The sequence below is a fragment of the Acidobacteriota bacterium genome, assembly GCA_038040445.1.
GTDB lineage: Bacteria > Acidobacteriota > Blastocatellia > UBA7656 > UBA7656 > Onstottus_A > Onstottus_A frigus.
Genome location: JBBPIG010000034.1, coordinates 1 through 55,260, shown reverse-complemented (window position 1 = coordinate 55,260; position 55,260 = coordinate 1). Strand labels below are relative to the sequence as shown.

Here is a 55,260-nt window from a genome sequence, read left to right as displayed (position 1 = left end):
ATGAGATCGACGTATTCACGCTTCAGGATAACTACACAAATCCCGCTGAGCCCACCGAAGCCATGACCTTCAGCCAATACGGCATAGTGGATTTCAAGGTCCAGTACTGGAACGGAACGGCCTGGACTGCGGTGACTGACGGAGTGGTTACCGGCAACAACAAGGTGTGGAGGAAGTTCTCTTTCTCAAACATCACCACCGACCAGATCAGGGTGCGAGTAACCAGCGCATTGGCCAGTTACAGCCGAGTCACTGAGATCGAGGCCTACCAGCCGAACAACTCCGCCTATGACGCGGCGGGCAATGTCACTAACGACGGAGTACACAGCTACAGCTACGACGCAGAGAACCGGCTGGTGAGCGTGGACAATGGAGCGACAGCTTCGTACAAGTACGATCATCAGAATCGCCGAGTGAGCAAGGCAGTCGGATCAAGCTTGACTCATTATGTGTGGCAGGGCTCGCAAGTGATAGCCGAGCACGACGCGACGACACCATTGCCGGGGTACGGGCAGCCGCCCTATCAAGTGCAGTCAGCGCGAGTCGACTACGTCTATGCGGGCGCGAGGATGGTGTACAGCCGTCAGCGGACGAGCAGCACGGGAGCCTGGTCTGAGAGGTATTACCTTAGCGATCGTCTGAGCACGAGGGTTGTGCTGGACGCGAGCGGTAACGTGCTAGGGCGTCAAGCTCACTTGCCGTTTGGGGAGGACTTTGGAGAGACCGGCACGCAGGAGAAGCATCATCTCACGAGTTATGAGCGGGACGGTGAAGGTGGCACGGACTATGCGGTGAATAGGCACTATGCGCAAAATGTCGGGAGATTCAATCAGGTTGATCCCGTCGCGCCTCCGTGCCGCCTGACCCAGGTCCTGAATCGCTATTCCTATGCAGGTAATGATCCGATTAATGTATTTGATCCCGACGGCCGCGTACCCGTCTGCAATGTCGTTGGCACTGGGAAGATTTACCTATACATGGGTGGAGACGGCTGGGCGCTCATCGGAACCTTTATCATCACTCGCTGTGAGGACATATCATCGGGGAATGACAGCCGGGGTGGAGGTGGGGGAGCCGCATCACCGAAGACAGCTCCGATTCCGAGCAATCTCCGTGCAAGATTTGACAAACTACTACGGAAGAAAAACAATGAGTGCGGTAACTTTGTACAGAACCTTATCAATCAAGTGGCCAAAGATACTGGTAAGGCTTTCTACTCTGATAACGCTTTGGACCTTTTTGATACAATTAGCGGTCCGGGAGGAGGAGGGTATGTTCTGTCGGAAGGACCTCTACAAATCGGTGGGCGAGGTGCTGGCGGTACAGTCGCTGGAAGCATAGGGAACATAGGAGTCCAAGGAGCCACCCCTCCAACGGTTATTATCTCACCTCAAACGTATTTCAATCTTGGGGTGGAGAATCTTCAGGAGTCATATGTTCACACTGCTTTGCATGAGACTATTCATCTCGCTGGGACTCAATCAGGTTATTCAGATCCCGAATTAGCAAGAGCTGTCGTCAAGCTTGGTGGTTTGTCTCAAGCTGAGTTAGATGAGTATGATCGTATCTCTGATAAGGAAGATCCGTGGGCAACAAGCGGATTTTGGAATAAAATCCTGTCAAAGAATTGTCGCTAACAGGAGATAGAATGACAAGCGCTAAGGCAGTTTTCTTACTTCTCAGCTTGACGCACTGTTTGGCTGACACTTCAAGAGTCCGGGGATGGCGTGGCATTGTACCTTTGCACTCCACACGCGCAGACGTAGAGCGATTGTTGGGAACCTATGTAAATAAACGAGAATGCGTTCATTCCATTTGCTCGTACTACTTGGATGATGTTATCGTGCACTTTAATTACTCAGCTGGCGATTGCAACAGTGGTAGAGGGGCATGGGATGTTCCGCTTGATACGGTTACTTGGATTACCGTATACTCCAAGCCACGCCCGCGACTATCCGACCTCAATATAGATGAAAGTAAGTTCGAGAAGAGGAAAGCTATAGGTGACACTCTGCTATACATTAACCAAGAAGAAGGAGTCTCTATGGAGGTGTGGCAAGGCGCGGTGATGTCTTTTAATTACGGACCAACTGCAAAGGATGAGCATCTACGATGTCCTGCTAAAGACCAGGACACCATATTCTCCGATGTGCCTGAAGCCTCCCGGACGCGTCTACTAGAGAGGTTAAACCAATTCGTGGAGTATAGTCGCACAGAACAATACGAAAAGCAGTATGAGCTATTCTTACCGAAGCTTGCGGCTAAGATGTTCCCTGTAAGGAACAAACAGGAATTTGGCAAATGGGTCCGTACCCAAGAAGGATTCAGGGAGTCTTGGATTGAATTCAAGCCCAGAAGTATTACAGAAATCGAGGACGACACTTACGGCAAAGTTTATCTCATTTATGGTCTTGCTAAGACATCAGAGGGTGGAAAGATTGTCGAGAGTTCTCGAACGACGAAAGCAGTAATAAAGGGTGGAGAGTGGTATTTGATAGATCTATTCAGATTGGCTCCATTATGAACGGTCGTAGTGGGCATAGGAAGAATCCGCTGCTAGACCCTACACTGAAGAATCAACCAGAGCACAGTTACCGTCACAGATCAGGTGTCGTGCCGATAACGGCGGGTTATGACCTCTGAAGACAACAGAGCGCGCCACCAGAAAACCATGTCACGTCGGTTGCGTCTACATCATAACGAACGTTGATTGTACGCCCCGGCTTCTCAAGATCACCCCCTTAAGCTGGTACGTCCCGCAGGCCCGCACGCCGGAAGAAGGAGTGGGTTACTGTCCGTTTTTCGCTAGCGGATTTTGGTATAAGATTCTAAGGAAATATTGTCAATACGAGGAATAAAATGAAGAGCGTTATGGCAATCTTTTTACTTCTCACTTCGGGATTCTCTATGGATGGATCTTCAAAAGCTAAAGGATGGCGTGGCATCGTACCCTTGTACTCAACACGCGCAGACGTTGAGCGGCTGCTAGGCCCTCCCGCTAACAAGGGTGACTGCATTCAAAGCTTATGCTCGTACTACTTGGACGATGTAAATGTGCACTTTAATTATTCGCCCGGTGACTGCAAGAGCGGTCGAGGCATCTGGAATGTCCCGCCTGGCACGGTCGTATGGATAACGGTTTATCCAAAGCCAAATACTCGGCTATCCGACCTCAAAATAGACGAAAGTAAGTTTAAGAAAGGCCAAAAGGGACATATAGAAGCCGAAATATCTTATGAAAATGAGGAAGAAGGTTTGACATTGATGGTATATGAAGGCATGGTGCAGACCTTTCTTTATGGACCAGCCGGAAAAGACCAGCATCTCCGTTGTCCGTAGTTCCCCGCCAACTTGTATAGGCGGCTCTCGGGCAGATCTTTTGAAGTCACGGCGCCTATCGAGCGATCAAAAACGGGCCTGTTTCTTTCGAAGCCTTTCCTTTCGCCTTCGGGGTCGATTGCTTAGCCGAGATGATTTCGAGGAACGCGCGAGCGGCTTGCGATTGATATCGGTCCTTGTTGTAGATCAATCCGAGTTTTCGCTGGAACCGCGCGTCGCGAATCGTGAGCGCTCGCAGGGTGCCTTCCTCGATCTCCTTGGAGATGCACAACCGCGGGGCAATCGAGATCCCCATACCAATCGACACGAATCGTTTGATGGTCTCGATCGACGCAAGCTCCATCGTGACTTTGATCTTCACCCCGCCCTCGCCGAAGTGTTTCACCAATCGCTCGCGCGTGGTCGTGCCGACACGATGAAGAATGAACGGTTCGCCTTCAAGCTCGCGCATCTGCACTGAGCGTCTCGCCCAAAGCCGATGCGATGGACCGACTATCAAGGCCAGCTCGTCCTTGTGAATCGTCATCACCTGGAGCCGCGCGTTCTTGATCGGCAGCGTCACTATTCCGAAATCCAGCGAGCCGTCAACGACTCTTTCGCTGATAGAGCGAGTGATCGCGCGATGGATGTCGACCTGCACCTGCGGGTAGGCCTGGGTGAACGCGGACAGAACTTCCGGCAGCAGGTAAAGACAAGTCGTCTCGTTCGCGCCAAGGCGCAACGTTCCGCGATTCAAGCCCTGCAGTTCTCCAATCGCCAGCACGGCTTCTTCTCGAAGCCTGAGCAATCGCTTCGCATACTCGGAAAGCAACTCGCCTGCGGAGGTGAGCCGAATGGTCTTGCCCATTCGGTCGAAAAGCGGCTCGCCCAACTCCCCTTCGAGAAGCTTGATCGTAGAGCTTATAGCCGGCTGCGTGCGCCCCAGCTTCTGACCGGCTCGCGAAAAACTCTTCTCGCCGGCCACCGCCGTGAACACTTCAAGTTGCCATAACTCCATATCGAGCGACCTCTTGCACGGATAACCAAACGTTATAGCTAGCATAGAAAGAATAGATTTTACAAATCCGAATCATTGGAGTAAAAGGGTACGTGACACGGCGGTCAGCCTACCAATTTTGGGTTGCAGGTTTTGGATTGGATAGCCCCCGCAATCTAAAACCGAAACCAGTACCCCGAAATTGGTAAGCTGGCCGCCGCGCTCTTTTTGGCAAACAAACACAAACAAAAGGCAACGGTAGCCCGAAACGAAAAAGGGTAGCGTAGACTGTCCAGTCTGCGCATGTCCTGGGTCGGGCTCAACTCGCAAGCACGCGCAGACTGGACAGTCTACGCTACATACGGAGGACCTATGAGCTCAGAAGCTGCATTGAAGTTCGCGGCCGAGCACGGGGTCGAATTTGTGGACGTCAGATTCACACTGACGACCGCCGACAATCTGATGGTCTTCAAATACACTGTGAAGAATGCTGCGCTCGCTGCCGGCAAAGCGGCGACGTTCATGCCCAAGCCGATCTACGGCGACAACGGCAACGGCATGCACTGCCATCAGTCGATCTGGAAGGACGGCAAACCGTTGTTTGCCGGCGACCGCTATGCCGGCATATCGGAGATGGCGCTTCACTACATCGGCGGATTGCTGAAACACGCTCGCGCGATTGCGGCGTTCGCCGCGCCTACAACGAACAGCTACAAGCGGCTGGTGCCGGGGTTTGAAGCTCCGGTCAACCTGGCTTATTCGAGCCGGAACCGTTCGGCCGCCGTGCGCATACCGATGTACTCGCAGAGCCCGAAAGCGAAGCGGCTGGAGTTCCGCCCGCCCGATCCATCGTGCAATGCTTATCTGGCGTTCTCGGCGATGCTGATGGCAGGCCTTGATGGGATTCAGAATCGAATCGATCCGGGCCCGCCGCTCGACAAAGACATTTACGATCTGTCGCCTGAAGAGCTGAAGGATGTTCCATCGATGCCGGGCTCGCTAGAGGAGAGCCTGCAAGCGCTCGAGAGCGACTACGACTTCCTGCTTGCGAACGACGTGTTCAGCGAAGGCTTGATCGAGCGCTGGGTCGATTACAAACGCGGGCACGAGATCAACCCGGTTCGGATGCGTCCGCACCCGATCGAGTTCTCGATGTACTTTGACGCGTGATTGCTGAACGGATGTTACCGAGGTGCGCACCAGCCTGTGGACAAGCGCAAAAAGGGCGGAGCGATCAACTCGCTTCGCCCTTGCAACAGCGATTTAGACCGTCAGGCCGCCGAAGCTTTCCTCAAAGCCGCGCGCTTGGATAGCGTCGATAGCACGATGCCCAGCACTATGGACCCCGCTAACTCCCACTCGAGATTGATTGCCGTGTCGCGGTTCCCAACCAGGTGAATCCTGCCGAACCATTGCTGGTCGAACATCCTGAGAATCTCAAACCAGGCGCAGAGACCGAACACCGTAGTGGTTACCAAAAACGCGAGCAGGTCCCGCGGCAACGTCGAAAATAGATTCGCCAGCCGCACAGGAATCAGCCTGTCGTCTGCTTGCCTTGCAGCGCGCTCCTTCGCCCCAAAAAACAAAGCCGCCGCCGCGATAAAGACGATGACCCCGAGGAAATCGTAGAAGAGATCATTCGCCGTGTCGTACCACCAATGAATGCGTTCGAAGTGACTCCAATAATACTCATCCCACAACTCGAGAATCTCGTACCAGCCGCAATAGGTGAAGGCGACCGAGGTAGCAAGGAATCCGAGCAGGCCGCTCGAGAGTCTGAAGCCCATCCCTCGCGTACCCGCTCGCAGGAGCCAGAAAGCTGCGAGCGCCGAGAAGCCCGAGCCGGCAAAGTGCGCGAACTCGTCGTAGTCACGAAGCGGCCCGAATGGGTGTCCGTACAATCCGAGCTTGTTGCCCAATATATCCACAGCCACCGCCGCGCCGAGTGACAAGATTACGAAAAATGGCGCTCGCAAGCCCTGTCGAAATCTGAAGTAGCAATAGAAGAATAGCAACAGCGCGCAAGTGTAAACCGTGTTCACCTGCCACTCGCGATATGGAAGCGCGATCAACAACAACGACTTGGCCGCGAAGCTAATGACGCAGAAGGCGTAGAATTCTATCTGCCGATAGATAGACTTGGGGGTTGAGGTCGACACATTGTCCATCGGAACTCCCACCAGGGCGGGTTAGCTCTTGGGTTTCGAGAGCATACCAAAAACGATGTGAAACGCGCAGCGCATTAGAGTGCGTGTAGCAATCGCCGGTTGCTTCGCCCAAAGGAGTTGGACACCGAGAGTTGGACACCACTGCTCCTTCAAGCTATCTTCAATGACTTCAAACCATCGCTTATGCTCGGATGCGCTCAGGTGACAGACAAAGGGACTCCTCAAAACATCTCTTCAAGCAATCAACATCTTGTAGCCGAGCTATGCCGCTTTACCACTTTCGATGAGCTTCGGCGCTCGGAGTTCTATCGACAGCACCAGGCCGAGCTGAAGCGCTTGCTCGACGAGCCGAGGGTCAGCCGTGCGAGCGACCTCAAGCCGAAGCTGCGCTCGTTCCTAAGGGTGGTCGAGTGGAACGTCGAACGCGGCACGCGGCTCGAAGGAATAATCGAAGTCCTGAAGACTCATCCGGTGCTTCGGTTCGCGGATTTGCTCTTGATCAATGAACTGGATGAAGGAATGCTGCGGTCGGGCAACTTGAACGTAGCGCTGGAACTGGGCCGCGCGCTCTCATTTCACACGGTTTTCGGCGTTGAGTATCTCGAGCTGACGAAAGGAGTCGGTGATGAACTGAACCTCGCCGGCGAGAACACGGCGTCGCTTCATGGCAACGCGATACTGACCAGGCATACATTCTGGAGGCCTCAGATAGTTCGCCTTCCGCGGTGCGAGAACAATTTCGAGAGCAAAGAAAGACGACTCGGCGGCCGAATCGGAATCTTGATCGATATCGAGATTGCCGGAACAAGCTTCGCCGTGGGCAACACTCACCTCGACGTGGTGAACACACCGCGCTGCCGAGCAAGACAGATGCGGGCGATGCTCGAGGCATTGGACGCCCGGCTCGAAGAGCAACCCCGAAATCGCGCGGCCATAGTCGGCGGAGACCTGAACACACACACTTTCGCGCGAGGCACCAGGCTTCGCGCGATGAAGAACACGGCGACGATTCTCAACAGCAATCGGGATTGCCTGCGTCAACGGCTGAGTCACCCCGAGATAAGAGAACCCGCCATCCGTGAGCTCACGAGATTCGGATACGAGACCCAAGGCTTCAACGATCGCAGCGCAACAAGCCGCACGATAGTTTCAAACCTTGATGATCCCGCCGGATTGCCTCGCCCGATGAAGTGGTGGGTCAATCGTCGAGTTGGACCCGAAGGTCTGCTGCTCGAGTTTCGCCTGGACTGGCTGGCGGGACGCGGACTCAGAGCGCTCAGCGCCGGTGAGGTCATCGACGAACAAACCGGCACGGCGAGTGTGAACGCTCAAACGGTGCCTGGTCTTATGCACGAAGGATTGCCGCTGTCCGACCACGATCAGATCGTCGCCGATCTGACCCTCGAAACAAGATCCGCGATTCCTTAACCCCAGCGAATCGCACTTGATCCCCGACAGACTTAGATCAATCTGACCGAACCTGCGAATCAGACTGACCGAATCATCTTCCGCGAAGCTTCGATGCGAACCTGACGTGCTCGCCATAAGCGTCGACTTAAGAGTGAGTTAAGGATGCAGACCCTTCTATCTAATTTCCGGCATCGGCTTTGTATGTTCATCGAGCGAGACATTTCACCTGATCAAAGCGCGGACTGCGTAGTCACGTCGCGATGACAGGTTGGTTGATGAAAGGAGCAAAGCGCTATGAAACATCCAGGAGTATGCGGCGGCGTCATCTGGGAGACCCGTCGCTAACCACCGCGATGCGCGGCTGAGCGCAACGCCTAAAACTAACCGGGCCGTCCTCGACTAATTACCCGCATGTCGGGGAGAAGCAGGCAAGGGAGGCCTGCGCTCCCAGGCCAGGCGATAGTCGTCGGAAATTACGGTCGAATCCAGCGCGCCCATCGGAAGCAACGCACTGCCTGTCTGCTCGCCAATCCACCTTTTCCAGCCCGCACTTGCTTCGAGTCACGCACCTTACTTACGCATATCTTGCCGGTCTTGGTGTCGCCGGGCTCTCGTGAGCGCGTTCGCCGGCGGCGATAAGGCGGGTGATATCAGTGATATCTTGCCGGTTTGTGGAGGCTCGCTTTCTATCGTAGTATGAAGAGAGTCCTTACGATGGTCGATATTCACAGTCACATCTTGCCTGAGGTAGACGATGGCTCGCACAGTCTCAATGAATCGATCGAGATGTGCCGGGCATCGGCGGATGACGGCGTAGCTGTGATGGTTGCAACACCGCACACGCACGATGGAGTTCATACCACGCACGATCCTGCCTTCCTGCGGGAAAAGGTTGATGAACTGAATCGCCAACTGGATAACAAGCCGAAAATAGTCCTGGGTTGCGAGCTTCGCTTTACACACGCGCTAGTGAAGCAGATCTGCGAGACACGCAGTGCGCCGACGATTGCCGGGGGGCCTTACGTGCTGGTCGAGTTCCCCCACGCCGTCGTGCCGCCAGGAAGCGAGCGCCCGCTGTTTGAGCTTATGAGCAATCAGATAACGCCGATCATCGCGCACCCTGAGCGCAACCTTATGCTGATGACCGAGCCAGAGCGTTTTTACGAATTGGTTTCGATGGGAGTGCTCGGACAGATGGATACCGGATCCATCATGGGTAACTTCGGGAAGAGGGTCCAACAAACGGCCCGCGTGATGCTCGAGAACGGGCTCATACACTTCATCGCCAGCGACTGTCACAACACGCGCAACAGGCTACCGGGGATGTCGGCGGCAGTAGCTGCGACCGCGCAGATCGTCGGCGAGGAGTATGCTCGCGCGATAGCCGGAGACAACCCGGCTGCGGTAGTCGATGGGAGGCCCATTCCATCGCGCCCGACTACCACGGTTCCTCAGAAGAAAAAGAGATGGTTGCTGTTTGGACGAGGGTGAAGACAGAGTTGCACCGGCTGCTCGCTGTTAGCCTGCCTGGTTAGTAAACGCAATCAACTGCTGTAGCTTGTTAAGCGCACTTCCGTTGTCGATCGATTCAGCCGCTACGGCTACTCCTGCTTTTAGATCACTCACTCTGCTGCTTGCAACGAAAGCCGCGGCCGCGTTCAGCAGGACTATGTCGCGTTTGGGTCCTCGCCCTCCTCGCAGCACCTCGAGAATAATCTGGCTGTTCTGGCGAGCGTCGCCACCTTGAATCTCTGCCAGCGTTGCTCGCGACAGACCGAAGTCTTCAGGCGCGACGGAGTAAGTATTTGGCTCACCGTTTCTCAACTCGGTTATCTTGCTCTCCCCGGTTATCGTTATCTCGTCCAGACCGTCGCTGCCGTGGACCACAAGCGCCCGCGAGCTGCCGAGTTCGCCCAGCACGCGGGCGAGCAATTCCGTCAAGTGGGCGGCGTAAACTCCCACAACCTGGGTATTCGCGCCGGCCGGGTTCGTTAGCGGCCCGAGCATGTTGAAGATCGTTCGAATGCCCATCTGCCGGCGGGCGATGGCCACGTACTTCATTGCGTCGTGAAGCAGCGGCGCGTGAAGAAAGCCAATTCCCACTTCGTCGATGCAGCGCGCGATTTGATCAGGTTGAAGCTCGATTCTGACGCCGAGCGCTTCGACCACGTCGGCGCTCCCACATTGAGACGACACGGATCGATTGCCGTGTTTCGCAACTCGAACGCCGGCGCCCGCGGCAACGAACGCCGCGGCGGTCGAAACGTTGAAGCTGCCGCTGACGTCGCCGCCTGTGCCGCAGGTGTCGATCAGGGCCTCGCGGTCCGTTCCCCCGATCTCGGCGCTAACGGTTGTGAGGGGTTGGACGCGCGCGGCTTTTCGGCGCATCACTCTGGCGAAGCCGGTCAGCTCCTCGACGGTCTCCCCTTTCATTCTGAGCGCGGTCAGCAGCGAAGCGATCTGGGCGTCGGTGCACTGCCCGGTCATTATTTGTTCGAGCACGGCCTCAGCCTCTTCGGAGCTGAGGTCAACGCGGTCGACAACTTTCTTGATCGCTTCGTTGATCGTCATGGGTGCTCCACGCTAGCACGACAGGGCAGGCGGCGTTAACCCGGGAGCGCCCGCCCGCACCCCCAACCGGCGGCCAGCGCGGCGAGACGGCCGTGCTCCCTTCTATCGTGCCAAAACAGACTCGGCGATTTCGCTTGCCGACAGTGAGCTTCGAATGTAAACGGGGCGGGTCGTCTGGGTGTAAGCGCTCTCGAACAGTTCATCGCACAGCACATCAATCTCTCGCTGAAACTCCGCGTCTGTTGAGCGGAATCCGTCGGGAGCCAGCGCTTCGGTGACTGGAAGCCTTATCAGCAAATCATAGGTCCGCATCCAGGAGCGGCAATACATTCCCAGGGCTTCGGCCTCCTCGCCTTTGGTTCCGTAGCGCCTCGCATAATAGGCAAAGTTATCGAGCACCGAGCGGTCGCATACAAGCACATCGGCTCGCGGAGCCTTCTCGATTTCGAGCTGCACCTGTCGCGCTATGATCCATTGATAAGCCTCGCGAGTCGCCTGTTCGTTTAGGGGAAACGGACACTCGCGAGCTATCTCGGTCAGCAATTCTACCTTTCGGCCTTTGCGTTTGAGCACTCCAGCGAGCTCGTAGGCGATAGTTGTTTTGTTTACGCCATGCGTTCCGACAAGCGCGACCTTGAACAATCTCTGTCTCCCTCCGCTATCCGCTCTTGCTTGATTCGTCTCGATGCCGCGTCACTATTAATTCGATCGACATTCTATCAGCGACCTCGAGTTTCACCCATCACCTCAAAGCGATTCGCGGATCGCGAGCGCGTGGCAGCTCGTACCAAACGCTGTCGCACTGTTCTAATTCCTCCCGGTCGAGCTCAAGCCCGACACCGCCAAGCGTGTCGCGTAGCTGGCCGGCGCTGGTTGCACCGACTATCGCCGAGGTGACGGCTCGCTGCTTTAGCACCCACGCGAGCGCTGCATGCGTCAGCGATTTTGCGCGCGCTTCAAAAAACGCTCGCAGCCGCTCGACCGCTCCAAAACACGCCTCGTTCCAGTAGCGGTCCAGGTAGAGCTTCCCCGCGACCGCGAAGCGCGTGTTTTCGGCGGGTGCCGCGTCGCGCCGATGCTTTGCTGTCAGAAACCCACCGGCCAGCGGATTGTAAACAATAACGCCGACTCCCTCTTCTTCGCACAGCGGGAACAACTCGTGCTCGATCTCCCGAAACAGAAGATTGTATCGAGGCTGAACCGAATCGAATCTGGCAAAGCGAAGGCGATCGCTCGTCCATAAGGCCTTGGCCAACTGCCAGGCGCCGAAGTTCGAGCAGCCGATGTAGCGAGCCTTGCCGCTTTGGACGATCGAGTCGAGCGCGCCGAGAGTTTCATCAATGGGTGTGTCCGGGTCAGGCGCGTGCACTTGATAGAGATCAACGTAGTCGGTACCCAACCTGCGCAGGCTCGCCTCGATCGCCGCCAGCACGTGCTTGCGCGAGAGCCCGGTATCGTTTGGGCCAGCGCCCATCTGCATCCTGCATTTGGTCGCGAGCACGAAATCGTCGCGCCTGCCTCGAAGCCATCGGCCGACGATTTCTTCAGTTCTGCCGGCGATCTCCAAAGACACGGGAATTGGGTACACATCGGCTGTGTCGATGAAGTTAACTCCGCCTTCGGCGGCCGCGTCCATGATCTTGAATGAAGTCAGCTCGTCGCATTGGTAACCGAAGGTCATGGTTCCAAGGCATACTTCGGTCACCTTAAGCCCGGTCCGGCCAAGACGTTTTACCTTCACCTTTGCGTCCTCCTCTGAAAATTTCCGACAAGCGAGGTCGTCGGTCGTAACCTCGGATGTTACTTCATCTTGTGAAACGTTCAAAACGCCGGGTATAATTTTTACTCGCACAAGAAAATGATCGCTCGTCGAGGGCGCGCCGCGGTCCCGGGTCTAATACTGATAAGAGGAGTACTATCGGAATGAGGAAGGCAGTCACATATTTGCTGGCAGTGGTTTTGGTGTCGTCGTGGGGATTTCTATCCAGTGTATCCGAGGTTTGGACAGTTCGGGCGCAAGGGGCCGCCTTGGAACTTAAGAGAGTTCACCCTACCGTCATAACAGCAGGAACGCGAACATTCACGATGCGATTGGACGGCCGCCGCTTTGTAAGCGGGGCGAATGTTTTGTTCGATGGTGTCGCGCTGGCCTCACCGCGAGTGAGCAAAAAAGGCAAGGTGTTGTTAGCCGAAGTGGACGCGTCATTGATTGCGTCGCCGGGCACGCACACCGTGCAGGCGCTAAATCCGGATGGCACGACCAGCCCTACCGCGACGCTCACCGTTAAAGCTCAAGATCCGAACCTGCAGATTCGGCTCGACGGCAACGCCGCGGAGGAAGATTCGGGACTCATATTCCTTCCTACAGTTCTGGCCGAATCGTTAGAGAAGGGAGGTATCCTGGTTTGGGGCCGGGGCACGGCGACGACGGAAGTACCAAACGGCTTTCAGATTGAGATCTCGGAGGACTTCGTCAACGATCCCGCGGCAATCCCGATAACGCTTGTAGACAAGGATGGAAATCTATCCAACACTGAGCTGTTCTTCGTCGTTCCGAAGCCGGTGAAAATATTCGAGGTGGATCCCGCCGCGCTGGAGGTTGGAACGGAGGATGTCCCGCTGATTGTGACCGGAAATTTCAAGCCCGGCGCGACAATAATCCTAAATGACATGGAACTAGTGACCACCGTCGGCAAGAATGACCGGCTGGAAGCAACAATCCCCGGCAGTCTCAGGAGCCAACCCGACCGGTTGGTATTGCGCGTGGAGCAAGAGGGAGTCCAGTCTCAGGATACTATTATCCCGGTTACTCCGACGACAGGCCCGTTCATTTTTACTCTGGCGCCTTTTCGATTTCGGGATGGAGAAGAGAGGCGTTCAATTGACATCATCGGCGCCAACTTTGACAAGAAGGTTACTGCAAAGGTAGATGGCCAGGACGCGTTCATTCGGGCCATCACTCGAAGCCGGCTCACCGTGGCGATAGAGCCCAACGCGGCGGTGGGCTCGCACACTGTTCAGGTGATTGATAAAGATGGGAATGCGACGGTCATCGTTACTTTCGAGGTGGTACCGGATGTAACCGTCTCGACTCTCGCAGGCACGGGCAAAGGAGGCTTTGATCCGGGATGCGTGAGTGGCGACGATGCCAGATTCTTGCGTCCCAGGCGACTTGCCCTCGGCCCCGATGGTCTGCTGTACATTACCGATCAGCAGAACCATGCAATCCGAACGGTCGACACAAACACGCGTCAAACATGCACTTTCGCGGGAACCGGCGAGGAGGGTTACAACGATTCCGGAAACGCATTAGGGAAACTGCCCACGTTCTCGTTCCCGAACGGCGTGGCGGTTGCCGGTGATGGAACCGTATACGTAACCGAGAACGGAAACTGCGTTGTGCGCCGGATCGAAAGGTCCGGAGCCGGCATAACGGTCAGTACGTTCGCCGGCTTGTTCAACGATCTTACTATTGAAAACAGACAGAACCGCTTGAACAGCACTCGCCAGGGCCTCGCCAGCTACAGGGACGCCGGGTTGCTTGACTCCGGGTTCCGATTGCCGGACGACATTGTGATTGCGCCCAATGGAGCGATCTACATAGCCGACGCTGGCAACCACGCCATCCGGCGGATCACGCAAAGCGGCGGGCAATCTCTGGTTGAAACCATAGCGGGCAACGGAGTTCCCGGATTCTCGGACGGAGCGGCCGGAAAGGCGCGATTCAACACGCCTACAGCTCTAGCACTCTCGGCCGACGGCAACTTCCTGTTCGTGACTGACACGAACAACGGACGTGTTCGCCGCATCGATCTTGTGAACAGGCGAGTGAGCACTGTCGCAGGCGGGGGAGACAGTGATTTGGTGAACGGCCCGGGCGGACTGGCGGTGTTCTTTCAGCCGATCGGGCTCGCGCTCGATTCGGATGGTGTGCTCTATGTGTCCGAGTTCGGGGCCAGCGACATTCGTCGCATTGATTCAGCGGGCAATGTCACAACTCTCGCCGGGGGACTGAGCATAAAGCTTCGCGATGGCCCCGGCGTTGATGCAGGGTTCAACCAGCCTCGAGGTCTCGCAATCGACATCCAGCGCGGGGTTCTATACGTTGCGGACTACGAAAACTTCGCAATACGAAAGATCACCTTGCGCTAGATCAGCAATGCTGGACATGAACAGGAGTCGCGACGAGCCTTTTAGCTAAGCGAAGCTACTTCGGGTCAAGTGTTGATGAGAATCGCGGCGGTGCCACGGGTAATGCGGCCCGCCGTTAATATTGGCGAAACGATAATCCACACTGACCTTCCCCCCGGCCACCACCTCTATCACCTTCTTTCCTTGAGGAACTGCGTCGGTGCTTCCGCTAGAAATACCATCAATTGAAATTATCTCTGTCGGATCAACACTGGACGGTTGCAGCATTCGCGGGGTTAGGCTCACATCAAGACCCGACAAGAACTAAAGGAAAGCACCTCCCAAATGATTAAACTTGACAGCTCCACGCTCATATTTTATGCTGCTTCTATCGCAGATTTTTCAGGCGTGTCGACTGGCGGAACCGAACTTAATGGCGGTCAGGTTTAAAGACTACTACGAAGTGCTGGGGGTGAAGCGAGACGCAAGTGACGCGCATATCCGTCAGGCGTATCGGAAGCTTGCACGCAAACACCATCCGGATGTGAACCCGGGTGACCGAGTGGCCGAAGACAAGTTCAAGGAGATTAACGAGGCCAACGAAGTTCTGTCTGACCCCGAGAAGCGCAAGCGTTATGATCAACTCGGTCCCAACTGGAAGAATGGCGCCGAGTTCACGCCCCCGCCCGAATGGGGACGGGTCAACGTGCAAGTCGATGACGTGGGAGGCATCTTCGGCGGAGGCGGCTTCAGCGAATTCTTTGAAACGTTTTTTGGCGGCGCGAAATCGCCTGGCCAGGAGGACCACCGGCGCCGCGGCGCGCGCACCAGAAGCGGTCGAAGTCAGGACGCTGAAGCCGAGATGGAAATCTCGCTCGAGGATGCTCACAGAGGTGGACGGCACAGGATCACGCTTCAGGGTGCGCGGCCGTGTCCGGCTTGCGGTGGAACTGATACTCCTTCCGGCGTCGTGTGTTCGACGTGCCGAGGCGCGGGGCAGGTCTTGAGCCCCAGGACTATCGACGTGAACATTCCACCCGCCGCGCGAGAGGGTTCGGTGATAAAAGTCGGAAAGCAGGCGCAGAGCGCAAGCGGAGGGGCGGCCGGTGATTTGTTCATAAAGCTGAAGATCAAGCCTCACCCGGTCTTCACGGTTTCCGGGGATGACCTCACCGCTGAAGCTCCAATTTCGCCCTGGGAGGCTGTGCTGGGAGCGACGATCGCGGTTCCGACGATTGAGGGAAAAGCGGAGGTGAAGATACCACCCGGCGCTCAGGGTGGTCAGCGGCTCAGACTTAGAGGCCAGGGATTGAACAAGCGGGGCGGTGGGCGAGGCGACCAGTATGTAAGGTTGAAGGTTGTTGTGCCGGCTCACCCGACTGAACGTGAGAAACAACTCTATCGAGAGTTGGGCGGGGCCAGTAATTTCAACCCGAGGGCGGGATGGGAAAAGTGATACGTGTTTCGTGATTCGTGATTCGTGATGCGTGATTTGTGATTCGTGATTTGTGATTCGTGATGCGTGATTCGTGTTGTGACTAGCAAATCGAAGGAGAGTTCCGGTCACGCATCACGCATGACGCATCACGAATCACGAGCGGAGATAGCAATGGATATCAATCGATTTACCGAGAAGGCACAGGAAGCGGTTCGCGGGGCTCAGACGCTTGCGACCCGATACAGCAATCAACAGATCGAGGTTGAGCACCTGCTCTGCGCTTTGCTTGATCAGCAGGGTGGCCTCGTGCCGTCGGTTCTTACGCGGGCAGGCGTAAATGTCGAAACCTTGAAAGCAGCGGTCGAACGCGAGATCGCCAAGTTACCCAAGGTTACCGGTCCTTCAGGTCCGGTCGATCAGGTCTATGTAACCTCTCGTTTGAACAAAGTCTTCGTGGCCGCCGAGGACGAAGCAAAGAAGCTGAAGGACGAATACGTAAGCGTCGAACACTTACTGCTAGCCGTGATTGACGACGGCGGGCCAGCAGCGCGCGCTCTTAAGACGGCGGGAGCGACTCGCGATCGAATCGAAAAAGCGCTGATGGAAGTGCGCGGCCACCAGCGAGTCACTTCGCAGAATCCCGAAGCCACCTATGAAGCTCTCGAACGCTATGGCCGCGATCTCACCAAGATGGCTGCCGCGGGGAAGCTCGATCCGGTGATCGGCCGCGACGACGAAATACGGCGAGTCATCCAGGTGCTCTCGCGCCGGACCAAGAACAATCCTGTGCTGATCGGCGAACCGGGCGTCGGCAAAACGGCTATCGTCGAAGGGCTCGCACAGCGAATCGTTCGGGGCGATGTGCCCGAGACTTTGAAGAACAAGCGGATCGTCGCACTCGACATGGGCGCGCTGGTCGCCGGAGCGAAGTATCGCGGAGAGTTTGAAGAACGGCTCAAAGCAGTCTTGAAAGAAATCCAAGCTTCTGAAGGCGAGATTATTCTGTTCATCGACGAGATGCACACGATCGTCGGCGCAGGCGCGGCCGAGGGCGCCGTCGACGCGGCGAACCTGTTGAAGCCGATGCTCGCGCGCGGGGAGTTGCATTGCATCGGGGCGACGACGCTTGATGAGTATCGCAAGCACGTGGAGAAGGACGCGGCGCTCGAGCGGCGCTTTCAGCCGGTGACTGTGGACCAGCCGACGGTCGAAGACACGATTTCGATTCTGCGAGGCTTGAGAGAGCGCTACGAAGTGCATCACGGCGTTCGCATCAAGGACTCGGCGCTGGTCGCCGCGGCGGTTCTCTCGCACAGGTACATCTCGGACCGCTTCTTGCCGGACAAAGCGATCGATCTTGTAGACGAGGCGGCTGCCAAGCTCAGGACCGAAATCGACTCAATGCCGGCTGAACTCGATGAAATCCTCCGGCGCGTGATGCAGCTCGAGATCGAGCGCGAGGCGTTGAAGAAGGAAACCGACGCGGCGTCGCGTCACCGGCTCGAGAAACTCGAGAAGGAACTTGCCGACTTGCGAGCAAACGCCGATCAGCTCCAGGCGCAGTGGCAAGCCGAGAAAGAAGCGGTCCAGAAGATTCGCTCGATTCGCGAAGAAATCGAGCAGACGAAGTTGGCAATCGAGCAAGCTCAGCGCGAGTACGACCTCAACCGCGCGGCCGAGCTGCAGTACGGCAAGCTGATTCAGCTCGAAAAGCAACTGCGCGAGTACGAAGATGGTCTCGATCAGCAGCACAATCGCACCAGGCTGCTCAAGGAGGAGGTCGACGAAGAAGACATCGCCGAAGTCGTTAGCCGATGGACCCACATTCCGGTCTCCAAGCTGCTCGAGGGCGAGCTTCAAAAGCTGCTCTCGCTGGAAGAGCATTTGCACAAACGAGTGGTGGGGCAGGACGAAGCCGTCAGTGCGGTCGCCGACGCCGTAATTCGCGCGCGCTCGGGGCTCAAGGATCCCAATCGGCCGATCGGTTCGTTCATCTTCCTCGGACCGACGGGCGTCGGTAAGACCGAGCTGGCTCGCGCACTCGCCGTGTTTCTGTTCGATGACGAGCACGCAATGATCCGCATTGATATGTCCGAGTATCAGGAGAAGCACACCGTCGCCCGATTGATCGGGGCGCCGCCTGGTTATATCGGCTACGAGGAAGGAGGCCAGTTGACGGAGACTGTGCGGCGGCGGCCTTACTCGGTCGTGTTGTTCGATGAGATCGAGAAGGCGCATCATGATGTGTTCAACGTGCTGCTTCAGATACTCGACGATGGGCGGCTGACCGATGGCCAAGGCCGGGTCGTCAACTTCAAGAACACGATCATCATCATGACCAGCAACATCGGCAGCCACTTGATACTGGAGTATCGCGGGCAGCCTGGCGGCGATCAGTACGAACGAATGAAGGAGGGTGTGCTCGACGCATTGCGGCATCATTTCAGGCCCGAGTTTCTGAATCGGGTGGATGAGATCATCGTGTTTCACTCGCTTACCGAAGAAGACTTGAAGAAGATCGTCGACATACAACTGGATCGGTTACGCACACGGTTGGCAGAGCGAAGGATCACCCTCGAACTCACGGATGAAGCGAAGACGCATCTTGCTTTGGCGGGTTACGATCCGGTGTACGGCGCGCGCCCTTTAAAGCGCGCGATCCAGCGTGAGATCGAGACGCCGCTGTCCAGATTGATCCTGAAGGGCGATGTGAAGGACAACTCGGTCCTGCGGGCCGACGTCTCCGGCGGGGCGATATCATTTTCACTCGGCCCGCTCGCGGCTGAGGCGGAGGCGACACATTAGAGAGTTGGTTGTAAGACGTTCGGGCGGATAGTCTCGCTGTGCTATCATGCCCTTGAACGCGGGCCCTTGAACGCGGGGCCTTGGACGAACGGAGTGAAATCGATATGAGCGAGATGTTCGTGATGCGGCGTGCGAACGGCGACCTTTTCACCGAAGAGATAAGCGGGAGGCTGGGCATACCTGTCTGGTCCAATGAGGAGGTCCTGGCTCGCTATAAGGAGCGCAACCCGGAGCTTATGACTTATGTCGCCACGGCATTGACTCGCTCTTTGCTCAACAGAATCGGGAAGGGACTCGGTAATGAAGGGACCGCGGAATTCTTTCTTCTGGCCGAGGATGATCCCGATGCTGATCTTGAGGATGGTAGACCGATCTCGGCGGAAGAAATCTCCCCAGGGGCTGGACGCTCCCTGCAGACTCCGCAAATACTGCTCTAGAGTGTCCAAGCGCTGTTCGGCGCGGGCACAACCAATCAACCGGCGAGGGACAAGGAGGAAGGGTATGATCTCGCGCGACGACGTACGCCAGTTGCAACACTATCCGTCCGGCAATGATTCATTCATTCTTAGCCTCTACCTAAACGTGGACCAATCGGACGCCGCGAACCTAAATCGCGGGTTCGAAACAAGAGTCGACGGCCTGTTTCGGCAGGTCGCCGAGGACGAGAACTCGCACGAGGAGAGCAAGCAAAGGTTTGAAACCGAGTGCCAGCGCGTTCGCCATTTTCTCAGCGACTACGTGCCGAAGGGGAAAGCGCTGGTTGTGTTCAGTGATTCGAAGCATGACTTCTGGTGGCAGCGCGATCTTCAGGTCGAATTGCCGACCGGACTCAGATGGTCGCCCAAACCCTGGGTCCGCCCCTTACTCGAGGTTGTTGAAGAGCACGACCGCTTCGGCGTCGTATTGATAGACAAACATCACGCTCGCATTCTGGCTGTCGACGCCGCAGGTATGGAAAAGCAGGCCGAAATCATGTCTGATGTGCCTAATAAGCATGCAACCACGGGCACGGATCACATCTGGTCGCAGGGGCAGATGGAACGAGATCACACGAATCACGTGCAGTCTCATGCGAAACGAGTCGCCGACGAGTTGGCGTCAGTCATCGATCGGATGAAGCTGAAAAGAATCGTAATAGGCGGGCCGGTGGAGGCGACCTCAGTGTTTACAGGCGCCCTCCCCAAGCGGATCCAACAAATGATCATCGGCACAATCTCCGCGCCGGTGGATGCGAGCCACGACCGGCTAATCAGCGAATTGAGGGCTGTGCAGGAAAAGGCCGAGAACCAGGATGAAGCCAAGATTGTGGACTCGATGATCACCGCCGCGATGAAAGGTGAACGGGCGGTACTCGGCGTCCGGAATACTTTAGAGGCCGTCAACGAGGGAAGAGTGTACCGGCTGGTGGTCGCGCGAGATTTCCGGCTCGCGGGAAAAGAATGCGGCGCGTGTCACGTGCTGGTCGCGGATGGAGATGAAAAGTGCTCGTTCTGCGGAGGGAAGCTCGAGGCAGCGCCGGACTTGATCAACCGCGCTTCGCACCGGGTGCTCGATATGGGAGGCAAGGTTCAATTGGTGTCCGGCGAAGCGGCGGTTAAGCTGGCGGAAGCGGGCATCGGAGCGGTGTTGAGATTCTAGAGTGATGCGTGATGCGTGACGCGTGAGAGAATCACGGATCACGCATCACGCATCACGCATCAAGGACTAAATGGTTCTAATACCGACAGTCGTCGAGACAACGGGCAGAGGCGAGCGCCACTACGATATTTACTCCAGGCTGCTGAAAGAACACATCATCTTTCTCGGGAGTGACATCGACGAAGCCGTGGCAAACATAGTCGTGGCGGAGTTGCTATATCTGGAATCCGAAGACCCTGACCGGGAGATATCCATCTATATCAACAGCCCCGGAGGGTCGATTACAGCAGGACTCGCCATCTACGACACAATGCACTTCATCAGGCCGGACATAGTCACAATCTGCATGGGGCAAGCGGCTTCGATGGCGGCAATTCTGCTCGCGGCAGGAACCAAAGGAAAACGGTTTTCGCTGCCTCATTCCAGGATAGTCATTCATCAACCTTCGGTTGAAGGCATAGCCGGTCAAGCGACGGACGTGAAGATCTACGCCGAAGAGCTTCTGCGAACGCGAAATCTGCTATCGCGCATATTGTCCGATTTGACCGGACAGTCCTTCGAAAAGACAGACCACGATGTCGAGCGGGACTTCATTTTGAGTCCACCGCAAGCCGTCGATTACGGGCTCATCGATAGCGTTCTCTCGTCGCGCGATCTCGCGCTCGTAAGCGAGCTCGTTGAACCGGCGAATCTGCGGTGAATTAGCATCGACCTTAGTCTCATGCCGCGGGGTGACGTAAGGCACAGACCAAAGTCTATGCTACCGATGGAGCAAGCTTATGATGTCAAGAAGCAAGAGGATTTTTGTTGAGCGAATCAGCAGCGAATACCGTCGGCCGAGCGGCCCGCTGTGGCAACCGGCGGTCGACATCTACCGGTGCCCGGAAGGGTGGAAGATCAAGTTCGATCTTGCCGGAGTCAAACTGGAGGATGTTCAAGTGATGGTAGCCGACGATAAGCTGATAGTTCGCGGGGTGCGGCGGGACACCGTGATCACCGAGGGGTGGAGCTATCATCAACTCGAAATAACCTACAGCCGCTTCGAGCGCATTCTGAAGATCCCTTGCGATCTGCCTCGAGCGGAAATTCAACTCGAAAGCAGAGACGGCTGGTTCATACTGCACTTGAATTGCGCTTAAGCGCCAAAGAGCGATCAACGTTGTTCGTTTCGCTACGGACAATCGGGTTGTGATCAGGGGTAAAGTTAATGACAGAGAACAAGATTTTAGAATTGCCGATCCTGCCACTCAGGAACATTGTGATTTTTCCATCGGGCATCACGCCCCTTACGGTTGGACGTACGATGTCGCTTGCAGCGGCGGAAGCTGCGCTGTCAACCGAGGAGAAGCTTCTTGGCGTGGTGGCACAGCGCGAGGACGGCGATACCGAGCCAACGCCGGATAAGCTTTACGCGAGCGGCACAGTTGTCGTGATAAACCGGATGATGCGCTCTCCCGGAGCCGAAGAAGTCTTGCATCTGATTGTCCAGGGTCAGGAGCGGTTTCGCATAATCGAGTTCATCGAACAGACGCCCTATCTGAAAGCGCGCGTCGAGATCTTGCCTGAACCGGTGCGCGAGAAGACTCCTGAGGTCGAAGCGCTTCAAAGAAATATTCAGGTGCTGGTTCAAAAAGCGCTGAGCCTCTTGCCCAATGTACCACCGGAGATTCGCAACATCATCGTTCAAGCGGATGACGCCGTGCGGCTTGCCTACTTCCTCGGTTCGGTGCTCGACCTGACCGTTACGCAGGAACAGGCTCTGCTGGAGGCCAATACAGAAAGCGAACTGCTTCACCTAATGCACACATACCTCGCGCGTGAAGTCGAGGTGTTGGAGATCAGGAGCAAGATTGCCAACCAGGCGCAGGAGGAACTGGGCAAGGCGCAGCGTGACTACATCCTGCGCGAGCAGATGAAGCAGATTCAGAAGGAACTTGGCGAGGCCGAGCCCGAGCAAGCCGAAGCGCAGCTTCTGCGCGAGAGGATTGAAAAAGCCGATCTGCCCGATGAGGTTCGGGCTGAAGCAGAGCGCGAGCTGAAGAGGCTCGAGCGGTTGCCCAGCGCCGCTCCCGACTATCACGTCATTCGAACCTATCTCGACTGGATACTCGATCTGCCCTGGAAAACATCGACCGAGGAGAGCCTCGATCTTAACAACGCCCAGGCTGTGCTCGACGAAGATCACTACGATCTGGTCGACATCAAGCAGCGAATACTCGAGCATCTGGCGGTGATCAAGCTCAATCCGAAGACGAAAGCGCCGATCCTGTGTTTTGTCGGCCCGCCGGGAGTTGGAAAGACGAGCCTGGGTCAATCAATCGCTCGGGCGATGGGACGCAAGTTCGAACGAATGTCGCTTGGCGGAATGCGCGACGAGGCTGAGCTTCGCGGCCACCGCCGAACGTACATAGGCGCGATGCCCGGGCGCATCATTCAAGCGCTGCGTCGCGCCGGCGTCAACAACCCGGTAATGATGCTGGATGAAGTAGACAAACTCGGTATGGACTTCCGCGGCGATCCGGCTTCGGCGCTGCTCGAGGTACTCGACCCGGCTCAAAACTTTTCCTTCAGGGACCATTATCTGGATCTGCCGTTCGATCTTTCAAGGGTGTTTTTTATCGCAACCGCGAACACGCTGTCGCCAATCCCGCCAGCGTTGCGAGATCGCATGGAAGTGATCCGGCTCTCGGGATACACCGACGAGGAGAAGCTTCACATCGCCAAGCGGTACCTGATCCCGAGGCAGATCAGGGAAGCGGGTTTGAGCGAAGAGCAGCTTCAGTTCACCGATGAAGTGATTCAGGGGATTATCGGCCGGTACACTCGCGAGGCCGGTGTGCGACAGCTCGAACGCAGCATCGGAAGCGTTGCCCGAAAGGTGGCGCTCAAGGTCGCCCAGGGGAAGGGCGACGTTTTCACCGTCACTCCGGAGGAGCTTGAAGAGTATCTGGGTCACGAGATGTTCTTCCACGAGATGGCCCGTCAAAAGCTGCCGCCGGGAGTCGCAACTGGACTTGCGGTGACTGAGATGGGAGGCGAGGTCTTGTTCATCGAGGCGACTCTGCTGCCCGGATCAAAGGGACTTACTCTGACTGGTCAGCTCGGCGAGGTAATGCAGGAATCGGCGAAGGCCGCGCTTAGTTACCTCTGGTCGCACTCAGAGGAACTAGGTTTCGACTGCGCCACGAAGTTCGAGAACAGCGGCGTGCATGTGCACGTGCCCGCGGGCGCGACTCCGAAGGACGGTCCTTCTGCGGGCGTTGCGATCGTCTCCGCGCTGGCGTCGTTGTGTTCGGGACGTCCGGTTCGGAGCGATACGGCGATGACGGGCGAAATCACGCTGAGCGGGCTCGTGCTGCCCGTCGGCGGCATAAAAGGCAAAGTGCTTGCAGCGCGCCGCTCCGGGATGAAGCGGGTTGTGCTGCCGAAGAAGAACGAGCCCGATCTGAAGGATATCCCCGAAGAAGCACTGCGCGATCTCGAGGTGATCCTCGTTGATCGAGTCGAGGACCTTCTGCCACAGACGCTTACGCAGCCTGCCGAGGAAAAGGGACCCGATCGGCTCGTGCCCGGCGCGAAAACCGTAACCGCCCGCGATGAGGTTCGAGCTGAAGGCGGGGAGGCCCGAGCATAGAACCACATCAGAGAGCGAGGAGCCACAAAGGCTCCTCGCTCAGTCAGCTTCCTCAATTCCGGTCGTCAATCCACTCCGATCAACTCTGCCGAGGTGACCACTCTACCTCTCTAAAATGCCTCAAGAGCTTCTGTTATACTCTCTGGGTTATGTATACGGAATTATTCGAGACTATCTATCCCATCAACACGCCGAGGAAAGAGAAGGGCGTGGTAGTGACAGCGGTCGATCCGTTCGCGCTTGGGGATGAAACGGGAATCGAGGCCGGCGACCGCATAATGAAAATCAACGGTCACGACCTGCGTGACTTCCTCGACTTTCAGTTCTATTCGGGAAGCGAGGACCGCGTGCGGCTCGACATCATCAAGGAATCAGGCGAAGGAGTCGAGCTCGAGGTTGAAGTCGGCGAGGGAGAGATTTGGGGACTCGATTTTGAATACTTCTCGCCGCGCCAGTGCGCAAATGATTGCCTTTTCTGTTTCTGCAATCAGAACCCTAAGGGCTCTCGCGAGTCGCTGTTCTTCAAGGACGAAGACACCAGGCTCTCGTTCTTGCATGGCAACTACACTACTATGTCTTCGATCTCGAAAGCGGAGCTTGATCGCATAGTCGAGCAGCGGCTTTCGCCGCAATACGTCTCCGTTCACGCGACTGATCCCGAGGTGCGGCGTCATCTTCTTGGGCGAAAGCGGCCCGACGATGTGCTCGGCAAAATGCGATACCTCGCCGAACACGGCATCGAGCTTCACGCTCAAATAGTCCTTTGCCCTTCGATCAACGATGGCCGGGTGCTTAGACGAACGATCAACGATCTGGCGGAGCTCTATCCACGACTCCGGTCGGTTGCGGTGGTTCCGGTCGTGTTCACCAGGCTGCACAATTATCGCGATAAGCTTACGGCGGTGACGGACGCGTTTTCTCGTACGCTGATCAAAGAGGTCCGCCCGTGGCAGCGTGAGTTCCGCCGTCGGCTCGGCGCCACCTTTGTGTTCCTTGCCGACGAGTTTTATCTGCGCGCCGGTTTGCCGCTCCCGGGACGTGCGCACTATGGCGACTACCCGCAGATCGAAGACGGCGTGGGAATGGTGCGGCGCTTCATCGTCGAGACCGGCAAAATCCTCAAGCGCGACCTCGCCGCTGATTTCGACATAGAGCCGGAATCACTGCATGGCACAGTGGCGACCGGCGAGCTGTTTTACCCGATACTGTCGCGCTGCGTGAACGAAATCAATGAGAGATGTAGGACGCGACTCAAGGTTGTTGGCCTGCGCAATGAATTCTTCGGTGAAGAGGTAACCGTGGCGGGATTAATTTCCGGTGGCGACGTGATGGCCGCTCGCCGGTCAATCGACGGGAACTTTCTGATCGTCCCCGAGCAGGCTTGTCTAAAGTCGGGTAACGTTTTTCTCGACGACCTCACGCTCGAAGACCTCGAACGCCAGCTTCAAATGCCCGTCTCGCATGGTGGCCCGTCGCTTTCGAGCATGATCGGCAACGCGATAGAGTTGGAGCGACGCGTCGTTGATCAAGTTCCGCGTTCGGAGTTCCGAGTTCGTGGTTCAGGGTTACGAACCTCAATCATAAGAACCAACCATGAACCCTGAACCCTGAACTCACCCGCAACTCGGCGCGCGAGAATTCGATTTCCAATTTTTCGTAGATACTTCCAGAATCTTGGAAGGAGAAAACGCGTTCGTGACGAGACACATTCAACTAAGAGCTTGCTCAGGTACGGTTTGAGTCTGTGGAGCGCTCGCGGTATCGGGATTGCTTAATCTTAAGCCGCACATCCTTAAGAATCTCTACCATTCTGTTCTGAACTTGGGGAGAGGTCGTCGCCCGGGCACGGTGGCGACCTCCAATTTTTTTGTCCCATCTTGCCCCAGCAATATTGGCGCATCCCCCAGCAATATTGGCGCATCGACTCGACGATTCGACTAAGAAGCCAGCTCTCTCCCCAAACGACCGGTTCGTTTCAGGCAAAACTCTATTGGCCGGCCTCTCAGGATTGCGATCTGGGCTTCAGGTGGTTATCGAACCACTCCAGCACAGTCTTGTACCAGAGTTCTGAGTTTTGCGGCTTCAACACCCAGTGACCTTCGTCAGGGTAGATTAGCAACTTCGACTCAACGCCCTGCCGCTGGAGCGCGGTGAACAGTTGTAAGCCTTCGCCAACCGGCACGCGATAATCAAGCTCGCCGTGAATCACCAGCATCGGAGTTTTGAACTCTTTCACAAACATGTGCGGAGACCACTTGCTGTACATCTCCGGATTCGTCCAGGGCGTGCCTTTGAATTCCCACTCCGGGAACCAGAGCTCTTCGGTGGCGCCGTACATGCTCGTCAAGTTGTAGACTCCCGCGTGTGATATCAGAGCGCTGAACTTCACGCGCGGATCGTTGTTATGACCTTCGATCCAATTGACCATGTAACCGCCGTAGCTTCCTCCGGCGGCGCCGATACGCTCGCGGTCGATGTACGGCATGGAAGCTACATACGCGACTCCGTTGAGTATGTCAGTGAAAACCTTGCCGCCCCAGTCAGCGGAAATCTCATCGACAAACTTCTGACCAAAGCCAGTCGATCCGCGGGGATTTGGGGAGAATACTACGTAACCCGCGGCGGCGAAAAGCTGCGGGTTCCATCGATAGCTCCACGAATCATTCCACGACCCTTGCGGCCCGCCGTGAATCAGGACGATCAACGGCCATTTCCTGGTGGCCGTGTAGTTTGGCGGCTTGGTGATGAATCCGTAGACTCTCGCGCCGGTGGCGCCTTCCCACGAGATCTCTTCAGCGGGCTTCAGGTTGAAGTCGGCCAGAAAAGCGTCGTTGGTCTTTGTTATTTGAGTGGCGCCCGCGCCCAGGCTATTGGTTTTGTAGATCTCGACGGGCCGCGTGACGCTCTGCCGAGTGAACACTAGTGTCTTTCCATCGCCGGTCACTTGCACGTCATCATTGAAGCCGTCGTTGATCAGTTTCTTACCCGGGAAGCCGCCGAGCGGCATTTCATATATCGGTTGGCGGCCGTGTTCGAGGGCAGTCAAGTAGATCCTCTGCCCGTCAGCCGAGAAGGTGAAGCTTTCAACCGATGAATCGAACTGGTTCGTAAGCGAGTTGCTCTGACCCGTCTTGCGATCGTAGAGCATCAACCGCCAGCGGTCGGACTCAAACCCTGGCTTGGATTGCGCTCGATAAGCGATGTATCTACCGTCCGGCGAATACATCGGCGTAAGGTCATTCGCGGGATTGTCGCCGGTAATGCGTCGGGCTTCGCCGCCGGTCACCGGGACCGTGAAGATGTCCCCGTTGGTCGAGATCGCTTCGACCTTGTCAGTGTTGCGAGCGAAGGCCAGTTCTTTTGAATCGGGCGAGAATGCATAGTCGGTCTGCCCGCCCAGACTGAAGGGTGGCGCGTCGTAGTTGCCCGGTGTCAGGTCGCGACTCTCTCCGCCTTCGCTCGAGACAGCGAAGATGTGCGTTCGCTTGGCTTCCTTCCATGTGGTCCAGTGGCGGTATAGCAGCCCCTCGGCGATCTTTGCCTTGACCTTGCTCGTGGCTGCCTTTTCGGCGTGCTGCTTGTTGCAATCGTCCGTCGGGCACTCGGGATAGACTTCAGAGGTAAACGCGATCCACTTTCCGTTGGGTGACCATATGGGAGCATCGGCGCCGGTCGAGATATTGGTGATCTTCTTGAGCGCGCCGGTCGCGGCTTCGGTTAGCTCGATGGTCCAGATTTGAGATTCACCGTCGCGAGCGGAAACGAATGCCAGGCGCTTCCCGTCGGGGGACCACCGCGGCGAATGTGAAGACTGTTTTTCGTTGGTGAGCTGTCGCGGCTCGCCGCCGTCCGTCGATATCAAATAGATTTGAGTCGTCCGCTTATTGGCAGCTTTGTCGGTATCGGCAATCGTATAGGCGACCCAGCGGCCGTCCGGCGAAACCTGCGGATCGGAAACACGGCGCACCTTTAGCAGATCTTCAATCGTGAACGGTCGCGCCGGCTGTTGAGCCTTCGCCGCAACCATCGACGCCGGCGACAGGACGAGAATAGTTAATAACGCGACAATGCGCTTCATGAATCTTCCTCCAGAATGCGCTGCTTTGAAATGTGAACTGCGAATGAAGCAAACGCGATTGAGTTTTGTGATAAAACCGATGAACGAGCAAGCTGATAGGCTACCCAAGGGCCAATCCGAAGTCAATGCGTCATATACGTCATATACGTCATATTCGAAGGCGAGTTGTGATGTCGGAGAATTCGTACCGATGACTCGTAGTGCGGGCAGAGCCTCGCTTATGCTTGATCTGAAACGACACTACTGTTCTGCCGTCGATCTTGATGCCGAACTCCGAAGCAATGGGATTTCCGCCGCGCGGACGAGATGGAAGGAACGACACTCGATCGGCAGTCAGGCCATCGATGTCCACTTCATCAAGCAGCGACTCCCATTTCACTTCCCCGGTCGAGCGATCGAAGATGATGACCCGGCTTCTGTCTTTGCCGCTTTTGAACAGCACGAGCTGATGCAGGACGTACTTGAGCGCGCCAAGATCTGTCACTCGCGCGCGGCTGAAGTCTGCCGGCTTACAGTCGACAAGCCGGAGCTTTCGGATGAGCACCTCGGCGACCAACCTTGCAACGTTCAAGTAGTGAGACTTCAGCTCGGACATCGATGTGAAACCCAGGTCGCGAATAATCTGGTTCAGCTCCGTCGATGAGGTTCGGAAGTATCTCTCGGCCCACTTCTCGTCGATGTGTGGAGTCTGGCCTTCCGAGACTGCCACCTTTCCGGATTTGTCGGTCTTGACGGAAACGGGCAGCTCGGAACGTCCGCTGAATTCAAGCCTCAGGTCGCCCGCCTTTGCGTCTGCATAATCTCTCGGTGTATGCAGGACTCGCGTGAGGCGGGCAGGCTTCACGCTCTTGAGGAGTTCGGCAGCACCGCTCTTAACGGCCTCGGTGATGTTGGTGATCTCGCGCTCGAAGACAGCTCGACTCGGATGCGATGCTGGTAGCCGGTTGATCGCGTCGCGCATCTTGGCAATGCTCCGGGAAGTATCGAATCCAGATTGCGAGAGATGTGCGAGGGCAAGGAGTTCGTTCGCCAGAGCGATCTCAGCGTAGGTGCCCAACCCGTCGTGAAAGATCCCCTCGACGACATCGAACTCGGTCTTTGATACCGCTTGTGCGGACGATTGACTGAGAGAAAAGCTGAGATGCGGGGCGGGAGCCGCGAGTGCGATGGCCAGCGCCAGCATAGCCGCTAGCGCTCGCGACCGGCTGAGGACTGTCTGTTTCATTGTCCGGTGACCTTTCGCTTGCCCAGGATTGGTTGTGTGACTTCGGCAGAGTCGTCGCTTCGATTCGAGCTAAGGTTTCTTCTCGACGCTCGGACCGTTCAGGTTGTGCTGGCTCAATCGCGGGGGCAAGCCATCCTTCCCGACCCGTGATCCTTTTCAACAACCTGGAACTCAAGGTACCGTTCGCAGGATCACAGGTTCTATGAAAGGGGGCTGTCAAGGAAAAACTTTCCCCTAGCCGGCTGGGATTGCATTTTCTTGCCAGCCAGCCACGTTCCCGATTCACCATGAGCTTCCCAAGACAGGTTCCGGGCTACCTCACGCAGCAGGTTACGGCTCCGCTCACTGGTTTCTCTTCCGAGATTAAACCCAGCCGCCGAAGCTGTGGGAACTGTGGGAAACTCTCCGCGCTTTTGTTTCTTGCGGAGAGTTTCCCAAGCGATGTGGGAGCAGTGGAAAAATTGTCGTTGTAGTTGAATTTTTCCACTGCTCCCACATCGCGGCAGTTTCCACAGCTTCCCCGCTCGTAGCCCGAACTTACACCCGGTGTCTGATCCTCCGCCTTCCATCACAATCGCAACTGCGTCGTTCCTTATCCTGAGTCCTTATCAAGCAGTTTCGGTTGGTCTGTTGCCAACCACAGTTCTATCTGAGCCTCGCGGGCTACAGCTTTTATCTGGTTAGTGCGAGGGGGCATGCAGTCGGGATTGGTGCTTGAAGCTGTGAGCGCTTCGGGCACAACCTGTGATTTGATACTCTCCCTCGACCCTTGCTCAGGTAAAGTGGCGACTGCGGTTGCGTGTAAGGCTTCCGACAGATCACTCTTTGCCTGTGCCTGGTACCGCTTGATTCACTCTTTCAGGATCGAACTCCTCTCCCTTCTTCCAGATCGTCAACGTTATCGCGGCTATCTTGCGCGCCACCGTCAGCAGCGCCAGCTCAGGCCTTATCCCTTTGTCGATCAGCCTCTGGCGATATTGCTTGAACGGCGGCCGCTCGATCGCAGTAGCCGCTGCTCCCTTGAACACAGCTTTCAATGTCCTGTTGTAGTTCTGATTCAATCCTCGAGTCTGAGCCTGCTTGTTGCGTTTTCTTCGCCGCTGGCCATCTACGATCTCATACTCACTGCTGTTGTGAGTTACCACCGCAAGCCCGCAGTAAGGCCAGAACTGCCGCTTGGTGCGGAACCGGTGTGGCGAGCTCACCACCGCTATGATCTGCGCCGTCCTCACCTCTCCCAAACCGGACACTTTCTTTAGCCGCTTGTAGGCTGGATGTCTGAGCGCTTCGGTGGTCATCGCTTTGTGTGCCTTGTCTCGCAGCTTTGTGAGACAGTCGTATTGTTCGTACAAACCTGAAGCTCGTGCGCCCAGCGCCGCCGTGTCCAGTTTGCCGAGCCACTGCTTGCGCTCCTGCTTGCTGTAAACCAACTGACCTCGGCAACGAATCGCCTGGCTTCGAAAGACTGCCTTCAATCGATTCTTTGTCCGCGTCGTGTCGGCTACCAAGCTCTCGTACCCGTGAACCAGTTCCTTTAACCCGTGTGTGCCTCGCTCGCCGTGATAGACCGCATGCAGCTCGCCCAGCCTCAGCAGTCTCGCCAGCTTCGCAGCGTCGATTCTGTCCGCCTTGTTCCCTGACTGAATCAGTTTGTTGCGCCGCGGATCACAGACTGTGACCTCGGCAACCAGCGGCCGGATGACGTCATACAACCACGCAGCCTGAGTACCTTCTTCAAACGCGACGTGAATAGTACCGTCCAGACCTTTGAAGAACTGCCGGATACTACTTGCGCTGGTTTCGATGGCCGATTCCATTACGAAGTTTCCCTTAGCATCATCAACCCTGCCGATGATGGTTGCCTGATCCGTGTCCAGTCCTACATACTTGTCTTTGTTCATGGGGCTCTCCTTCGCGTGAACTTTTTGAGCTGCTTAAAACAAACTCAAAATATCACCAAAGGGGCGCCCCTTTCATATTAGGTCGGGAAGGCGGCTTGCCCCCGCTTTCGTCGAGCACAGGCCACCTCCTTGACTACTGCACTACTTGCCGGCGTCCGCTCCCCTGAGATACTTATCGAGAAAATCCAGGATCGCCTTGTAGCCTCGGATCTCGTTAGCCTTCTTGGTGAACCCGTGACCCTCGTCGTCGAAGACCACGTATTCGACGACGCGGCCGTTCTTCTTCACTGCTTCGACTATCTCGTCGGACTCGGGTTTGATTACTCGCGGATCGTTCTTGCCTTGCAGAACCATCAGAGGCTTGACGATCTTGTCCGGATGAAAGAGCGGAGAAATCGCCTTCAGATTTTCGAGGTCGGCTTTCGGGTCGCCGAGCTCCTTGTAGAGCGCTTTGCGAAACGACTCCCAGTAAGGAGGGATCGATTCGAGCGTGCGCACCCAGTTTGAAACGCCAAACAGATCGACGCCCACCACGAACTCATCGGGCTTGAACGCAAGCGCTGCAAGCACCATGTATCCGCCGTAGCTTCCGCCGATGATTCCGATCTTCGACGTGTCGACGTAGCCGAGCGATGCCAGGTACTTCTTCGCTTCCACGCAATCCCAAAGCGGCTCGCGGCCGTGCTTCTGATCGTCGGCGGTGAAAAACGTCTTGCCATATCCCGAGCTTCCACGGTTGTTGACGCCTAAAATCACGTAGCCGTGATTAACCAGGTACTGAATCACTCCGCTATAGCCGGTTCGAGTCTGGCCACCCGGACCTCCGTGAATCCACAGCAGCGCCGGCGCTTTCTTCGCGGCGCTCGCCTGATGGGGCTTGTAAAGAATGGATGGAATTGCCATACCATCGAACGATTTGTAGCGGATGACTTTTGACTCGACCAGATCCGCTGAATCGATCTCGGGGTTCAGGCTCTCCGTCAGCTTGCTCACCTTTTTGGTTGCGAAGTCGTAGACATAAAGGTTGCTCGGCGAACGAGACCCGTTGAAGTAGAAGGCCATCACTTTCTCGCTACGGGAGATGTTGACCGAGGTGATGTCACCCTCTGGAAAAGCAGGCAAGGCGATGGGCTTGCCCGTAGCAGTGTCGTAAACCTTTACCTTCGTACGCGCGTCTTCGTTGACGCCCGAAACTCGGTATTTGCCGTTGTGCGAGAAGTAGGTGAACGCCACGTCCCAATTCACTTTTTCAACCGGCTCCTTCTTTCCGGTCGTCAGGTCGTACCGCGCGACGTATGAGAACTCGCTGCCTTCATCGGTTTGGTAGTACAAGTATCGCGCCGCGGGATCGAACGCCGCGGGGCTTGAAGCAACATCGCCTTGATGCGGCGTGATGTTCTTCATTTCTTTTGTCGCGACGTTGTAGAGGTAGACGTCCGAATCAGAGGTCGTGTTCGGTTTCGCGAAGGCGATAAACTTCCCATCGTCGGAGATGTCGCCGAACTGGTAGCCGACGGTGTCTTGATATAGCAACGTCCGCTCGAAGCTAACGGCGTCCAGCTTATAGATGTCGAAGAACCGCTGGTCTCGTTCGTTTGTGAATATATAGAAGGCCTTGCCGTCGTGCGTCCACCCCAGGAACTGAGCCTTGAGCTTGTCGCCTGGTGTCAGGTCCTTCTCCTTGCCGTCCGCGCCCAGCACATAGATGTGGTTGTTCTCGTTGCCGCCCTGATCGTGCGTGTACAGAATGCGCGAATCGTTCGGGAAGTAGCCGATGCCGAAAGTGCTCTCGGTCGTCGAGCGAGTGAGCTGCTTCGGCTCGCCTCCGGTGACCGGTACACTGTAGACATTGTAGATCCCGCTCTTGTTGCTCGAAAACAGTATCGACTTCTCGTCGGGCGAGAATGAACTGCCTCCGATTGCGGTGGTTGTTAGGAATTGCTCGATCGTGTATTGCTTTATGGCGCGGCTTGCGGCTTTCTTGGCGCCCTGGCCAAACGCCGGGAGCGAGAACGCGGTCAATACAACAAGCGCGGCGGCAGCCAACGCCAACGGGTGTTTTCTCTCTTTGAACGTGGTTGTTGATTTCATGGAATTCTCCTGTCGTTGAGTCCGTAACGAGCCGGATTGCTGAGGCATTAACAATAAGCGAACGTCTTTTACGCAGCGAAGCAGTTTGTACGGACGGGGCATCCGCTAGGTTCCTACCGAAATGGCCCGGCGTCTAGCACGTCAGCGGCCGTCCTAACGGAGGGCGGACGCCGGCTTCTTAAGGCTTCACCACCGAGAAGTCTATCAAGTGACGCGCTTGATCGACTCGATTCACGGCGATCCGGACCCGTTGGCCCAGTCGAAACTCGCGGCGTGTACGTTTCCCCGCCAACCGGTGTCTGCGCTCTTGATAATCGTACACATCGTCGATAAGTGTCGAAACGTGGACCAGCCCTTCGATGAAGAACTCATCCAACTCAACATAGAACCCGTACTCTTTCACTCCGGTGATGACGCCGTCGAACTCATCACCCACGCGATCAGCCATGAATGCAGTCTTACGCCAGTCCATCAACTCGCGTTCAGCGTCGGCGGCGGCGCGCTCGCGCTCGCTGGAATGATCGCCGATCACCTCAAGCCCGGCTCGAAGCTCGGTCTCGCGCTGTTCATCAAGCACGGGCCAGGACACGCGTTTAACCGCATGCTTGGCGCCGAGATCGACCTGGCTCCACTCGTCGCCCTCCCGGCCGCGCTCGATGACTTCGCGAAGTACGCGATGGACGATCAGATCGGGATAGCGCCGGATTGGTGACGTGAAATGCGTGTAAGTCTTCATCGCCAGCCCAAAGTGTCCCGCGTTCTGCGGCGTGTAACGAGCGCGCTGCATCGAGCGCAACATCAAGTACGAAAGCATACGCTCTTCGGGCGTGCCTTGAATCTCGCGCGCAAGCTGCTGAAAGCCGCGTTGAGGAATTGGGCCGTGCATCGAGAACTTGTGGCCAAACGACGCGGCAATCTCGGCGAACTCTTCGATCTTGTCGGGATTTGGTTCTTCGTGAATGCGGTAGAGCAACGGCACGTTCAATGGTTCAAGGTGACGCGCGACGGTTTCATTTGCCAGCAGCATGAACTCTTCGATCAGGCGGTGGGCGATGTTGCGCTCAGACTTAGCGATGCCGCCGATCTGACCTTCGTCGTTGAACCACAATTCAGCCTCCGGCAGATCGAAGTCAATGGCGCCCCGCTCCTCTCTTCGCTTGATCAGAACAAGAGTCAGATCGTGCATCTTGAGAAGCATTTCCTTGACGTGAGCATAAGTCCGCGCGGTTTCACCGTCGGGGTGAGTGATGATCTCGTTGACCGCGGTATACGTCATGCGCTCGCGGCTGTGTATTGCGGAAGGCGCGAGCCGGTAGTCGACGACGCGGCCGTTTCGGTTAAGCTCGATCAGCGCCGACATCGTCAGCCGGTCCACTTGCGGCTTGAGCGAGCAGATATCATTCGAGAGCCTCTCAGGAAGCATCGGAATGGCGCGCTCGGGAAAGTAAACCGATGTGCCGCGGCGGAATGCTTCTTCGTCAAGCGTGCTACCTTCTCGGACATAGTTGCTCACGTCGGCGATGTGAACGCCAAGAAGCAAACGGCCGCTGGGCAGCTCCTCGAGCGACACGGCGTCGTCAAAGTCGCGCGCTGTCTCTCCATCGATCGTAATCGTCAGCCGCTCGCGCAGATCCTCTCGCCCGGCGAGTTGCTCTTCGCTTATGGCGTCGTGAATGGCTTCCGCTTCGGCGAGTGCGGCTTCGGGAAAGACGTGAGGCAGTTGATGCTTTCTGATGATGATCTCAAGATCAATGCCCGGTTGTTCAGGCTGGCCCAGGACCTCGATCACTCGTCCCCATGGACGCCGCCCGGCTATGGGAGGCCGGGTGATCTCGACGTTGACGATGTCGCCGTCATTCGCGCCGAGTATATCCGCGGGCGCGATGCTGATCTCGTAGAGAAACCTTTCATCGATCGGCGAGGCGAAGCTCTCGGATTTGAGCTTTACGAATGTTCCGATGACCGTTTGATTGGCGCGATGCAAAACCGCTTCGACGCGGCCTTCGCGCCCGCGCTCGCGCACGCCGGTGACGCGAGCAATCACGGTATCGCCGTGCAAAGCCGCGGCCATCGCGCGGGCGTTTACGAAGAGGTCTCCCTTCTCACGCTCTTTCGGGTCGTCGGGCACAACGAAGGCGTGACCTGAGCGAGTTCCCCTGAGAGTTCCGATCAACAAGCCGGGAGCCTGTTTTCGCCAGTAGCGTGCGCCTTTCGCCGCCGCGAGCCCAACCCGAACAAACTCTTTCAGAAACACGCCGAGCTGGGCTGTATGGGATTCCGAGAGGTTCAGTGCTTCGGCGAGACTATCGGCGGTGACGCCGCGTTCGCGAGACTTCGGCAGCGATTGAAGTACTCTTTGTGGCGATAAGTTTGTCGTGACCATTTCGATTTTGGATTTCCGATTTCCGATTTGCGATTTCTAATTTGCGATCAAGGCTCCTTGCTCGCCACCTCAATTTTGAAATCCGCAATCGCAAATCGCAAATCCATTGACACTGTTTGCAAGCGCTGGTTAGTATATTTTCGCTTCGTTCGAATCACAATCGCCAAACAATGCGGATGTGGCGGAATGGCAGACGCGCAGCGCTCAGGACGCTGTGGGAGAAATCCTGTGGAGGTTCAAGTCCTCTCATCCGCACCAAACTTTCCGACCTCCTCTGATACAATTCATTTGGCATGGAAGGAGGCTTTCTCTTGAACTCCTCGCTCTGGGAGGAGTTTCAAAACGCGGCCCGAAAGCGGCGGCGCAACCCTGTCCGATTGCTGGAAGATTACATGCGGCAGTGCATTGCGGTCTGGGAAGATCAGATGCTCGATGCCGAGATCCGGCGTGATGCTCGGCGCAGTGGCTACACTGATGAGGACGCCGTTGATATCGTGCGCCGTCACCGCTTGGAAAAGAGTCATCGTTCCGCCCGGTAAAGAACGTTTCAAGTGCTCTCAATTCGCGCAAAACTCACCCTCTGGTATCTAGGCCTCGCTGCTTTGGTGTTGGCGGCTTTCGCCGTCGCGATCTACCTTTACTTCTCGCGCGGGCTGATAAACACTATCGACGCGTCGCTGAGAAATCACGCCGAGCGCTTCGCCTACGCCCTCGGTCACCCTTCTGCAAATGAAGAAGCCAGCCAGCCCGGCGTGTTGATCCTCGCGCCACAGTTTCTCTCGGTGGTTAATAGAGACGGCAAAGTCACCGATCAAATACCCGACTCGGAGGGGCATGAGGTTCCAGTGATTAAGCCCGCGCTTGAACGCGCGGCGACGGAGTGGAAGCCCCAGTTCGACGAAGTCTCGCTCTCTGAAACCGAGCACGTCCGCATAATCACCTGGCCGGCTCGGGATGAAGATGGCGAAGAGTTCTTCGTTGTCGAGGGACAATCCCTCAGAGACGTTCAACGCGCGCAGAAGCAACTGATCCTTCTGCTGGCCATCGCGAACCCGCTCGCGCTTCTGCTCGCAAGCCTCGGCGGCCTGTGGCTCGCCAGCAGAGCTTTGAGTCCGGTTGATCGGCTGACCCGCGCAGCCGAGCGCATCGGCCGGGGAAACTTGAGCGAGCGCGTCGAGGAGCATCGGTCTCAAGACGAGATCGGCAGGCTGGCGGCAACCTTCAACCAGATGATCAGCCGGCTCGAGCAAACCTTCGAACGCGAACGCCGTTTCACCGCCGATGCCTCACACGAGCTCAAGACTCCGCTCGCCGTGCTTCGCGGGGACATGGAAGTAGCACTTCGCCGCCAGCGCACACCCGAAGAGTATCAGCGCGTTCTCGAGTCGAGCCTGGAAGAGATCGCGCGGCTCACCAAGCTTACCGAAGACCTGCTGACGCTTGCCCGCTCGGACGCGGACCAGTCGGTTCTCGAGCGTGAACATGTCGAACTCGATCAACTTGCTGCCGAGGCTCGCGAGTACATCGCGCCGCTGGCCCAGTCCGCCGGCGTCTCGCTGAGCTATGAAGCGCCAGCCTCGGCGATCGTGGTGGAAGGAGATCAGAAGCGGCTACAACAACTGCTGGTGAATCTTCTGGACAACGCGATCAAATACACGCCGCCGGGAGGGAGCGCGCGGCTCACGCTTTCGAGAGAGGGTTCTTCCGCGGTGATCGAAGTATCTGACAATGGCCGCGGCATTCCAGCATCAGCGCTGCCTCACATCTTCGAGCGGTTCTATCGCCAAACCGATCCCCGCGACTCACGAGTGACTGGATTCGGGTTGGGGCTAGCGATATCGAAATGGATCGCCGACGCGCACGCCGGCTCGATCGCGGTAAACAGCAATGAAGGCCAAGGCTCGACCTTCACCGTTCGCCTGCCGCTCGCGCAAGGTCAAGACAGTTAGGATAGCCGGAACGGGCATCCCTCGATGGGCGCCCTATTAACTTAATCAAGGCAAGCGCCTGCCATCGAGGGCGCCTACCAAGCGACATGCGTTCCGCGCAAGATTAACGTTCGACACTCACCCCACGGCATGCAAGAATCCTCATGAATCCCCGTGAATCCTATGAACGGAGCGCTCTAGAGTTTCATGAAGCGAGTAAGGCTGTTATCTGCCGGCAAGGCTGCGGCGCTTGCCCTGTTTATCGCCATAGCCGTGGCGCTCGTTGTGTACCTCGTCTTCCGCAGTAAACACCCTCAACCGGAGCAGACCCGGCCCAAGCTGCAAGGGAAGGTCGTTGCGGTCTTCAGCAACACCCGCTACGAGCACGAGGTCAACGGCCAGGTGCGGTTCAAGATCGCTGCGGGCACCGATAGAACCTACCAGGATGGGACTCACGAACTCGAACAGGTCAAACTTGAATCATACGGCTCAGCCGGAGACCGCCACGATGTTGTTACTTGTGACCGCGCGAAGGTGAGCGATCCAGCGGATCTCAGCAAGCTCGACGCCGAGTTCATCTCAAACGTCGTCGTGCAAACATCAGAAGGGCTCACGCTGAAGACCAGCTACCTGCATTACGACCAGACGAAAAACACCGTCGATACAAAAGAGCCTGTAGAGTTCGAAGGCCGTAACTACGCAGGCCGCGCGACCGGCATGATCCTTGAGGCCAGCACTGAGCGTGTAAGCCTGCTCAACGATGTGGATGTAACTATCAAACCCGAAAGCGACGCCAGGCGGGACGCGAAAACAAGCGCCGTTGCGCGGGCCGGCCAGCAGCGCGAAGAGAGTCCGGAAGAGAGAGCCGCTCGCAAGGCTCGAAAGCGCGCGCGCAAAGAAGCTCGCCGCCGCGCCGCTGAACTTCTTGCCCAATCCGGCTCTCCATCGACGGATGCTTCAGCCGTTGAACGAAAAGCCGATGTGAACCAGCGTGACGTGAAGAAGCCGACGAGAATCCGAAGTAACTCTGCGCTGCTCGAGAAGAAAGAGCATCGGGTGACTTTTGAGGGCAACGCGATAGTGACCCAGGGCTCTGATGAACTGCGTGCCGACCGAATGGTGAGCTACACCGACGCTTCCAATCACGTCGAGCGTATCGAGGCGCGCGGAAGTGCTTACCTGAAGCAGGCAGAGAAGGCGGAGATCAAATCTCCCGACATGGATTTTTTCTTTGGCGAATCCCACCAACTTGTTCGCGCAGTCGCCACCCGTGGCGCATACACGCGCTCGCTTGGAGCGGAGCCTATCAGAGAGGCTCACGCCGATATCATCGAAGCCACGTTTGCCGAGGGCGCTCGGGCCGACGCCGTTGACACGATCAAAGCTCAAGGCAATGCGGGGTTAAAGATTCACGCGTCCGCACCTCGAAACACCACCGACAACCCCGCCCAACGCGAGCTCACAGCCGACACCGTAACTCTGCAGTTCTTCCCGGATGGAAAGAACATCAAACACGCCGAAGCTACCGGCAAGGCAGTCATGACCGTGACACCGGTTCGCGCCGAGCGCCGGGCCGACAAAAAGACCATACGAGCACCTCGGATGGACGCGTTGTTCTATTCGGAAGGCAATCGCGTGAAGACCTTCAACGCCTGGGACGAGGTGAGAGTTGAAATCGAGGCGACCGTATCCGACGGTCATCCGTTGCGCGTCACCACCAGCAAGTCCGCAACGGCGGATTTCCTGGAGGACGTTCAAGACATAGATCGCATCGCTCAAGAAGGCAGCTTCAAGTACAAAGAGGGCGACCGAAACGCCGTGGCTGAGCGCGCCGTTTATGACGGCCAGAAAGAGATCCTCAATCTTCGCGGTAAGCGCCCGATGGTATGGGACGAAAAGGGGCGAACGCAGGCCGACGAGATAGATTACGATCACGGGCGCGACGACACGCATGCGCGAGGCGATGTTCGCACGACTTACTACAGCCGCGAGACTACTAACGATTCGACTCCATTCAAGAATACCAAGTCGCCTATTTTTGTTACTGCCGAGCGGGCCGATGCCCGGAATAAGGAAGGCGTCGCGGTCTATACAATCAACGCGCGCGGCTGGCAGGACGACAACTTCATCAAGGCTGACCGGATCGAGCTCTATCAAAATGACAAACGCATGGCCGCCAACGGCAACGTGGAAAGCGCCCTTTACCAGACCAGGCGCGAGACTTCGCCGGGCGCACGCGAGGTCGTACCTGGATTTGCGACGGCCGACAGAATGACTTACTCGGATGCGGATAGAAAGATCCACTACGAAGGGGGAGTCAAGGCCCGGCAAGGCACCGATCGTATCGAAGCGGCATCAGTGGACGTGTATCTTGAGCAGGAAACCAACGAAGTCGATCACCTGAACGCTGACGGCGATGTGGTGTTGACGCAGCCGGGACGCCGTGGCGTCGGCGACAAGCTGGCGTACACCTCGGAGGATGGCCGGGCGGTTTTGACTGGAAAGTCTGCTCGTGTGGATGATGTCGAGAAGGGCGCGACGATGGGCTCTCAATTGACGTTCTATAGCCGCGATGATAGGATTTCCGTCGAGAATCAGCAGGGTACAGGCCGTGTCCGATCAACTCATCGATTGACAAAGAGCAAACAGAATTGAAGCGACGAGATGATAGAAGAAGTGTCCTTGATTGAAAACCCGACCGGTGACGCCGAGCCTCAAGCCGCACTCCCCTTACAACAAACAAGCGTTCTTGCCGTCGAGGTCCTGCGAAAGTCATATCGAAAGCGAACCGTCGTCGACAACGTATCGCTTGACATCCATCAAGGGGAGATCGTCGGACTTCTTGGGCCGAACGGAGCGGGCAAAACGACGGTTTTCTACATGATTGTTGGGCTCGAACGCCCGGACGCCGGAAAGATTTTTCTTGATTCGAAGGATATTTCGCGGTTGCCGATGTACCTGCGGGCGCGGGACGGCATAAGTTACCTGCCCCAGGAAGCGTCGGTTTTTCGAAAGCTAACGGTTGAAGACAATATTCTCCTGGTGCTTCAAACCCTGCCGCTCACAAAAGCGGAGCGGGAGCATCGGCTCGAGTTGTTGCTCAGCGAACTCGACATAGCTTACGTGCGTCACACAAAAGCGTACCAGTTGTCGGGAGGCGAGCGCCGAAGGACCGAGATTGCCCGGTGTCTGGTGATCGAGCCACGGTTCATCCTGCTGGACGAGCCGTTTGCGGGAATCGATCCGATCGCGGTGATCGATATACAGCGAATCTTGCAGAAGCTGCGCGAGCGAGGCATCGGCGTGCTGATAACGGATCACAACGTGCGCGAGACTCTGGCGATTACGGACAGAGCGTATATAATTAACGACGGAAAAATATTCCGCGCCGGGACGCCGGATGAGCTGACGCGCGATGAAGAAGTGCGACGAGTATATCTAGGGGAGAATTTCAGAATGTAGTCATTGGTCATTCGTCATTGGTCATTGGTCATTTTCCGAATTGCTTCTGAATCAAGGGTAAACAAAATGACCAATGACCAATGACCAATGACCAATGACCGGCGACAAATGAACTATGTCGGTCAAGCCACATCTCAGTACGAGCCTTTCGCAGCGACTGGTTTTGACGCCGCAGATGCGGCAGCGGATCGAGCTGTTGGCAATGACCAAGCTCGAACTTGCCGACATGGTGCAGACCGAACTGTCCGCTAATCCCGTACTCGACGAGGTGGCGCCGGGGGAAGGCGTCGACGACAACTCACCGCTCGCAGACGAGCTTGCCGCAGTCGACGCAACCACGGCCGACATCACAAGCCCGGGTGAGAAAGCGGCGACCCAGCCGGCTGCGACCGACGGAGGTCTAACCGAGTCTCCCTCGCCGGGCGAAGCTCCAAACGTCACGACCAGCGCAACTGAATCCAGTCCCGTCGACGGCGAAGCAGAACCCGAGCGCGAACGCGATCCATTTGAAGAGGTGGATTTCGGCTCAACTTTCGAAGAGTATCTCGATCCCGGCTACAAGACCCACGAATACGAGGCGAAGGACGAGGTCTCGTTCGAGAACATGCTTACGCGTCGCGACTCGCTGCGCGAGCAGCTCATTTGGCAGCTTCACCTGACGGGGGCCGCCGACGAAGTTCGAGCCGCCGGAGAAGCGATCATTGGCAACCTGGACGAGAACACCGGCTTCCTCGATGCAACGGTTGAAGAGATCGCCGCGATGGGTCCCTGGGAAATCGAGACGGTTGAACAAGCGGTTGCCGTGGTGCAGCGATTGGACCCGGTGGGCTGCGCGGCGCGCGACGTGCGCGAATCGCTGCTGATTCAACTCGACTATTACGGTTTCGGTGATAGGCTGGCGGTCCAGATGGTGCGCGATCATCTCGAGAGTCTCCAGACTCATAGGCTGCCCGAACTGGCGAAGACGCTCGGCGTGCCGCTCGAGCAGGTGCTCGAAGAGGTGGAGGTCATCAAGAAGCTCGATCCAAAGCCGGGCCGCAAATACTCGTCCGAGGAAGCGCAGCCGGTGGTCCCCGAAGTCACGATTGAAAAGGTTGGCGATGATTACATCATTCGCTTCGAAGACGACGGCTTGCCGCACCTGCGCATCAACAGAACCTATCGCCAGATGATGGAGTCGAAGGACTCGTCAAAGGAGACTCGCGATTACATCAAGGAGCGGTTCCGTTCCGCAGTCGATTTGTTGAAGAACATCGAGCACCGGCGGCAGACCATCTATCGCGTGTGCCACTCGATAGTAGATCGTCAGAGTGACTTTCTCGATCATGGCATCGAGCACCTGAAGCCGATGATGTTGAAGGACATTGCCGAAGACATCGGTATGCACCTCAGCACAGTCTCGCGCGTCGTGAATCGCAAGTACGTGAACACGCCGCAGGGAGTCTACGAATTGCGCCGGTTCTTTACAGAGGGAATGAGAAGTGACAGCGGCGAGGATGTTTCCACGCGCGTGCTCAAGCTGAAGATCAAGAAGATGATCGAAATGGAAGACCCCCACCACCCCATTACCGATGACGAAGTAACCAAACGTCTGGCCAGGGAAGGCGTCAAGATGAGCCGCCGGACTATTGCAAAGTACCGCGACCAGATGCGCATACCCGGCTCGCGAGAGCGCCGTGCCATCGTCTGACCAATGCGGACTTCGGATTTAGACACAGAGCCGGCAATCTCCGATGAAGATGGCATCTACAAATCCGCAATCCGAAATCCGACATCTGAGACCAAGAGGGAGAATCGTAGATGGAATTCGAGTTCACCGGTCGCCATATTGAAATAACACCGTCGATAGAGGAACTGGTTCGGAAGGAACTTGGGAAGCTCGATCGAGTGCTTGATTCAGCGCCGATCCGTGCGCATGTAACGGTTTCGGCTGAGAAGCATCGCAAGCGGACCGAGATCGTTGTGTACTGGCGCGATAACGTTTTCACGGCGGTCGGAGAGAACGGCGACTTGACCCAGTCGGTGGCGGCGGCGGCAGCCAGGGTTCAGAAGCAAGGGCTGCGGCTCAAAGAGAAATTTCAAGCAAAGAAACGCGGACGCCAACCGGCGAGAGAAGTCGCGCCGGTCCCGGGCGGCACAATCGAAGCGGCTCCTAACGCGCCGCGCATAATTGTTCAGCGGCGTTACCGCGTGAAGCCGATGACACCCGAAGAGGCTGCGATAATACTGGCGGACTCGGACGATCAATTCATCGTGTTTCGCGACGCCGAAACGAATAGAGTCGGCGTGCTCTACAGCCGCACGGACGGGAACTTCGGTCTTATCGAACCGTGAAATGACAGAAGGCAGTAAGCAGAAGGCAGAAGGCAGAAAGAAGCTGCTGCCTTCTGCCTACGGCTTTCTGCCTTCTGAGTTCTTATGCCTGTTTCTGTCGTCATCATAACCGGCGTCTCGGGGTCGGGGATGTCCTCGGCGCTCAAGGCCTGTGAAGACCTCGGCTACTTTGCGATTGACAACCTTCCAGCTCAACTCATCCCCACCTTCGTCAAGCTGTGCGATGACTCCAGCGAAATCGACCGCACGGCTTTCGTAGTCGATGTGCGCTCGGGCGAATTCCTTGGTTTGTTCCCGCGAATGCACGACGAACTGAGGGAAAGAGGCGTCAACGTTACGGTGCTGTTCCTGGAAGCGGACGACGAAGTTCTTCTCAGGCGCTATAGCGAGACGCGGCGGCCCCATCCGCTGCCCGATCAAAACGTGCTTCATGCAATCAGGCAAGAGCGCGAACTGCTCTCGGAGATTCGCGACCTTGCGGATCACGTTATCGATACTTCGGAGCAAACGGTGCACACGCTGCGCGATGTGATAAAGGATCGTTTCGCTGATAAGGGCGGGGCTCACGAGTTGAGCGTGACGATCTTGTCGTTCGGGTTCAGGCACGGCTCGCCACGGGGGCTGGATATGGTGTTTGACGTAAGGTTTCTGACGAACCCGCACTTCATTCCTGAGCTGCGGCCGCTCACCGGGCGCGACCCCTCGGTCATCCAGTACTTGCAATCCGAGAGTGAGGTCGAGGATACTATCGCGCGATTCACCGAGCTGCTCGCGTATTTGCTGCCGCGGTTTCAGCGCGAGGGAAAGAGCTACCTCACCGTCGGCATCGGATGCACCGGCGGCCGCCACCGATCAGTCATGGTCGCGGAGACGATTGACAAACGGCTGAACGAGTTGGGCTACAAGTCAAAGGTAGTTCACCAGGACATTGATAAGGACGAACAGAGATACAGGGAGCGTGAAACGTGATGCGTGAGAACAGTGATGAGTGAGAAAAGTGATGCGTGATGGTGATGCGTGACTCAGAAAAAACCTTCGGGTTTCACGGATCACGCATCACGGATCACGCATCACGGATCAGGGATCACGCATCACCCATCACGCCTCGGTGCATTCTATGATAGGCGGAGTAATAGTCACCCATGGACAACTGGCCAACGAGCTGGTCTCGTCGGCGGAAATGATCGTCGGCGAGATAAACCATGTCATCGCGGTTTCGATCGGATGGCACGATGACGTCGACGTAGCGCGCGAAGAGATCGAACGCGCCATCCAGCGAGTGGACGCCGGTGGCGGCGTGCTTTTGCTAACTGACATGTTCGGCGGAACGCCTACGAATATCGCTGCAAGCTTCCTGGGACGGGCGCCGGTTGAGGTGGTCACCGGGGTGAACCTGCCGATGGTTATCAAGCTCGCGACCCAGGAGAAGGACGAGACGCTGTCCGATCTCGCTCGCCGCGTGCGCGATCAGGGGCAAGAGCAGATTCATCTGGCAAGCGAGATACTCACACCAAAAAAAAAGTGAAAAGAATTGCGGATTTCGGATTTGACACGCGTCTCTCAATATCGCGGGTAAGATTTAAAAGGCTAACTAATGATTTCCAAGTCTGAAATCTTGAAGTGTGAAATCTCAAATCCGCAATCCGCAATTCGCAATCCGCAATTGCTTCGGGTTTCCGGCCTGCGCGTCTATTTCCACACCGAGGACGGCATTCTGAAGGCAGTCGATGGCGTGAGCCTGGACATCGCACCCGGAGAAACATTGGGGCTCGTGGGCGAGAGCGGCTGCGGCAAATCCGTCACCGCCTATTCGATTCTTAAGCTACTGCCGGTGCCTCCTGCCCGGTATGAGGGCGGCGAGATCGATTTTCGCGGCGAGAATCTGCTGGCGCTGGACGACAAGGCTATGCGCCGCGTGCGAGGCAACCTGATCTCGATGATATTTCAGGAGCCTATGTCGTCGCTCAACCCGATAATGTCAATCGGCGCGCAGGTCGCCGAAGCGATTCGCGAGCACCGCAAGACATCGAGACGCGAGTCGCGGGAGATCGCGATCGATATGCTGCGGCGTGTCGGAATCCCTTCGCCGGAGACTCGTTTTCACGAGTACCCGCATCAGATGTCAGGCGGTATGAAACAGCGAGCAATGATCGCGATGGCCCTTGTGTGCCGGCCCTCGCTGCTGATCGCCGATGAGCCAACCACCGCCCTGGACGTCACGATTCAAGCGCAGATACTCGAGCTGCTGAACGAGCTTCAAGGCGAGCTGAATATGTCGATACTGCTGATCACTCACGACCTGGGAGTAGTCGCTGAAACTTGCGATCGTGTCGCGGTGATGTACGCCGGCAAGATCGTCGAGTCGGCGCGGGTTGCACCGCTGTTCGAAAGTCCGAAGCATCCCTACACCCACGGGCTATTTCGCTCGCTCCCGACGCTTGGCGAAAGGAAGAAAGAGCTTGCGGTCATCCCCGGCTCGGTGCCGAGTCCGTTAGACTTTCCCTCGGGTTGCCGCTTTCGGACACGCTGCTCGTTTGTGCAGGAAGTCTGCAAGGACGAGCCGCCGCTACGCGAGATCGCAACCAATCACCTTGCGGCGTGTCACTTTGCTGAAGAGGTTGGACAAATGGCCCGCGGCTCGGCGTAGACAGATAGAAGGCAGAAGGCAGAAGGCAGAAGGCAGAAGGCAGAAGGCAGAAGGCAGAAAGCAGAAAGCAGAAAGCAGAAAGCAGATGGTCAGAGGTCAGAATGCTTCGAACGCAATCGCTATGTTTTCCTTCTGCCTTCTGCTTTCTGCCTTCTGCCTTCTGCCTTCTGACCATCTGACCTCTGATCTCTGACTTCTGACTTCTCTTTTTATGGACGACATCCTCATCGTCGAAGACCTCGTCAAGCACTACCCTATTCGCAAGGGCGTTGTCCCCAAGACCGTCGGATATGTGCGAGCGGTTGACGGTATTTCGTTTTCGATCCCACGCGGGAAAACGCTCGGGCTCGTCGGCGAGTCGGGTTGTGGCAAGACGACTGCAGGGCGCGCGATCCTCAGATTGATCGAGCCGACTTCCGGGCGAGTAATCTTCGACGGTCACGATGTGTTCTCGCTGCGCGAGCGCGAGATGCGCCGGCTGCGCCGCGAGATGCAGATCATCTTTCAAGACCCATTCGGTTCGCTGAACCCGCGAATGACTGTAGGCGCGATGCTCGAAGAACCGATCCTGGTTCACGGAATTGGCTCCGAAGATGAACGCGAAGAATCACCCGATGAGTCGAGGAATTCCCGCGAGCGGAACCAATCCGGGCTGACGCTCACCCGGGCCCAAGGTCGTGCGCGGCGGCGGGTTGCCGAGCTTCTCACACTTGTAGGGCTTAGCCCCGAACACGCGAGCCGTTACGCCCACGAATTCTCAGGTGGTCAGCGACAGCGCATAGGCATCGCGCGAGCGCTTGCGCTCGAGCCAAAGCTCATCGTCTGCGACGAGGCGGTATCGGCGCTCGACGTTTCAATTCAGGCGCAAATACTGAACCTGCTCCGCGAGCTTCAGCAGCGGTTCAATCTCACGTACCTGTTCATCGCGCACGACCTGGCCGTGGTCAAACATATATCCGATCGTGTCGCTGTTATGTATCTGGGCGAGATAGTCGAGGAAGCCGATACCGAAGAGATTTTTGCGAACCCGCTGCATCCTTACACGCAGGCTTTGCTGGCCTCGATACCGGTGCCCGTGCCGCGCGAAAAGCGACAGCGAACTCGCCTGGAGGGCGACGTTCCTACTCCGATCAATCCTCCCGAAGGTTGCCGCTTTCACACCCGTTGCCCCATCGCAATCGACGAGTGCAAGCTGGAAAAGCCGCCGCTTGTGGAAATCAGTCCCGGACACCGGGTGGCCTGCATCCGAACGGACGTATCCGCGACGCTTATTCCGAAGATTGTGTGATCATCGACCAGGGAAGGATGGCGATAAACCTTTACGGGCGCCCCTAATGTCAGGTGAAAGGATTCTGACGGGCGCCCACTGGAGGACGCCCCTCATGTCAGGTGAAAGGATTCTGACGGGCGCCCACTGGAGGACGCCCCTAAGGTTGGTCACCGCTCTGTGGCAGCCTCACAACCCGCCGGGACGTCGGCCTCGTCGTCTTGCACCCGCGTGAACGCGCCGCTATCTTGCACGCGCGGGAAGGCGCCGCTGTTCCGGTTCGATACGTAGTGGCTTCCCGAATGGTGGTTATGATTGTGCACATTGTAGCGGCTGTCAGCTTTTGTGATCTCATCGATGTGAGAATCAAGCTCGATGAACTGATCGGCAACGTCGATCAACCGCGGGCTGGTGTTGCTGCGAAACCCCGCCAGTTCGACGCGCACGCCTTTGTAGGCGACTGCGTTTATCGCGTAGGAGAAATCTTCATCGCCTGAGACCAGCACCGCCGTGTCGTACTTGTCTGCGAGCGAAAGCATGTCGACGGCGATCTCGACGTCGAGGTTGGCTTTCTTGGTGCCGTCCGCGTAGGTCTTCAGTTCCTTCTCGACTACTCGATAACCGTTCCTGCGCATCCATAGCAGGAAGCCCTGCTGGCGTTCAGCCTTCTCGTCGACTCCGGTATAGAAGAACGCCCTCAGAAGCGGAGAATCGCCTCGAAGAAAATTCAAAAACTTTGCGTAATCAATTTCAACACCAACCGACCGGGCCGCATGAAACAGATTATTTCCATCAATAAAAATCGTTATCTTTCCCCTCATAATTCCTCTCTTATCCCCACCGTTTAATCAGAATTAAATACACTGCAATGTGTAACATACGGTTTGATGTGTTGCAAGGCTGGGCTCGACAAGGCGCCCTGGTTGACAGCGGCTCTAAGCGGCGGAGACAATGCCTATGTGTGATGGTCAAGGCATCACACACAGACTTTTGGGCCGTTCAGCGTTGAGTACCGAGGGCGGCCCGCTTGATTCTGAGCATGACAAGACGAGCGCTACTATCATTCATTCCCTCTCTGGGCATCCTCTCTCTGGGCATTCTTATTTTGGGGTTTGCGCCGCCTGTCCGAGCGGTTTCGACCGACACAATCGTGACGATGGCGTTCGAAAACCTATCCGGACGGCCGGAATACAACTGGGTCGGTGAAAGCTTCGCCGCGGCGCTGGCCGACCTGCTCGACAAACCTGGACTGGTGGCGATCAGGCCGGACGAGCGAAACGTCGCCTATAAACAGGAAGGCCTCCCGCCGACGGCGATACTCACGCGCGCTACCATGATCAAGATCGCCGAGCGCGCGGGAGCCAACCTGGTAGTGATGGGAACCTACCGCATCGCGGGTGAAGGACGCGACAGCACCATAACGATCACCGCTCGGGTGATAGATATTCAAGAGGGCCGGCTCGCCGGGAAAGAGTACAATCGCGGAGGCCCGCTCGTTGATCTGCAAAGGCTCCAGGGCGATCTCGCCTACGAGATCCTTTATCAGCACAATCAGGCTCTCCCGTTCTCGCGCGATCAGATCTCGACCGATGCGACCGGGGCGCCGATCGGGGCGTTCGAGAACTTCATCAAGGGCACGCTCACCCGCGACCGCGACGCGCGTGTCGGCTTCCTCGATCGCGCGATCAAAGAGTATTTCGAAAAGACCAAGAGCCAATATATCCCGGCAGTCTTCGAGCTGGGCCGTATTCGGTTTGAAGCCGCCGAATACAAAGAAGCGCTCGAACAACTGAACCTGGTCGACGAGAAGAATCCGCGTTACGACGAGGCCCAGTTCTACGTGGGCGTGGCGCAAGACGCACTGGGGCAGACTGAGCCGGCGCTTGCGACGCTCAAGAAGCTCGCGTCGAGGCTGCCGCTGTTTGAGGTCTACAACAACATCGGCGTGCTGCTCATAAAGCAAAAGAAGTACAAGGAAGCCATCGATCACCTCAAGCCTGCCACGGATGCCGCGCCACGCGACACCGACACGCTGTTCAATCTGGGGTACGCCTGCTTCCTGACGAAAGACAACGCAAACGCGGCGGCTGCCCTAAAGGCCGAGACGAAGCTGCGGGCTTCGGATGGCGAAGCGTATTACATCTTGAGCAAAGCGCTGGCATCGGAGGGCGATCAGCCGGGTGCGGCCGCGGCTTCCGATCAGGCGAAGAAACTTCTGCCGTCGTTTGCGCAGTGGGAGACGAAGGGGATGCCGCCACTGGCGCGCGTCAAGACTGGGTTCAGCAAGATCAACTATTATCGCTACAAGCGCGAGCAGGACGAGCGGCTGAACAGCCAGACTCACATAACCAGCTTGACGCCGCAAGCGGATCAGCTCCTGGAGACCGCCCGCAGTGCATTTCTCGCGGGCCGGGATGCCGACGCCTTAGAGGCGCTCGGGAAGCTGTTGCAGACGTCGCCGCAGAACTACGACGCGCACTTCTTGATGGGCCGAGTGTACGAACGAAAGGGCGATTTCGATAGAGCTACGAACGCGTTGAAAGCGGCGGTGTTTTGGAATCCGAAACTCGTACCCGCGCACGTGTTGCTTGGTCGAATCGCCGTCTTGAAGAACGACTGCGCGGGAGCTCAAGCCTCGGCTGGTAGAGCGCTGGAGATCGACCCAAACGATCAAGACGCGCAAGCACTCAAGCGGCTGATCTCGCAAAAATGCAGCAGCAATTGATGCCGCGAAGCCTTTTGGCGGTCTTTGCGAGTCTTAGCGGCTTTGCGCGAAACGCTAGCTGACTGATCTAGGTCACCCTCACCCCGATGGCCAGTAGCTGGAGAGCTTCGTTGTGCCGCTGTTGGCCGCTGTGTTAGTTTCCGATTCAACTTTAGCAACTCACTCACTCGGAGGATCGCAGCGTGTCGAGTTCCAATATTGACTCCGTGCTCAACGAGAAGCGGGTATTTGAGCCGTCTCCCGAGTTCAGCCAGGGAGCCCACATCAAAAGCCTCGAGCAATACAAGCAACTCTATCGCGAGGCCGAAGAGGATACCGAGAAGTTTTGGGGTCGCATCGCCGGCGAGCTTCATTGGTTTCGCAAGTGGGACAAGGTCCTTGAATGGGACGCGCCCTGGGCAAAGTGGTTCGTTGGCGGGCAGATCAACCTCTCTTACAACTGTCTCGATCGCCACGTCGCGACCTGGCGCAGAAACAAAGCCGCCATTATCTGGGAAGGCGAGCCAGGCGATGTCCGAACCTTCACTTATCAACAACTGCTCATCGAAGTTTCGAAGTTTGCAAATGTCTTGAAGTCGCTTGGCATTCAGAAGGGCGACACTGTAGCGATCTACATGGGCATGACGCCCGAGCTCCCGATTGCGATGCTCGCATGCGCGCGAATCGGCGCGGCTCATTCCGTTGTGTTCGGAGGCTTCTCAGCCAACGCGCTGGTGGATCGTATCAACGACGCGCAGTGCAAAGCGGTCATTACTCAAGATGGCTCTCACCGACGAGGCGCGGAGATTCCTCTCAAAGCGACGGTCGATGAAGCGCTGCCGTCGTGTCCTTCAGTCAAGACGGTCATCGTATACAAACGAACCGGGTCCGAGATCCACATGGAATGGGGGCGCGATCACTGGTGGCACGACGTGATGGCCGACGCTTCCGATCACTGCGAAGCCGAACCTCTTGACGCCGAGCATCCGCTCTACATCCTCTACACATCGGGGAGCACCGGTAAGCCAAAGGGCGTCGTGCACACGACCGGCGGCTACTCGGTCGGCACCTTCATAACCGCCAAGTGGGTGTTCGATCTGAAGGACGAAGACGTCTACTGGTGCACCGCGGACATTGGATGGGTGACCGGTCACAGCTACATCGTGTACGGGCCGCTGCAAAACGGCGCGACCACCGTCATGTATGAAGGCGCACCCAATCACCCCGAGCCCGATCGCTTTTGGCGAATGATCGAGCGGCATAAAGTGAACATCTTCTACACCGCGCCGACTGCAATCCGAGCCTTCATGAAGTGGGGCGAGCGGTGGCCGCGCCGCTACGAGATGAAAAGCTTGAGACTGTTGGGCACGGTGGGTGAGCCTATCAATCCCGAAGCGTGGATGTGGTATCGCGAAGTCATCGGCCGCGAGCGCTGCCCGATCGTGGACACGTGGTGGCAGACCGAGACCGGAATGATAATGATCACGCCGCTGCCGGGAGCGATCGCGACCAAGCCCGGCTCCGCAACCAAGCCGTTTCCCGGAGTGATCGCCGACGTGGTCACTCGTCAGGGTGAACCGGTGCCCCCGGGATCGGGCGGATACCTGGTCCTCAGACGACCCTGGCCCGCGATGCTGCGAACGATTTTCAACGACCCGGATCGCTACGTCAGTCAGTACTGGACTGAGATACCCGGCGTCTACTTCGCTGGGGACGGCGCGCGAAAAGATGAGGACGGCTACTTCTGGATCATGGGCCGGGTTGACGACGTGATCAACGTGTCGGGACACAGGCTCTCCACGATGGAGGTGGAATCGGCGCTGGTAGCCCATCCCATGGTGGCGGAAGCCGCGGTTGTCGCGAGACCGGATGAGGTGAAGGGCCAGGCAATCTCGGCGTTCGTAACGCTCGAGCTGGGAAACGAACCTTCGAATGAGCTGAAGGAAGAGCTGCGCCGATGGGTGGCGAAAGAGATAGGCGCGCTCGCCAAGCCCGACGACATTCGGTTCAGCGACGCGTTACCCAAGACGCGAAGCGGCAAGATCATGCGTCGTTTGCTTCGCGAGATCGCATCGGGCGGTGAGGTTCGAGGCGACACGACGACGCTCGAAGATTTCGGCGTGCTGGCCAAACTAAAGGAAGAAGAAGAATGAAGGACGTAGACGAGACTCAAGCTCGCGGCCGGGAAGGGTGGCTTGGCCCCCGCTGTTGCTCTTGAGTCTTCGAGTTGCTTCCCTAACGAAGACAGCGGGGGCAAGCCACCCTTTCCCGACCGCGAGCTTGAGGGACAAGGCCATTACTGGCAGTCGCATGGCGAACTCAGAGCTAAGCATATGATTTCCGTTTCCTTAATGCTTTTCGATCTCGACGGCACGCTCATAGACTCGAAGACCGATTTAGCCAACTCGATTAACTTGATGCTTAACGACCTCGGGCGTCCGCCGTTGGCAGAAGCGACGGTCGGTGGCTTCGTCGGGGACGGCGTTCGCGTTCTGGTTCATCGCTCGCTCACCGCTACCGATCCTGATCATCAACCGCCCGACGAACAGCTACACGCCAAGGGCATCGCTCTGATGCACGCGCACTATGCTGACCAGATGCTGAAGACTACCAGGCTCTACCCGGGCGTGCGCGAAACGCTCGACTACTTCAAGAGCAAGCGCAGGGCGGTTGTCACAAGCAAAGAAGTGCGCTTCACCAAGATCATCCTGGAGCACTTCGGAATCGCAGACTGCTTCGACGTTATCGTGGGCGGCGACACGGTAGCGTGGCGTAAACCCGACCCGCGCCCTGTGCTGGAGGCGGTCAGGTTGCTCGAGGCGCTCGAAGCCGGCGAGTCTGGCTCAACCCTGATTGAAGCCGGCGCTTTCCCCGAAGAACGGGCCGCCGAAGCGGTGATGGTTGGCGACAGCGAGAACGACATCAACGCCGGCCGCGCGGCGGGCACTCGAACGTGCGGGGTCACCTTTGGGTTTCGCACTGCTGCAGAGTTGCGTCTGACTGACCCCGATGTGCTCATCGACCGGTTCGATCAACTGACGGAGAATTTCTGCTGAGGAGCGCGAGTGATTGACGCAGGTCAAAACATCCTCGAGCGCGCGCGCCGGATCAAGCTGCTGATCCTGGACTGCGACGGCGTGCTCACGGACGGGCGAATCATAATGTTGCCCGACGGCGACGAGACCAAGGCCTTCGACGTTAAGGACGGTCACGCGATGGTTATGGCTCAACGCGCCGGGCTGCGGATTGCGATCATCTCAGGCCGCAAGTCCTCAGTGGTGCGAGCGCGCGCAAAGGAGCTTGGTGTCGCGCACCTGCACGAGATGGCCTGGGTGAAGGCTGAGCCTTATGAAAAGATACTCGCCGAGGAAGGGTTGAGAGATGAAGAAGTCTGCTACGTCGGGGACGATGTTGTCGACATACCTCTGCTGCGGCGGGCGGGGTTGGCCGTCGCGGTCGGCGACGCGGTTGAAGAGACCAAACAACACTCACAGGTCGTGACCAGGCGCGCCGGAGGCCGAGGCGCGGTGCGCGAGGTGATCGAGCTCATCCTCAAGGCTCAAGACAAGTGGGATGAAGCGCTCGCGCGTTACCTGGACTGAGCGCTTGCGCGATCCACTGAGTAAAGAGATTGCGTGAAACCTCCAAATTCCACCCACGGGTCGGTGGGGGCACAGTCCATTTGACTGCCGCGTTTTCGTGAGAGGGGATTTGCTCTTGCAGCGGTGGCGCTTTGGCTGGATCGCTGTTTGAAAAGTGGACCGTCTTGCCTGCGAAGCGAAAGCGGCGTCGTAGGTGTCGTCCATGCGAAATGTAGCAGAGTGCCGCCGCAGTCCATATGGACGGCGCCGATCATTGCGAAGCGCCCGGATGCGGCTTCAGATTCCACTGCTGGCGCAGCACATGCGGGATCTCGAACGGGGCCCGATGTCCGCCCCGATCTATCCACGAGAAGGCCTCGGTGAACGCGCGGCCAAAGTGTTCACTGACCGCCGCCAGAATGCGAGAGTGATCAGCTTCGCCTTCGATGCGTCCGAAGATCCTTCCGATGGGCCCGACCAGCTTCCTTGTCCAATCCTCATTGGCCACGCCGACTATATCGGCGACCTGATCGCCGTTGAGGAAGCGGATCATCGTCGCGGGAAAACCTTTGAATATCGAACCGGGCAGCGTCTCGTCTACCATCTCGATCAAGGCGGCGGTCATCTCGCGCCCAGCCTGGCTGATTTCAAAGTTGCGCCGGCTGATCAGCTCCACCAACTCCTTCGCGTCATCCATGGTATCCGGCAACAGGTCGCTCCTGACCCCCATGATGTGACCGACAATGTTCCAGGCATGACGGTATGCGTCGGCTTCTTCCGGCAGCACCTTGACCCCAAGCTTTTCGAGCGATGCGATGGGTAGATAAGAGAAAGACAGCAGGGTCCCGGCCAGGTCTTCCTGATTGATTGGAGCGCCCCAATTTGAATCCCATTGCCCGCTCTCGAGTATCAGGTGCCGAACGGCGGCGTGCATCAGCCGCACCTTCTGAGCTTCAGTGACGCCGCGGCCGGTGGGCGCCAAACCGCCAGGAACCATGATGTGAATAATCATCTGGCTGGTCTCGGCAACCCGCCGCTTGGCGTCTGTTTCGAGGCGAGCCGTCAGGTGAAGCACCTGAACACCCTTTGCGCACGCATAGCACATCGGCAGCGACGAAAAAAGCAGAGTCATTCCAATCGTCATTCCATTGCGAGCGAAAAAGTCCTCGGCTTGCTTTATCTTGTTCTCGTTCGCCCAGTCGGGCAGCCTCTCGCTCTTCTCGATGTAGCTTTGGATGCAAGGGGGGAAGTCTTCAGGAACGAGCTGATCGTTCTTGAGCATATCGCTCATCAGCTTGTTGACGGCGCCGACCTCGCCTTGTTCGAACAGCTCACGCACTGCGTCGTCGGCAGGCGGATCAGTGACCGTTCGCATCGAATCGAGAAATTCGTTGGTCCATCGGTTTGAACTCATACCCCCTCCGTATCCCTGGGAGCGCAGGCATCCCTGCCTGCCTGGCGTTGCCCGAGAAAGAAAATAACCTTTGCTGCAATGGCAGGCAGGGATTCGGGGGCGCGCGGGTTACTCGGGGGGGCCGGGCGCCCTAGG

The 55,260-nt window shown here is 57.1% G+C and carries 39 protein-coding genes, 1 tRNA gene and 2 pseudogenes; 29 read left to right on the top strand and 13 right to left on the bottom strand.

Annotated features, from left to right (window positions below; all coding sequences use genetic code 11):
- The 3 genes from AABO57_25835 to AABO57_25825 all read left to right on the top strand — a co-directional run.
- Window positions 1-1,637 (top strand): RHS repeat-associated core domain-containing protein (locus tag AABO57_25835; protein MEK6289148.1); only part of this gene is annotated, 1,637 nt, incomplete at its 5' end.
- Between the two features lie 206 nt (window positions 1,638-1,843).
- Window positions 1,844-2,524: a hypothetical protein gene (locus AABO57_25830; GenBank protein MEK6289147.1), complete on the top strand. Its 681-nt coding sequence runs from the start codon at window positions 1,844-1,846 to the stop codon at window positions 2,522-2,524.
- A 335-nt stretch (window positions 2,525-2,859) separates the two neighbouring features.
- Window positions 2,860-3,339, top strand: a complete 480-nt coding sequence (locus tag AABO57_25825) for a hypothetical protein (protein ID MEK6289146.1) — start codon at window positions 2,860-2,862, stop codon at window positions 3,337-3,339.
- Between the two features lie 55 nt (window positions 3,340-3,394).
- Here AABO57_25825 and AABO57_25820 read toward each other — a convergent pair whose 3' ends face one another.
- Window positions 3,395-4,336, bottom strand: a complete 942-nt coding sequence (locus AABO57_25820; protein MEK6289145.1) for a LysR substrate-binding domain-containing protein — start codon at window positions 4,334-4,336, stop codon at window positions 3,395-3,397.
- Between the two features lie 402 nt (window positions 4,337-4,738).
- On the opposite strand from AABO57_25820, the pseudogene glnA reads away from it, so the two are divergent.
- Window positions 4,739-5,485: pseudogene (glnA, locus tag AABO57_25815) on the top strand (glutamine synthetase).
- 101 nt (window positions 5,486-5,586) lie between these two features.
- On the opposite strand, the gene AABO57_25810 reads toward glnA, so the two are convergent.
- Window positions 5,587-6,483: a hypothetical protein gene (locus AABO57_25810; GenBank protein ID MEK6289144.1), complete on the bottom strand. Its 897-nt coding sequence runs from the start codon at window positions 6,481-6,483 to the stop codon at window positions 5,587-5,589.
- A gap of 201 nt (window positions 6,484-6,684) precedes the next feature.
- Between AABO57_25810 and AABO57_25805 the strand changes: the two genes are divergently transcribed.
- Together AABO57_25805 and AABO57_25800 are read left to right on the top strand one after the other, a co-directional pair.
- Window positions 6,685-7,911: an endonuclease/exonuclease/phosphatase family protein gene (locus AABO57_25805; GenBank protein MEK6289143.1), complete on the top strand. Its 1,227-nt coding sequence runs from the start codon at window positions 6,685-6,687 to the stop codon at window positions 7,909-7,911.
- Between the two features lie 696 nt (window positions 7,912-8,607).
- The gene (locus tag AABO57_25800; GenBank protein ID MEK6289142.1) at window positions 8,608-9,384 is read left to right on the top strand and encodes a CpsB/CapC family capsule biosynthesis tyrosine phosphatase; all 777 of its coding nucleotides are present in this window, start codon (window positions 8,608-8,610) and stop codon (window positions 9,382-9,384) included.
- 27 nt (window positions 9,385-9,411) lie between these two features.
- Here the strand turns inward: AABO57_25800 and trpD are convergent, their stop codons facing one another.
- The 3 genes from trpD to AABO57_25785 form a co-directional block, all read right to left on the bottom strand.
- On the bottom strand, window positions 9,412-10,464 hold the full coding sequence (gene trpD / locus AABO57_25795; protein MEK6289141.1) for an anthranilate phosphoribosyltransferase: 1,053 nt from the start codon (window positions 10,462-10,464) through the stop codon (window positions 9,412-9,414).
- A gap of 102 nt (window positions 10,465-10,566) precedes the next feature.
- On the bottom strand, window positions 10,567-11,106 hold the full coding sequence (locus tag AABO57_25790) for an AAA family ATPase (protein ID MEK6289140.1): 540 nt from the start codon (window positions 11,104-11,106) through the stop codon (window positions 10,567-10,569).
- Window positions 11,107-11,206: 100 nt separating this feature from the next.
- A complete protein-coding gene (locus AABO57_25785) occupies window positions 11,207-12,205 on the bottom strand; it encodes an aldo/keto reductase (GenBank protein ID MEK6289139.1) in 999 nt (332 codons plus the stop codon).
- Between the two features lie 182 nt (window positions 12,206-12,387).
- Here AABO57_25785 and AABO57_25780 point away from each other — a divergent pair, with 182 nt between their 5' ends.
- The 9 genes and pseudogenes from AABO57_25780 to AABO57_25740 all read left to right on the top strand — a co-directional run bounded on the left by AABO57_25780 (window position 12,388) and on the right by AABO57_25740 (window position 25,714).
- The gene (locus AABO57_25780; protein ID MEK6289138.1) at window positions 12,388-14,616 is read left to right on the top strand and encodes an SMP-30/gluconolactonase/LRE family protein; all 2,229 of its coding nucleotides are present in this window, start codon (window positions 12,388-12,390) and stop codon (window positions 14,614-14,616) included.
- Window positions 14,617-15,028: 412 nt separating this feature from the next.
- Window positions 15,029-16,051: a J domain-containing protein gene (locus tag AABO57_25775; protein MEK6289137.1), complete on the top strand. Its 1,023-nt coding sequence runs from the start codon at window positions 15,029-15,031 to the stop codon at window positions 16,049-16,051.
- Window positions 16,052-16,204: 153 nt separating this feature from the next.
- The gene (gene clpB / locus AABO57_25770) at window positions 16,205-18,838 is read left to right on the top strand and encodes an ATP-dependent chaperone ClpB (GenBank protein ID MEK6289136.1); all 2,634 of its coding nucleotides are present in this window, start codon (window positions 16,205-16,207) and stop codon (window positions 18,836-18,838) included.
- A 104-nt stretch (window positions 18,839-18,942) separates the two neighbouring features.
- Complete coding sequence (locus AABO57_25765) at window positions 18,943-19,275, top strand: hypothetical protein (protein MEK6289135.1); 333 nt, start codon at window positions 18,943-18,945, stop codon at window positions 19,273-19,275.
- Between the two features lie 64 nt (window positions 19,276-19,339).
- A complete protein-coding gene (locus AABO57_25760; protein ID MEK6289134.1) occupies window positions 19,340-20,476 on the top strand; it encodes a hypothetical protein in 1,137 nt (378 codons plus the stop codon).
- Window positions 20,477-20,546: 70 nt separating this feature from the next.
- Window positions 20,547-21,176, top strand: coding sequence for an ATP-dependent Clp protease proteolytic subunit (locus tag AABO57_25755; protein MEK6289133.1), 630 nt, complete (start codon window positions 20,547-20,549; stop codon window positions 21,174-21,176).
- A gap of 79 nt (window positions 21,177-21,255) precedes the next feature.
- Window positions 21,256-21,615, top strand: coding sequence for an Hsp20/alpha crystallin family protein (locus tag AABO57_25750; GenBank protein ID MEK6289132.1), 360 nt, complete (start codon window positions 21,256-21,258; stop codon window positions 21,613-21,615).
- 68 nt (window positions 21,616-21,683) lie between these two features.
- Window positions 21,684-24,005, top strand: a pseudogene (gene lon, locus AABO57_25745) (endopeptidase La).
- Window positions 24,006-24,259: 254 nt separating this feature from the next.
- A complete protein-coding gene (locus AABO57_25740; protein ID MEK6289131.1) occupies window positions 24,260-25,714 on the top strand; it encodes a DUF512 domain-containing protein in 1,455 nt (484 codons plus the stop codon).
- A gap of 398 nt (window positions 25,715-26,112) precedes the next feature.
- Here the strand turns inward: AABO57_25740 and AABO57_25735 are convergent, their stop codons facing one another.
- The 5 genes from AABO57_25735 to rnr form a co-directional block, all read right to left on the bottom strand.
- Window positions 26,113-28,188: a S9 family peptidase gene (locus AABO57_25735; protein MEK6289130.1), complete on the bottom strand. Its 2,076-nt coding sequence runs from the start codon at window positions 28,186-28,188 to the stop codon at window positions 26,113-26,115.
- Window positions 28,189-28,336: 148 nt separating this feature from the next.
- Window positions 28,337-29,413, bottom strand: a complete 1,077-nt coding sequence (locus tag AABO57_25730) for a hypothetical protein (GenBank protein ID MEK6289129.1) — start codon at window positions 29,411-29,413, stop codon at window positions 28,337-28,339.
- Window positions 29,414-30,231: 818 nt separating this feature from the next.
- Window positions 30,232-31,314 (bottom strand): transposase, encoded by a 1,083-nt coding sequence (locus AABO57_25725; GenBank protein MEK6289128.1) that lies wholly within the window; start codon window positions 31,312-31,314, stop codon window positions 30,232-30,234.
- A gap of 141 nt (window positions 31,315-31,455) precedes the next feature.
- Window positions 31,456-33,405: a prolyl oligopeptidase family serine peptidase gene (locus AABO57_25720; GenBank protein ID MEK6289127.1), complete on the bottom strand. Its 1,950-nt coding sequence runs from the start codon at window positions 33,403-33,405 to the stop codon at window positions 31,456-31,458.
- A 178-nt stretch (window positions 33,406-33,583) separates the two neighbouring features.
- Window positions 33,584-35,788 carry a ribonuclease R gene (gene rnr, locus AABO57_25715; GenBank protein MEK6289126.1) on the bottom strand — a complete coding sequence of 735 codons (2,205 nt, stop codon included), beginning with the start codon at window positions 35,786-35,788 and terminating at the stop codon, window positions 33,584-33,586.
- Between the two features lie 172 nt (window positions 35,789-35,960).
- On the opposite strand from rnr, the gene AABO57_25710 reads away from it, so the two are divergent.
- Window positions 35,961-36,046, top strand: a tRNA-Leu gene (locus AABO57_25710).
- A gap of 26 nt (window positions 36,047-36,072) precedes the next feature.
- Here AABO57_25710 and AABO57_25705 read toward each other — a convergent pair.
- Window positions 36,073-36,339, bottom strand: a complete 267-nt coding sequence (locus AABO57_25705) for a hypothetical protein (GenBank protein MEK6289125.1) — start codon at window positions 36,337-36,339, stop codon at window positions 36,073-36,075.
- Between AABO57_25705 and AABO57_25700 the strand changes: the two genes are divergently transcribed.
- From AABO57_25700 to AABO57_25660, 9 genes are all read left to right on the top strand, one after another.
- On the top strand, window positions 36,340-37,737 hold the full coding sequence (locus AABO57_25700; GenBank protein ID MEK6289124.1) for a heavy metal sensor histidine kinase: 1,398 nt from the start codon (window positions 36,340-36,342) through the stop codon (window positions 37,735-37,737). It begins immediately after the preceding gene.
- Between the two features lie 186 nt (window positions 37,738-37,923).
- Entirely contained in the window at window positions 37,924-40,371 is a 2,448-nt protein-coding gene (gene lptC / locus AABO57_25695) for an LPS export ABC transporter periplasmic protein LptC (GenBank protein ID MEK6289123.1), read from the top strand.
- 9 nt (window positions 40,372-40,380) lie between these two features.
- Window positions 40,381-41,178 (top strand): LPS export ABC transporter ATP-binding protein, encoded by a 798-nt coding sequence (gene lptB, locus AABO57_25690; protein MEK6289122.1) that lies wholly within the window; start codon window positions 40,381-40,383, stop codon window positions 41,176-41,178.
- Between the two features lie 115 nt (window positions 41,179-41,293).
- A complete protein-coding gene (gene rpoN, locus AABO57_25685; protein MEK6289121.1) occupies window positions 41,294-42,868 on the top strand; it encodes an RNA polymerase factor sigma-54 in 1,575 nt (524 codons plus the stop codon).
- Window positions 42,869-42,978: 110 nt separating this feature from the next.
- On the top strand, window positions 42,979-43,512 hold the full coding sequence (gene raiA / locus AABO57_25680; protein ID MEK6289120.1) for a ribosome-associated translation inhibitor RaiA: 534 nt from the start codon (window positions 42,979-42,981) through the stop codon (window positions 43,510-43,512).
- 84 nt (window positions 43,513-43,596) lie between these two features.
- The gene (gene rapZ, locus AABO57_25675) at window positions 43,597-44,481 is read left to right on the top strand and encodes an RNase adapter RapZ (protein MEK6289119.1); all 885 of its coding nucleotides are present in this window, start codon (window positions 43,597-43,599) and stop codon (window positions 44,479-44,481) included.
- Between the two features lie 148 nt (window positions 44,482-44,629).
- The gene (locus tag AABO57_25670; protein MEK6289118.1) at window positions 44,630-45,037 is read left to right on the top strand and encodes a PTS sugar transporter subunit IIA; all 408 of its coding nucleotides are present in this window, start codon (window positions 44,630-44,632) and stop codon (window positions 45,035-45,037) included.
- A 69-nt stretch (window positions 45,038-45,106) separates the two neighbouring features.
- Window positions 45,107-46,159, top strand: coding sequence for an ABC transporter ATP-binding protein (locus tag AABO57_25665; GenBank protein ID MEK6289117.1), 1,053 nt, complete (start codon window positions 45,107-45,109; stop codon window positions 46,157-46,159).
- Between the two features lie 211 nt (window positions 46,160-46,370).
- Complete coding sequence (locus tag AABO57_25660) at window positions 46,371-47,447, top strand: ABC transporter ATP-binding protein (GenBank protein MEK6289116.1); 1,077 nt, start codon at window positions 46,371-46,373, stop codon at window positions 47,445-47,447.
- A 149-nt stretch (window positions 47,448-47,596) separates the two neighbouring features.
- Here AABO57_25660 and AABO57_25655 read toward each other — a convergent pair whose 3' ends face one another.
- Window positions 47,597-48,247, bottom strand: coding sequence for an NYN domain-containing protein (locus AABO57_25655; protein MEK6289115.1), 651 nt, complete (start codon window positions 48,245-48,247; stop codon window positions 47,597-47,599).
- Window positions 48,248-48,465: 218 nt separating this feature from the next.
- On the opposite strand from AABO57_25655, the gene AABO57_25650 reads away from it, so the two are divergent.
- From AABO57_25650 to AABO57_25635, 4 genes are all read left to right on the top strand, one after another.
- A complete protein-coding gene (locus AABO57_25650; GenBank protein MEK6289114.1) occupies window positions 48,466-50,151 on the top strand; it encodes a tetratricopeptide repeat protein in 1,686 nt (561 codons plus the stop codon).
- A gap of 182 nt (window positions 50,152-50,333) precedes the next feature.
- On the top strand, window positions 50,334-52,283 hold the full coding sequence (acs, locus tag AABO57_25645; GenBank protein ID MEK6289113.1) for an acetate--CoA ligase: 1,950 nt from the start codon (window positions 50,334-50,336) through the stop codon (window positions 52,281-52,283).
- Window positions 52,284-52,463: 180 nt separating this feature from the next.
- Window positions 52,464-53,186, top strand: a complete 723-nt coding sequence (locus AABO57_25640; protein MEK6289112.1) for an HAD family hydrolase — start codon at window positions 52,464-52,466, stop codon at window positions 53,184-53,186.
- A 9-nt stretch (window positions 53,187-53,195) separates the two neighbouring features.
- Window positions 53,196-53,732, top strand: coding sequence for an HAD-IIIA family hydrolase (locus AABO57_25635; GenBank protein MEK6289111.1), 537 nt, complete (start codon window positions 53,196-53,198; stop codon window positions 53,730-53,732).
- A gap of 250 nt (window positions 53,733-53,982) precedes the next feature.
- Here AABO57_25635 and AABO57_25630 read toward each other — a convergent pair whose 3' ends face one another.
- Window positions 53,983-55,125, bottom strand: a complete 1,143-nt coding sequence (locus AABO57_25630; protein MEK6289110.1) for an oxygenase MpaB family protein — start codon at window positions 55,123-55,125, stop codon at window positions 53,983-53,985.
- Window positions 55,126-55,260 lie beyond the last annotated feature (135 nt).

Coding starts and splice junctions, on each gene's coding strand:
- AABO57_25735 (MEK6289130.1), bottom strand. CDS start 28,188: ATGAAGCGCATTGTCGCGTTATTAACTATTCTCGTCCTGTCGCCGGCG.
- rpoN (MEK6289121.1), top strand. CDS start 41,294: ATGTCGGTCAAGCCACATCTCAGTACGAGCCTTTCGCAGCGACTGGTT.
- AABO57_25725 (MEK6289128.1), bottom strand. CDS start 31,314: ATGAACAAAGACAAGTATGTAGGACTGGACACGGATCAGGCAACCATC.
- trpD (MEK6289141.1), bottom strand. CDS start 10,464: ATGACGATCAACGAAGCGATCAAGAAAGTTGTCGACCGCGTTGACCTC.
- AABO57_25640 (MEK6289112.1), top strand. CDS start 52,464: ATGATTTCCGTTTCCTTAATGCTTTTCGATCTCGACGGCACGCTCATA.
- AABO57_25750 (MEK6289132.1), top strand. CDS start 21,256: ATGATGTCAAGAAGCAAGAGGATTTTTGTTGAGCGAATCAGCAGCGAA.
- AABO57_25825 (MEK6289146.1), top strand. CDS start 2,860: ATGAAGAGCGTTATGGCAATCTTTTTACTTCTCACTTCGGGATTCTCT.
- AABO57_25655 (MEK6289115.1), bottom strand. CDS start 48,247: ATGAGGGGAAAGATAACGATTTTTATTGATGGAAATAATCTGTTTCAT.
- AABO57_25650 (MEK6289114.1), top strand. CDS start 48,466: ATGACAAGACGAGCGCTACTATCATTCATTCCCTCTCTGGGCATCCTC.
- AABO57_25720 (MEK6289127.1), bottom strand. CDS start 33,405: ATGAAATCAACAACCACGTTCAAAGAGAGAAAACACCCGTTGGCGTTG.
- AABO57_25820 (MEK6289145.1), bottom strand. CDS start 4,336: ATGGAGTTATGGCAACTTGAAGTGTTCACGGCGGTGGCCGGCGAGAAG.
- lptC (MEK6289123.1), top strand. CDS start 37,924: ATGAAGCGAGTAAGGCTGTTATCTGCCGGCAAGGCTGCGGCGCTTGCC.
- AABO57_25775 (MEK6289137.1), top strand. CDS start 15,029: ATGGCGGTCAGGTTTAAAGACTACTACGAAGTGCTGGGGGTGAAGCGA.
- AABO57_25630 (MEK6289110.1), bottom strand. CDS start 55,125: ATGAGTTCAAACCGATGGACCAACGAATTTCTCGATTCGATGCGAACG.
- AABO57_25660 (MEK6289116.1), top strand. CDS start 46,371: ATGGACGACATCCTCATCGTCGAAGACCTCGTCAAGCACTACCCTATT.
- AABO57_25740 (MEK6289131.1), top strand. CDS start 24,260: ATGTATACGGAATTATTCGAGACTATCTATCCCATCAACACGCCGAGG.
- lptB (MEK6289122.1), top strand. CDS start 40,381: ATGATAGAAGAAGTGTCCTTGATTGAAAACCCGACCGGTGACGCCGAG.
- raiA (MEK6289120.1), top strand. CDS start 42,979: ATGGAATTCGAGTTCACCGGTCGCCATATTGAAATAACACCGTCGATA.
- AABO57_25810 (MEK6289144.1), bottom strand. CDS start 6,483: ATGGACAATGTGTCGACCTCAACCCCCAAGTCTATCTATCGGCAGATA.
- rnr (MEK6289126.1), bottom strand. CDS start 35,788: ATGGTCACGACAAACTTATCGCCACAAAGAGTACTTCAATCGCTGCCG.
- AABO57_25765 (MEK6289135.1), top strand. CDS start 18,943: ATGAGCGAGATGTTCGTGATGCGGCGTGCGAACGGCGACCTTTTCACC.
- AABO57_25800 (MEK6289142.1), top strand. CDS start 8,608: ATGGTCGATATTCACAGTCACATCTTGCCTGAGGTAGACGATGGCTCG.
- AABO57_25730 (MEK6289129.1), bottom strand. CDS start 29,413: ATGAAACAGACAGTCCTCAGCCGGTCGCGAGCGCTAGCGGCTATGCTG.
- AABO57_25780 (MEK6289138.1), top strand. CDS start 12,388: ATGAGGAAGGCAGTCACATATTTGCTGGCAGTGGTTTTGGTGTCGTCG.
- AABO57_25665 (MEK6289117.1), top strand. CDS start 45,107: ATGATTTCCAAGTCTGAAATCTTGAAGTGTGAAATCTCAAATCCGCAA.
- AABO57_25670 (MEK6289118.1), top strand. CDS start 44,630: ATGATAGGCGGAGTAATAGTCACCCATGGACAACTGGCCAACGAGCTG.
- rapZ (MEK6289119.1), top strand. CDS start 43,597: ATGCCTGTTTCTGTCGTCATCATAACCGGCGTCTCGGGGTCGGGGATG.
- AABO57_25760 (MEK6289134.1), top strand. CDS start 19,340: ATGATCTCGCGCGACGACGTACGCCAGTTGCAACACTATCCGTCCGGC.
- clpB (MEK6289136.1), top strand. CDS start 16,205: ATGGATATCAATCGATTTACCGAGAAGGCACAGGAAGCGGTTCGCGGG.
- AABO57_25755 (MEK6289133.1), top strand. CDS start 20,547: ATGGTTCTAATACCGACAGTCGTCGAGACAACGGGCAGAGGCGAGCGC.